This is a genomic window from Spirochaetota bacterium, from assembly GCA_035477215.1.
GTDB lineage: Bacteria > Spirochaetota > UBA4802 > UBA4802 > UBA5368 > MVZN01.
In genome coordinates, this window is record DATIKU010000042.1 from 1 (window position 1) to 57,671 (window position 57,671).

Below are 57,671 nucleotides of genomic sequence, written 5' to 3' on the forward strand. Positions count from 1 at the left end.
GTCCATATTGCGCCAGTCGCTGCCGTAACTCGCGCGCGTGCCGCTGGTAAGGCTGTAGCCGGCATCCTCGTTATACCCGAATCCAAAGGTCTGGCTTCCTGTGAGTTTTCCGCTTCCCGAAGACTTCGTGGTATAGTCGGCGTTCCATCCCTTGAAGCCTCCCTTCTTGTCCAGTTGTAAACCCAGCCCTATGGTGCCGTAATCGGTCTTTATTCCGGCATTAACCCCAATGCCGCCCTTCTGGCTGTAGCTTAAACCCAGGTTCAGTCCCGGCATAACCGTGGCGGTCACCTGGCCGCCGAAACCCTCCTTCTCGCTGTACGAAAGCCCGAATCCCGCTCCGGTTTTGGTATTGTACCCGGCCCCCACGTTGTAGCCGCCTTTCTCGCTGTAGCCCACACTGGCGTTCACTCCGACGCTCTTCCCAAAGCTCATCGCTCCGCCGAAACCGCCGTCTTTGGTATAGGAGAGATCGAAACTCATCATGCCGCCCGTATACGCGGAAACGAACGCCGAACCAGCAAGGGACCCAACGTTCATGGCAAGCCCCAGCGTTCCCCCCTGGTCGTATGCCTTGTTGGCGTTGATCGCCGCCTGCATTGCCATATACGCGGCTATCGTGGCGCCTCCGGTAAAGAAGCCGCCGACGACGCAGGCCGCGCCGAGCACCGAATTGGCGATGGCAAAATCGCCCTTCGCGTACCACCCGCTCGCCGCAAGCGCCCGACCTTTCATGTACTCCTCGTACGCCTTCGAGAACTTCGCGCCGAGGCGGTCGGACTCGCTCCTGCTGTGCGTGGTAAAGCTCCCGTCATTGCTAAAGATGCTTTCAATCTCGCGGTTAAGGTTCTCGCTCGCCAGGCGCACGTATACGTCGAGCTCGTCGGCGTCCACGTTCATGTAGCTCGCCGGGTCGGTGAAGTCGATCGTCCCCGAAAGGCCTTTAAGCGGTTTCAGCACCACCTTGTTTGTGGCGTAGTCGGCGTAGTCGGCGAAGCGGATCGTTTTCTTCTTGTCGCCGCTGAAGAGGTTCGACTCCTTCACCACCTCGATCTTCCAGCGCCGCGCCGTCTCCTCGCGCAGAAACGGCGCCGCGAACTGGGCGCGCAGGTCCGTGTCCACGCTTTTGTACACGCTTGCGTTCGCTTCAAGAAGCTGTTTATTGAAGTTGTCGATGATCCCCTGCAGCATGTCGGTCACGCGCAGGTTCTGCATCACGCTCATCCGATCGGCGTAGTCCTTCATTTGCTGCGCGTAGCGCGCCTCGAGCGGACCGCTTAGGTTAAGGTTCAAGAGTCCCGCGAAACCCGCCGTCACGTCGAGCGTGTTCATGGTGTTCGAGAGCACTCCTATGGAGGCCGGCGGCGCGTTCTTCAGTGCGTCGCGCACCAGCGCGTCCGCGTCGAAGCTTAGGTCCACGCCCGCCATGTTCTTGCGCCTGATCCCGTTCATGAAGCCGTCTATCCGCCGCGCCATCTCCCCGGCCGAGAGCGCCGCGATCGCCTCCGCCGAGCCCTTCGCACTCTCAGAACGCCACCCGTCCATCGCCGCGGAGAGTGCCTTCTGCTCGTCCATCCAGGCCGCCTCGCCCGCTGTGATCGATTCGCGCGAGGATATCCGCCAGGCCGTCCACCGGTTTAACAGGCGGTTCTGCTGCGACGTCCAGTCGCGAGCGCCACGGTTCCAGATAAAGCCCACGGTCTCCATCCAGCGGTCCTTGCGCTCGTCGAACTTCGCGCGCTGCTTCGCCCACTGCTCTTCCTGGAACGCGGCGTTCTGCGTTACGAGCTCGCCCATAATGCGCTGCTGTACGGCGCTCCCGTCGGCGCTTCGCACCATCTCCGTCACGATCGTGCGGTAGCCGTCGTAGCTTCGCTGCCGTATTTCGCCGTGGCCCGCGCCGAAGCCGCGCGCCGCCGTCATCATCGAATTATACAGCTCCTCCTCGTCGCGAAGCAGCACCGTTGTGTCGTGCGCGCCGCGTGCGATGCTCGTTTGCACGTAGGCGCGGTAGTCGTCGCGGTAGGTTTCTCGCTTCGTGCGGTAGCTCGCGCGCATCGCGCGCGTCACCGCCTCGAGCGAGTACACGCGGTCGTACACGGTGTGAATCTCCCCGTCGGCAAGCGTCGCGGGGTCGAGCGCCGCGCCGCTCTCGTCCTTCATTCGTACGCTCGCGTCGTCAAGCGCGTAGCTCTCCCCCGTCCTCGTGCCGTCCTGGGCGAGGATATATATCAGTTCGCCCTGTTTCTCGGCGCGCATCGCGTAACCGTCCGCGTCGAAACGCGCCTTTTCCCTTCGTAAACTCTCTATATTCACGCTCTCCGCCGTGCGCTCGTGCGTCGAGGACGTCGTCGCGTCGTACAGGTGGCCGAGGTCCTCCCCGGTCAGGCCGTAGGGCGGGTTTGCGAGCACCTTACGGATGTCCGCGAGCGAGCGCGCGTCGTCGAGGGTGCGGTACGCCGTTTCCTTCTCAACCAGTTTTTGCTTTGCTTCGAGAACGTCGGCAAGGCTATCCCCTATCGTATTCCTGGCTTTTTCGTATAATTTATTGTGTCGAATATATTTTTCATGGCGGTCATTTCGCTTGTCGCGCAGATGGTCACAGCGGACATCGCACTTTTCCACACGGCTGGCGTAGCGCCGGTAATCGTTGTAGTTACTCACCATGAGACGGTATTCACTCACCATCGTGTCGATCGTCGCGTGGTCCAGGCGCTCATGGATAGTCTCGATGTCGGCAAACGCGTCCGGCGCGATCTTCGCCTTCGCCTCGAGCACTCTGGGGTGATTCTCGCCGGCGATGCTCGAGGCGTATGTCGCCTTTAACTTTAGATAGTCGTCGTACAGAATGAAGGCGCCCAGGTACTCATCTATCCGCCCCTCGCCCGTCCCGCTTCCCACGATGTGCCCGAGTATCCGGTCGCGCAGGCGAAGCTCCTCCTCCGTCATCTCGAGCGCCCCGTCCACCGTGCGCTTGTTGAACGCAACGCCGTCTTTCGACGCCGTGTACGCCGAAAGCGCGTCCGCGTACTCCTTCCTCGCCGCCGAGAGCTTCTCCTCCACGAGCGCGTACACCTGGGCCGTGCGCGCGTAGCTTTCAGTCTTGCGCGCGAGGTCCGCGCAAAGCGCCGAGTAGGCCGCGTTGGCGCGAAGTTGTGCGAGCGTCTCCTGGGACTCCTTTTTCGCCCTGACCGCCTCGTACGCCGCACGCGCCTCTTCGTACTGCGCGTTCACTCGGTTGTAGACGTCCAGCGCGTCGGGCGCGGGAAGCTCCGCGTACTCGTTCACGCCGCCGCCCGGCGTGTTTCCGCTGCCCAGGCCCGGGTCGCGCGGGGACGATTCTTTAAGATAAGGCGTGTTCGCGTATTCCCACACGGCGTACGCCTTCTCGAAAGCGAGTTCGCGCTCGCGGTAGAGCGCGTAGCGCGCGGCGGTCGCGTTCATGGCGCGTATATACTCCGCGTTCGCGGCCTCGTAGCCGGCCTGGCGCGCGTCGAGCGCGGTCTTTATCGTACGGTAGGCCTCCTCGGCATTTTTATGCTGCACCGACGCCGCCCCCATGTCCCGCCTCAAATCGTCCGCGTCGCCCCCGAAAAGCCGGTATGTCTTCCCGCGGTCGATTATCCGCTCTTTGTATTTTTCGGTCGCGTATTCCATCGAGGCCAGCTCGCTGGCAAGGCCCGAAAGCGATTCGTTTCCGTACGCGCCGGCGCGGGCGATCACTCCGGAAAGGAGCTCTTCCAGGGCGTTCGCAAACGCGTACTTCCCCTCCGCGTCGCGCGCGTACGTCGCCCCGGTATCGTACATCCCATCGGCTTTGTCAAGAAACTGCGCGATGCCGTACACCCCGTCGGCATTTGAGGGGACGACCTCCGCCCTCCCGACGCCGAAAAGCGTCCTGAGCGCCCCGGCCAGGGCGTTCGACTCTTCCACAACAAGGCTCCCCAGCATGCTTTTGCCGTTGGCCCGGTTTTCGGCTGGCATGTAGTAATACCGGTTTACCTCCCCCGTATCCGCGTCGCGCCCGTCGATAACGTTCGCGCCGTCAACCGCCTCCACGACGATCGTCGCGTTTCCGTCCTTGTCGGTCACCTCTATCATGTAGTTCCGGTAGCTTTCGAAAAGCTCCGGGTTTTCCTTAAGTTTAACGAGCGAACGCGCGTGCGATTCGGTGCGCTCCTTCGCCTCCGCCTCGCGCCGCGCCGCCCCGTAGAGCGCGTCAAACGACGCGGCCATCCCGCCGATCATTTCCTCGGCCATGCCCCCCAGAAGGGCCATATCGGCGGCGATCGAAGCCTCCAGACCGTACACGCCCTCGCCAAACCCGGCGCGAAGCGCGTTACCCGGTCCACCCCGCCCGCAGACATACAGGTACTTCCTGAAACCCTCCAGCCGCGCGTCCGAAAGGCCCGCCAGGTACGCGCCCGTCTCCTGCCCGTACCAGGTGTCGATCCCGCCGAGGCCCTCGATATACGCCATCAGCCGCTCCCGCACCGCCGTGTTAAGGCTCTGCGAACCGTACATCGCATCGACAAAGGAATCAAGCTCTTCCCCGCTTCGCACAAAGCCGCCGCCGGCGAACACTCCGTCGTAGTACTCGTTCGCGGCGACATACCACTGCACGTCCTCGGGAAGATAGGCCGTCGAGCGTATCGTACCCGCCAAAAAACACTCCGCGAAGTCCGCATACGATTCCCCGGCGGGCGCCGGGTTCGTCGCGGCGAATTCCGCCGCCAGGCGCGCCGCATAGGCCGCCTCACTCTCTCCGTCCAGGCGCGCGCCGGCGCCGAGGCGCGCCTCGAAATCGCGGTAGCGCGAGAACTTCTCGAAGAGCGGTTCGCTCCGGTCCGCGAAGCCGCCCGAGGCGAGAACGAGAAAGCGGTCGATCAGCGCGTAGCGCTTCAACTCGTCGTACGCGCCGGCGGCGAGAGTGCGCCCCTCGAGGTGCTCCATAAGCGTCCCCTCGAGGCTCATTTCCGCATACACCCGTTTTTCGTGCAGGATGTCAAGGTACGCCCCAAGCTCGTTCCGTTCGGTCGCGCCGTACCCCCCGGCGCGCGCCTCAATAAACTGCTCCACCGTAAAACCCCCGCCCATGGAGAGAAACTCGCTCCCCAGCGCGCGCTTCTCCATCGCGAAGCGCAGGCCGTCCATGTACACCGCGATTTCCGAAAACCCCGAGAGCGCCGCGTCGGCGCTCTCGGCGAGGTGCGCTTTTACGCCGTCGCCCAGCGACCGGTAATTGTTCGTGATGTACGCGAAAATGTCCCCGTCCGCGGAACCGCCGCCGGAAAGGCGCTCGCCGATGCCGTCGATGAAGGTAAGGACCGCGGACGCAATACCGCTCTCCCTCGTCGCTTCAGCCAGCAGGGCCTGCGGGTTCTCCTCGTCCATGTGCGTGTGCAGGTACAGGTACTCGGCGAGTTTCTCTTTCGCCGCGAGCGCCGAACGGATGATCTCACCGAGCGCGCCCGGAAGCGCCCCGCGCGCGGCATATTTTTCATCAAGGTACTCCGACAGCGCCCCGGCCACGGCGGCGAGCTTTTCGGGATCGAGCGCGTCGATACCTTCCGCCCCTACCACGAAACCCGCCCCGAGTTTCGCGTTGATATAGTTCAGCATCTCGGCCGAAAAGTCCTTTCCGGCAATCGCCGTCTCCCCCCACGGCAACGACCCGGCGTTTTGCGCCGCGAAGGCGTACTTCCCCCGCGCCACATAGTCCCGAAGCGCGATAGCGGGCTCCACGCCCTCGATGTATCCCAGCGCCGCCATGGCGCTCCCGCCGTTGTAATACTCGCGAAGCACCGAGCGCGAGCGCTCATCGCCGCCGTCCGCCGCGGCAATGAGATTAAATGGATCAAACCCGCCGAAATCATTGTATAAATCCCGTATCGACTCGGCCGTCTCTTTTTCATAATCGACGCGCGAAGCGATCGCCTCGCGAAGCGCGCCCGCCGGATTGTCGCGCGCCCAGGCGAATGCCGCATACGCCGTTACGAACGCGCGGTTCTCGCCCCCGTACACGTACACCGTCGAATCGAGCCGCCCGCGAAGGCGCTCCAGGAGATGCGCGTACCCCTCATCGTCCCCGAGCTCGTCAACGCAGCTTCCGATCAGTTCAAAGACGGCATGGTTCAGCTCCGCCGCCGCGGCGTACGCCTCGACGTCGCGTCCGATACCGCCATCCAGATAGGCCGTTATATCAAGATCCTTATCGCGGAGGAGCGCGAATATCCCATCATGCTTTTCATACTCCGCCCGGAGGCGCGCGTGCTCGCCGCGGAAAAAGAGCGAAAGCGCCTCGCGCGCCCCGGCCTTTTCATCACCCGAAGAGTCTTCCCATGCCGCCGCGAGGGCGGCCAGCCTGCCGTATGTTTCGTCGGCCGCGTCGCCCCACACCGCGCTCTTTCGCCCGTCGAGCGCCGCCACCCATGCCGCGAGATTGCCGTCCGTCTCCTCGCCGCCGACGACCGAACCGAAGGCCAGAAAGCTCCCCTTCGCCCCTTCCCGCGCGTAGAGCGCCTCGCCGTACAGCGCCGCGTAGTCCGCCAGGCGCTCCAGCCGCTCGGCCTCACGCGCCTTTATGTAGTACCCGAAACGCTTTTCGGACAGCTCCTTTTCCGTCCTCGCCAGGTTCTCCTCGATCTCGCGAAGCTCCTTCGCCACGAACTCCTCGTCCTCTCCGTTTTCGATCACGATGAGCGCCCGCTGAATGGCGAGCAGCGTCTCGCGCCTGCGCTCCATCGCCGCGCCGGCGACCGAAAGCTCCTTCGACAGATACTCGATGCTGTTGTGGTACGCCTCCCGCGCCCCTGCGTCGTCGTCCGCTGGCCGCGCGCCCTGAATCGCCTTCAGCCGCGCGACGATATCCGCGATGCCTCCCATTTCCGCCTCGTACGCCTCCTTCGCCCCGTCAAGCGCCGAGCGGGCCGCGTCCTTCGCCGCGATCGTCGCCTCCGCGCTCTCGCGGCTGCCTTCGGCGTACGCCTTTACGGCCTCGGCGATCTCGAGCCGGCCGCGCCAGTATTCAAGCTCCTTTTGCGCCAGCGCGTAATCGCGCTCGGGCCCTGTCATCAGGTAGGGGTCGTTCTCCCCGTCCGGGTTCGGCTCGTATTCGCCGTTCGCGTTCACCAGAAAGCCCGGGCCGTACTCTCCCCAGCCCACCATGTTCCGCTCGTGCATGTAGCGCTCGGCCTCTTCCACGGTCTCCTTGAACGCGTCGCGGATATCCCGCCAGCGAACGAGCTCGGTATGATAATAGTAATATGAGGATTTCAGCCGCGCGTCGCTATCCTCCATCATCGTGTTCGTCCAGACGAAATCATCGAGCGTCCAGGTAAACCATACCGAAGAACTCCAGATAATTTTGACCCGGTAGCGCTCACGATACGTCCCATCCCCGTCCATGGACGCGTCGAGGAATGCAAGGGTCACATTCGCGGCTTCGCCCAGCCACGCGGAATATGCCGCAAACACCGCGTCTATCCTGCCGTCCGTATCCCTGTTGATTGCGTCTTTAACCGCGTCATTATACTCTTTGATCGCGTAATCATTTTCGTATTTCTCGCACATCTTCTCGAGCCACGCCACGCTCTCGACCGCCTCGCCGTAGGTCTTCGAGCCCGAGCCCGCCATGTCCACCAGCCCCAGCGAATGGTCCTCCCACTGCCGGTTCAGCGTCTCGATATACTGCCCGAAGTCGCTTCGCGCACTTTCTAAATTTGCCGAAAGCGCGTGCTCCTCCTCGGCCCAGCGCCCGAGGCCATCGTCGATCTCGGAGGCGATGCCGCTGCGCCACGCCTCCCTGGCACGGTATATCCCGTCGTACGCGCGCGCCCACTTCGCGTTCCCCGCGTCGAAGGCCTCCTCCGCCGCGCTCTTCCACGAGAGCATCGTGCGGTAGAGCTCCTCCTGGGCCATCTTCCAACGCCCCAGCCCCCGCGCCACCAGGCGCTCGAGCTCGGCCTTCCAGTTCTCGCCCAGCGCCGAAAAGTCGATCCCCTCGTCCCCGGGCGCGACCCCGCCCGGCTTCTTTAAAATCGCCTCCTCGTCGACGCGAATGGCCTCCTCCGTCTCGCGCACGATGCGCGCGGCGATTGCGTCGGCGCTCGCCTCCTCGCTCGCTCGCCTCAGCGAATCCGTATCGAGGTAGCGGTCGGTTATATAGGCGTTCCGCGCGCGGTACACAAGGCCGCCCCATTCCAGGTCGAACCGCCCCCGGATTTCCTTCTCCATCCGCGCTATCTCACGTTCGTACTCCCCGCGCGCCACGCCCTCGAGCGACGCCCCCGCCAGGCGCGCGCGCTCGAGCTTTTCCTCAAACGCGCTCTCCCAGGCGGCCGTAACCGCACCGCTCCCTCCGTCGACCGTCTCGTCCCACGCGCCGAGCTCGGCCGCCCCTTCCGCCTCCTCCAGAAGCCTCCGAAGCTCGCCCCGGTCGAAGTCCGCATATAATAAATCCTGCCGCGCGGCGAACCACGCGCCCGCGGCCTTTGCCGCCTCCGCGCTCATGCCGCGCTCCCAGCTCTCGAATGCCGCGCTCCTCGAGCGTGCAAGCTCGGTCTCCAGGTTCCCGGAATCCTCTTTTTCCTTAAGGGCCCTCGCGATCGCCGCGTCGGCCTCGCGCTCCCACGCCGCCGCAAGCGCCTCCTTCCCGGAGTCGAGGATCCGCTCAAACTCCTCGCGCGACGAGGCGTCCTTCGCCTCGTCGAGGTAGCGCTCCAGGCGCGGCCGGTCGTCCTCGTGCGTGCGGAAGCGCACCTGGCCACTCCCCCCCTCTTTCGAAAAAGGCGACAGCACGAACGCGCCAACCAGCAGCATCATTAACCCCGAAGACATACCGGCGCGAAATCGATTGCGCTTCATACTGATACCTCGCAGAATTTCGAAGTGAGGGGCGCGCAGGGAAGTGATGGTGCGGCGATTATTTGTATGGGTATGGAAGCAGGCCGCGGATGGACGTCCCCCTTCATGGTCGTAACGCCGCGGAACATCCGAACCGGCGCACTCCCGGGCATGGCAACGCCCGGGTGGTTTTTAGGTTCTTTAAAAATTCGGGGGCTGATGGATACATTCGCGCGGGCGGACGCACGCGCAAGGGGCGGGACGGTTAACCACGCAGTAAACTCCCACGGAAGGTCCTCCCACCGGTACAGATACAACCGCCAGTAATTTACCTTGGCGCTGTCGCACCGGTAGTCGCGTATATTGATGTTCGCCGCGAGAAAGCGCGGCGGACGCGGTGTCGACGATATCCATCTCGAAGCGTCCCGTTTTCCATACGATTTACCACCCGGCGCCGCCACCGCCGGGAACGCGCTTCCCCAGCGCGCCTCACCTCCACCGGGTGCCGCCTCCAGACCGCACGGAACCGCCCCTGCGACGGCGATCGGCATATCCGCTCCGCAGAGCTCACGCTCGATCGTGCCGAGCGGGGCGATGTCGGCCGTCCCCGCGTTTACGAGCACCGCGCGCAGGTACGCGGCGGCAAGGCCCGTGCGAAGGCCAGATTCGAGCGCGGCGCGGGCAAAGCGGCGCGCGGCCCTCAGTTCGGCGAAGGCCCGGTCGTCCGAGCGGGCGTCAAGCAACAGGACTCCCCGGTGCGCGGATGTCACGCTTTCGATCACGCGCTCCCCGTGAATGCGCTGCAGGGCCGCCCGCTCCCATCCGGCAATTACCGCTTCGCCATGCGAGGCCGCGCCCGCCGAGGGAACGGCGGGCAGCGCGAAAAGAAAGCATATAATAAATAATTTGCTATACATTCATTTGACTACTGTTTTGTAATTGTGACGGTGTAATCGTATTAGGCGGTTGTCCAGAAACCTCCTTGAACGCAGTATACGCGTCGGACCTCGCCACCACTCAATATAGAGAATGAACCATCATTCGACTTTACCGGTGACAACTATGTCCATCTCTCCAACCTTCGGAAAAATGACTTTGGTTGGCAGTTCCCCTTCCGGAAACACGTATACAATGGTTCGGTGTATAACTTCCTGAGGCTTGATGAGGGGATTGTGCCGCTGGGATGGACTTGCAAAATTAAAGAAGTTACCTACTTCAATGAAGACAGCCGCGCCCTGACTGTTTTCATTTTTTAATACGATATCATACAATTCGTAGTGTAATGGCTGCACTGAAGCGTTCTTTATCTTTGTCCTCAGCCATATGAGATGTTTCCCGGCTTTCGGGGTAAGATACCCCTTTGCCTGTTGAATTCGGTCGGGCCCGTCAGTAATGGATTCAACCGCTATCTCGATCGAATCATTGCGCACCCTCGCGTCTTTTATCAGAACCTTCGACGTCTCGCAGCCCGCCGCGGCAAGGGACAACACTACAACGAGAGCACCCCATCCGACTTTTCGCACGCCCATGACTCATTACCCCACTTTCACCATCAGACCTGTTGTGTAACCGGAAAAGAGAGCCTCTTCCATCACGCCAGCGGCGGGAGGAAGGCCGGCCACTCCTCGGTTTCACAACAGCACTGTCGATTCCGACATTTCTTTTTTCGTCGGCACAACTGGGGCGCGCAAAACTGCATGCCACATAACGATCAATTCGAAAAAAGTCAAGCGCTATTGCATATACCATGATAAAAATATTAAAAAAATATCTCTGCATAGAACAGAAAGGCTTCACACACCATCACGCAAAAAGAGAGCGATACGCTCTCCTTCTATAATATGATTACTACATAAAAACAATGATTATAAAGAAAGAAATCAAATGAATCTTGTTCATATAGTGAGTATAATTCATATCTATTACGCATAACTATAAAAAACTTTTACCATTTTCCCTTCCTCAAACGTATTAATAGTAACCGACCCTTCATGGACTGGCATTTGTTGAAGCGACGCCGATTTTGAAACGCCCATTCGACTGTTGCGGATGCAATCTTATCGTTCAGAGGAACGTCTTTCAATGACCAGAACCCACCTGTTCACTATTCTCTGTGCGCACGCCGCGATTATTCTGCTTTCGTGCGGAGGCGACACCGACAGGGCGCTCCGATCCTACATCGCGGGCAAGGAAGCGTTCGCGAAGAGGGAGCTTGGAACGGCCCGTGAACGCTTTGTAGAAGCGGTCAGGCTTGATGAATCACTCCACAACGCCCGCCTGATGCTCGCCAAAGTGAATTACTATGAAAAAAACTTCGACGCGGCCCTTGTCGAAGTCGATCGCATACTGAAAAAAGACGACGACCATATCGGGGCCCTCTACTGGAAGGCGCGTATACAGGTGGTACGTCCCGCCGAAAAATCCGCCGATGTCGGGGCGATGGCGCTTTTATCCCGCGTGCTCGAGCTCGACGCCCATCACCTCCCCGCGCGTTCGCTTCTCGCGCTCCTCTACGAAAAAAACGAGAAATACCGTGAGGCGCTCAACGAGTACCTCGTCATCCTTGCCGAGGAGGAATCCCTCATTGACGCCCGCGCCAACCTGGGCGTCCTCTACAGCCGCCTCGGCCTCAAGGCAAAGGCACTGGAGGAGCTCGACAGGGCCATTTCAATATCACGGGCGAGCGGGCGAAGCGACACGCGCCTCACCTCGCTGAGAAAGGAGATCGCCGAATGAAACGTCCGATGCTCTTCGCCGTTTTTATCCAGATACTGTCGTGCGCCACGATGGACCTGCATTTCCGCGAGAACGCCCTCAAAAACAGGCCTGGCGCCATACTCATCGGCCATCTCGAAAGCAGGACCGTCACCTACCGCCCCTACGCCGCGGCCAACCTCAGGGATTCGCTCCGCTTCGAGTTTTTCAGCCGCGGTTTCCGTTCCGAGCTCGCGGAAAACGACGGACCCGCGCCCCGGGAAAACGCTCCCTCCGGCGCGATGGAGAGCCCCGATCCGGATACAACGCGAAAAAAGAGACAGGCCGTCGGCGTGCCGAGTCGCGAGGCCGTCGCCGCGCTCTGCACGCGGCATTCGGCCGACATATTCATCGGCGGTTCGTTTTCCGAATCCGGGACCGGCGACTACGCCGATACCGAAACCAGCACCCTGGTCACCCTGCTCGTATACGAGCGCACGGGTGAAAAAATAGGGGAAGTCCGGTATCTCTTAAACGATACGATGGCCGACGCCTCCGTCGCGAAAACAGTGGCGGAAAAACTCGCCGGCGCGATAATAGCCCGATTCCCGTGAAACGGCCACCCATGCGCGTACCCGGCCGCATCGTACAACGCCTCGTCTTCGCGCTCTGCGTACATCTCGCGCTCTTCGCCAACGCGGCTCACGGCGCGGCGGAGCCCTCCGGCGACGGCCGCACGCAGGACGCCGAAACTCTCCGGCTCGACCTCGAGTCGTCGCTCGGCATCGCCATCACCGGCAATACCGAGCTCAGGGCGATACACGCCGGCAAACAGATCTACGATCTCACGGTAATGGAGCGCCTGCGCGATTATTTTCCGTCGCTTTCGCTCTCCTACGCGGATAACAGGGAGGTGGCCAGGCGCGAGGCCGATTCCCGGTATCGCAAACTGGGAGTCGAGGCGAGCCTCGACATCTACGACGGCGGCCGGAAAGGGCTGGCGTACGACATCGCCAGGCTCAGGGGAATCCTGGCGCGTAACGATTACCGCATAGCGCTTAACAGGCTCGTCGCCGAAACGCTCAGATCGTACCTCGAGCTCATCCAGTTCAAGGGCACCATCGAAATCCACCGCAAAACCCTCGAGCAGGGGATGGTCCAGCTTGCCCTGATCCGCAAGGAGCTCGAGCTCGGCGAGGCGACGAGGTTCAACGTCCTCGAAATCGAGGCCAAGGCAAAAGAGATCGAACTCAACCTAAAAAAAGCCGTCGACAACTTCGAAATCGCGCGCAACCGGTTTAAAATCCTGCTCAGGCTCGACTGGAGGCGACCCATCGAGATTCTGGGAGACGTCGAAAACGATTTTACGCTGTACGGACCCGACGGCGGCCGTTCCATCGACGAGTGCGTGGCCCTCGCCGTCCGCAACCGTAAGGAGGTCGAAAGCGCCGACGTGGAGCACTCCGTAAACTCCAAGAGCCATCGCATAAACCGGCTGTATTTCTTTCCGCGCTTCTCGCTGGGCGCGGGCTACTCGCTATCGGACCCGGACGGCTCGTCCGAGCGGTTCGTCCCCCGCGAGAAGGGATGGAACCTCAGCCTGCAGGTAACGAGCGCCCTGTGGGGAAGCACCGCCTCGGGGAGCCTCGGCCTGGGCGAGAGCGAGAACGCCAATACCAGAAGCAGGTCCGCGAGCGCCTCGGCAAACGTACTCAACGCCATGGACTACAAGCGCGCCATCGTGGAAAGCGGGATACAGGTCGACACGTCGAAAGAGAACCGCCGATCGCTCAGGCAGCAGGTGTCGATCGAGGTTCTTTCATCGTACATGGCGCTTGAGAACGCCTGGGAGATGATGGACATCGCCGACAAACAGCTCGCCCTGTACGACGCCCAGCTCAAAATCGAGCGCCTGAAAGCCAACATGGGCGAATCGAAACGATACGATCTCATGAAAAAGGAAATCGAACGGGGCGAGGCCGCGGTCGCCCTCCTCGAGTCGCGCGTACGCTATCTGACCAACGCCTCCACCCTGGAGCTTGCGATGGGCGTCGATATAGGCTTCCTGAAATTATCGAAGTACAGGAGTACGACCAATGTTGAAGATCCTTGAACGAATTTCCGCCGCCGGGCTTTATAGATCCCGAATCGCGCGGATCGTTGCACTCGTTCTCCTCGCGGCGATATCCGCCTCGGCGCTGGTAGAGTTCCTCTCCGGCGGCGCGGGCTCCACCACCGGGAGCGCGCCCTTCGACCCCGACAGACCCCGGTCCGACGACTCGACAGTCGAAACCTGCACCGTAGAGCGCAGGGAATTCACCGAATCGATCGATATCCTCGGCCAGATCGTCTTTCGCGAGAAGATCAACATCTCCTCGAAGGTCTCCGGAAGGCTCAGCCGTATTTACCACCACGAGGGTGACCGGGTGCGCATCGGCCAGCTCATCGCCGAGATCGAGCGCCTCCCTTTCGAAATCACCCTGAGCCAGCAGCGCTCGGAGCTCGAGATCGCCCGGCGCGCGCACGACCTCGCCATGGCGAAATACGAAAACGCGCTGAAGGGGATCGAGATCAGGCAGAAGTCCATCCAGAAGGCCGGGGCCGAACTGAACGACAAACTGGCCACCTATCAGAACATGGACCGCATATTGAAAAACAAGACCGTACTGTACGATGCCGGGGGCCTGAGCGAAAGCGAGCTCAAGAATCTTCGTACTCAGCATACCACCGCGTACACGGCCTATCAGCTCGCAAAATCCGACCTCGAAATCCAGCAGGTGGGCTACCGCGACGAGGACATCGTCGCCGAGGGATTGAAACTCCCATCGTCCGAGAAGGACAAGATGGAGCTCTTCAAACGGATAAACACCAAGATCGAGCGCGCCGAGGTCGAATCCGCCCGGTCGCGCATCTCTCAGGCCGAGAACAATATACGATCGACCGAAATACTGATTAAAGAAACATACATCCGGTCACCGATCGACGGGCTTGTCGCCGCCAGATCCATGGAAGCCGGCGAGATGATAAAACCCGAATCGATCATAGCCACGCTTATCAACATCGCGGGAGTGTACCTCGCCATGAACGTCAACGAGAAGGATATCAGAAGGATAAAGACCGGCCAGACCGTCGCCTTCATGGTCGACGCGTACGGGGACGAAGCGTTCAGGGCGACCATCCGGCGCGTAACGCCGGTACTCGACATGAAAACGCGGACGGTGGAAATCAAGGCCGAGCTGCCAAATCCCGGCTACCGTCTCCTTCCGGGGATGTTCGCGCGCGCCCGAATCTCGACCGGCGCTCCGGAAAAGAGAATAATGGCTCCGCTCTCCGCGTTCGTCAGGAGCGAAGACGCCTCGGGCGAGGTATACCTCGTCAGGAAAGATATCGTTTTCAGGCAGAAGGTGCGCACCGGCCGAGAATCCGACGGCATGGTCGAAATCCTCGGCGGCCTCCATGAGAACGACATCATCGTCTCCAAAGGCGTCAGCGCGGTATACGAGGGAATGAAACTGCCGTCGGGTGCCGGCCCGAAAAGCCCGCAAACAAAATGATCGAGTTTTTTTTAAGAAAAAGGATAACCACCCTCATGGTCTACTGCGGGGTGTGCCTGCTCGGGGTCATATCCGTGCGGCGATTGCCGGTGCAGCTTCTTCCGGACATCGAATTCCCGAAACTCACGGTGGTCACCCCGTACGAGAACGCGGCCCCGGCGGAGATCGAACAGCTCGTTACCCGCTACATCGAGGAGGCGGCAAGCTCGGTAAACGGGGTGGTGTCGATTTATTCGGAATCCATGGAGGGCCTGAGTCTCGTCACGGCCCGGTTCGGGTGGGGAACAAACATGGACCTCGCCCTTATCGAAACCAAGGAAAAGGCGGACATCGTCAAGGGGCAGCTCCCCCAGGACGCCGGCAAATCAATCGTGGTCAAGTTCGACCCGAAGGCCGACCCCGTGATGATCTATTCGATCACCTCCACCCGGCTCGACTTTCGGCAAATTAGGAAAAGGGTCGAAAAGGAACTGCTCCCGTTCCTGGAGCGGACGGAGGGTGTAGCGCTCGTCGACATCAACGGCGGCCACCGCCGCCAGATCAACGTCGATCTCGACGCGGCCAGGATATTCGCCCACACCCTGTCCCTCTCCGAGGTCCTCGAAAACATTGACGCGTCCAACCACAACTTCCCGGCGGGAAACATCGAAATGGGCGACCGCGAGTACCTGGTGCGGACCCTTGGCGAATTCGGCAATCTCCGCGAGATCGGCGCCGTCGCGGTGGGTAAAAACGAGGCCGGCACGCCGGTATACCTCGCCGATATCGCCGAAATAACCGACGGTTTCAGGGACCGCAAGTGCGTCATCCGGACCAACGGGGAGGAGGCGGTCGGCCTTCTTATACGGAAAGAGCCGGGGAAAAACACCATCGAGACCTGCGACCGTGTGAAAGAGAAAATCGACTTCCTCCGAAAGCGACACGGAAACGAATTCGGCATCGACCTCGTGTACGACCAGTCCGAATTCATCCGCGGCTCGATCGACAGCGTGGTCCGCTCGGCGGTTTTCGGCGCCCTGATCGCGTTCGTTTTACTCTGGTTTTTTTTAAAGGAAACCCGCTCGTCCCTCATCATCGCGACCAGCATACCCATTTCGGTGCTTGCGACCTTCATCCTCATGTATTTCAGCGGGATTTCACTCAATGCCGTTTCCCTTGGCGGCCTGGCGCTGGGCGTCGGCATGATGGTGGACGCCGGCATAGTCGTCCTCGACTCCATCGCGGCCAAACGAACCGCGCGCGATGGAGTGCGTTCGTCAAAGCACGACCCGATCCTCCCCGTCCTGAACGGCGTCAACGAGGTCAAGGCTCCCGTTATCGCATCGATTCTCACCTCTATCGTCGTATTTCTGCCGATCCTGTTTCTTTCCGGCGTCGCCGGCGCGGTTTTCAGGGACCTCGCGCTTACCGTGTCATTCGCCCTGATCTGCTCCTTGCTCTCCGCATTCACCCTTATCCCCATGCTCTCGACCCTCGTTGCAAGCGATCGCGCGCGTACGCTTCTTTCGTTCCGGCGGATGCGCCCGATCGAAAAAGCCGCTTTCGCGGCCTCCGACAGGGCCATGGACATCATCACTCGCTTTTATAATCGGGTGATACGGTACGCGATTCTTAATCGCCGAAAGGTACTCGGCGCGGGGGCCGCGCTGTGCGCCGTCGGCGGGATGCTCTTCATATTCATCCCCACCGAGCTCATGCCCGCCATCGACCCGGGCGAGTTCACCCTGGAGATCACGACCCCCAAAGGCACGCCCCTTGAGGAAACGGCCGCGCTGTCCGCGGCGGTCGAGCGGCTGCTGTTGGCCAAACCGTACACGCGTTTCGTCTATTCGAAAATAGGCTCGGACCCCGAGGACAACATCACCGAACGGATCTCCGGCAAAAAGTCAAACGCCGCGTCGATCAGGGTCATCCTGAAACGGGAGGGGCGCGCGAACATCCGTGCGATTATCGGATCGCTCAAAAAGGAGATACGCCTCGGCGAACGCGTCCGGACGGACTACCGGATCAGCGAAGACGTCGTCGCCTCCCTGCTGGGAAGCCCGTCAAAGCCGCTTTCGATCGAGCTCTACGGCAGACAGGCGGACGAACTCGCCCGGCTGGGTAAGGTCATAATCGCCGGAATCCGCTCCCTCGACGGCGTTTCGAATGCCGGCTCATCCCTCGACGAGGGCGACCCCGAACTGCGCATCCGTATCGACCGCGATCTTGCCGCCTCGCTCGGCCTGGGCATCGCCGCCATCGCGTCCACGGTCCGCGCGGCCATCACCGGCGAGGTGGCCACCCGCTACCGGGAGAAAGACGACGAGATCGACCTGCGGGTGCGGCTGCGCCCTGCCGACCGCACGGGCAGAGACTCGCTCTATAAAATCCTCGTCAAAACCGACGGCGGCGCGTCCGTCCCGCTCGCCAAAGTCATCGAGCTGGACGAGGGCATGGGGATGGGAAAGATCCTTCGAAGCGAACAGAGCCCCGTCAACCTGATTACCGCCGACATCGAGGGCGACCGCACAACGACGCGCGCGCGGGCCGAACGGCTGCTCCGCACGATTTCGCTCCCCGCGGGCTACGAGGCGAAAATGGCCGGGGGCATAAGCGAGATCAGCGACTCCTCGCTCGAGATGCTCTTCGCCCTCCTCCTCGCCGTCGTCCTGGTCTACATGGTGCTCGCCTCGCAGTTCCAGTCGCTTGGCAAACCCCTCATCGTGATGCTCGCCGTCCCCGTGGCCGCCATAGGGGTTTCGGGCCTGCTCCTCGTTACCGGGAAAACGCTCAACATCAATTCGGGTATCGGGATGATTCTCCTCGCCGGCACCGTGGTCAACAATGCCATCGTCCTCCTCGATTTCATCGAACACGAAGAGCGCCTCGGAGCGAAGCTTGCCGACGCCATCGCCGCCGCCGGCAGTAAACGTATCAAGCCGATTCTTCTCACCACGGGCACCACCGTCTTCGCCATGCTTCCCATAGCGCTCGGCATCGGCGAGGGCGCGGAGCTCCAGCAGCCCATGGCCATAGCCGTCGTCGGCGGGCTCACCATATCGACGGCGCTCACGCTCGTTTTCATTCCCACCGTCGTATATCTTTTCGATCGCGGAAAATCCTGAGATGCGCTACTTCATCGAAAACCACATCACCGCCTTCATGCTCTTCGCGGGAATTTTAATCTTCGGCCTCATCGGCCTCTCGCGATTGCCCGTGGCGCTCATGCCGCAGACCGTGTACCCGGGCATATCGGTGATCATCGAGTATCCCGGCATCTCCCCGGAGAAGATCGAGACGATCATAACCAGGCCCGTCGAAAAGATCGCAAAGACCGTCGCGGGGATAGAAAAAATCGAATCGGTCTCGGAGGAGGGGAAGGCACGGATCAACGTCACGTTCGGGATGGACGTCGACGTCAAAATCGCCGCGCTCCACATCCGCGAGAAGATCGGCCTCATTCGGGCCGATTTCCCGCGTTCGGTCCAGGAGCCCGTAATTCTAAGATACGACCCGTCCGACCGCCCCGTCGTCATCGCGACGGTCGAGGTGCCGGGAAAGCCGCTTTCCGAAACGCGCGAGTTCGCCGAAAACCGGCTCAAGCGGCGCCTTCAGCGCATCGACGGCGTTTCGGAGATCACCGTAGCCGGCGGGCTCCGGCGCGAGATCCATATCAACGTCGACCGCGGCGCACTCGAGGCGCGCTCACTCTCGTTCGCCGGGATCGCCGCGTCCGTTCGCGACTCCAACGTCTCGCTTTCGGGAGGACTGCTTCCCTGCGCCGACGGCGAGTACCAGGTGCTCGCGCCCTTCCGGCTTGCGGACGTCGCCGGGATCGCCCGCGTCGCGCTCCCCCTCGGGGGCGACGGGGGACCGCTGGTCCGCGTCGGCGACATCGCCGAGGTCCTCGACTCGTTCCGGGAGCGCGAGGACATATCGCGCCACAACGGCGGCGAGAAAGTGACCCTGTACGTCCAGAAGGCGGGCGGCGCCAACACGCTCGACGTGTGCGAGGCCGTGCTCGCCCTTTTAGCCGCGGAGAAATCGGTAAAAACCGAAATACTCTACAACCAGGGGCGGTACATACGCGCGGCGGTGAACAACATCGTCGTTTCATGCCTTTGGGGGATGGCGATTGTCGTGCTGGTCGTATGCGTTTTTTTCAGAAGACGGCTGACCGTGTTCGCGATCGCCCTTTCCATTCCGTTTTCGGTCATCGCGGTGTTCGCCTGCATGTACTTCGCGCGCGTCGACCTCAACGTGATGAGCCTCAGCGGCCTCGCCCTGGGAAGCGGCATGGTCGTGGACAACTGCATCATCCTTACGGAGTCGATCATCTCGCGGAAAAAGATGGACCGCCGCTCGATTTACGAGGGCGCCGTCGCGATCAGGAAGGCCGTCGTTTCTTCCACGGCGACCACCATCATCGTCTTCCTGCCGGTCGCCTTCGGCGGCGCGCAGGCCAGGCTCATGTACGGGGGCATGGCCTTCACGATCTCGGCGGCGCTCGTCGTGTCGCTCGCCGTCTCGCTCATCCTCGTGCCGGCAGTCTACGCGGCCGCGGCCGGCTCCACCTTCACGGGCCCGGCGATTCCCAATTTCATCGCCGAAAAGGCGGCACGCTTCAATACCACCCTCCTTCGCGCCGCGGACCGGTTCGAAGGCGCACTCCACGGTCTCTATATCAGGATGATCGAGTACGGTTTTTCAAACATCCGTTCGCTGTTCACGGCGCTCGGCGTTCTCTGCGTTGCGGCCCTTCTCCTTTTTCCGTTCATTAAAAGCGACTACGCCGATCCGGGCGGTACGGGCGATTTTTACGTCTACCTCGAATTTCCGACCGGCACCACGCTCGGCCGCACCGACGAGCTGGTCGCGCTGGCCGAGGCGCGGATACAGGCCACAAACGCCGCCGGCAAGATTACGACAAAGGTCGAGAAATGGCGCGGCACCGTCGCCGTGTCGCTCAAAGACTCGATCGGGCGCGGACACGCTCGCGAAAAAATAAAGGACGCCATCAAGGCGGATCTGGGCGCGCTCCTCCGTCCGCACGGCGCGTTCGCCTTTCTCTCCGAGGCCGACGAGATCGCTGCGCGCGAGCTGGGTCTTGCGATCATCGGCGACGACAACGAGACGCTCCGATCGCTCGCGAAGCGCGCCGCCGGCGCGATAGGCGCCATACCCGGCATCGAGGAGTGCGTGCTGCGCTTCCGCGAGGGAAAACCCGCCTACACCCTCCGCTTCGACCGGGCGAAGGCGGACATGTCCGCCGTAAACGCTCGCTCGCTCGCCGACTTTTTCCACGGCGCCCTCCACGGCCCGGTGATCACCAAGCTCCTTTCCGAAGACGGCGAGCTCGATGTCCGCATGCGCTTTCCCGGCCGCCAGCGCCGCGACATCGGCGAAGTGTTGAACTATTCGCTGCCTGGCGCCTCCGGCTCGCTTGTCCCGGCGCGCGAGCTCGTTACGCTCGGGGAAACGGTCGAGCCCACCAGGATCTGGCGCCAGAACGGCCGGCGCTGTGTCTACCTCACCGCGAAAATCGGCCGGCTCTCGTACGAGGAGGCGGAGCGTTCAATCACCGCGGCCCTTAAAACCGTGGCCTTCCCGCCCGAATACGGCTACGAATACGACCAAACCGTCGGGCGGTTCAAGCAGGGCAAAAAGGACATGGCCGTACTCGTTCTCCTCTCGGTCCTCTTCGTCTACATGGTGCTCGCCTCTCTCTTCGAGTCGCTTGTGCTCCCGCTCGTCATCATGACCACCGTTCCCCTGGCGGCCGCCGGGGTGGTCCCGATACTCTTCCTTACCGGCACCCCGTTCAGCTTGCCGGTGTATATCGGGCTCATCATCCTCGTCGGGATCGTGGTCAACAACGGCATCGTCCTCGTGGACGGAGTGAGGGCCGGTATCGACGGCGCGCTTTTCGGCGGCAGGAGCGCCCTTATCGCATACATAAAGGAGCGCAGCGCCGGCCGGTTCAGGCCGGTCGTCAGCACGGCGCTCACCACCGTCATGGGGCTCTTTCCGGCCCTCGTCAACGTCGGGGAGGGCTCCGGTCTCTGGCGGCCACTCGCTCTTACGGTCATAAGCGGGCTCACCCTCGCGACCGTGCTCACGCTCGTCGTGGTGCCTCTCGTTTGCTTTTTGATATACGTTCCCCGCGGGGGAAAAACCATATCGTTCGCATGAAATGCGAAAGGAGGGTCCGATGAAAAACCAACACGGCCTTACGGCGCCGGTCGCGGTGAGCGTTGCGTTTATACTGTACAGCGCCAACGAAATTTTCTTTCTCAATTTCAAACTTTTCAATCTGCAGAGTCTCGCGATGGCGTGTATCGTGCTGCTTCAGTTTGCGAGGGTGTTCCCGGCGGAGCTCACGGCCGGGCGCACCTACGCGCTTCTGGCCCTGGTCTTTCTTTCCGGCATCAATATCGGGACCAGGCCAAAGGCTTTCCTTTTCATGGCGCTTCTGTTTCTCGCCATTGCGATTTATCGTGGGTATTTTCACGGTGAACGTTTCTGGAAGGAGATGCTCCCGCTGGCCGTCGCGTCGGCCGTTTCTTTTGTGCTCGCCCTCGCGCTTTTCATCCTGACCGTTTTCGGCACGGGTGCGCTGTGGCTTGTCTTCGTCCTTACAATCGCCCTTCTCGCCATTCAGTTGTACGACCTCCGGGTTTCGCGCTCACTGCATGAGTCCGCGCCGGGGGGAGGTGATTCATGAAAAATACGTTTCCCATGGCATTCTGCATGCTGTCCCTTTTCGCCTTCCTCGGCGGTTGCTCCGGATTCGAGACGCTCGAAGTTGTGTACTCCTCCCCAGAAAATCACGCCCTCGGGGTTGCCGAAGACGCCCCGGTCGAGATCGCGTTCAACAGCGACGTCGAGAGGGACAGCCTTGAAAAAGGGTTCGTCCTCGCCGGAAGCTCGTCGAGGATCGAGGGCGACTTCGAATGGGTCTCCGGGAGCCGCTTCTTCTTCCGGCCCAGGGCCAGGCTCGCCTACGCGGGGCGCTACACGGTCGAAATCCCGCGCTCCGTGCGCGACACAAAAGGGAACGGCATGGAGCGCGACTTTCTCTCCGACTTCTACGTCGGAAGCGACTTTGTTCCTCCACTTGTGCTCTCTTCGGACCCGGCTTTTATTGCCGGCGGCGAACAGAACGTCCCGGTGGATCGCAACATAACGGTGGATTTTTCCAAATCGATGAACGTGCAAAAGACCGAATCCGCCTTCAGCATAACGCCCCATGTCGCGGGACGCTTCGTATGGGACAGTGGCCCTTCCGGCCAGGCGAACAGCCGCATGGTGTACACCCTTACGGCTTCCATGGACTACGGCGCGTCCTACCGCTTCAGGATCTCGTCTTCCGCCGAGGACGCGTCCGGGAACGCCCTCGCATCCGAGTACGCGGTGCTCTTTATCACCGGCGACGACTCAGAGCCGCCGTCGGTGACCGGAATCAACTCCAACGGCCTGGCCCCGTTCTGGAGCGCCGACGGAATCAACGACGGAATCGATAAAAACGTTTCGTTTTACGTCGTCTTCTCCGAGCCGATGAACCGGCCGAGCGCCGAATCCGCGTTTTCCCTTTCTCCGTCGCCCGGCGGGCATTTCTCGTGGAACGGCGATTCGATACTGGTGTTCCACCCCTCCCGGCCGCTGGCCCCCGAAACCCTGTACCAGGCGAGGGTCGACCGTTCCGCGGGGGACCTTAACGGGCTGAAAATCCCCGCCTCTTACCAGGTCACGATACGCACGGGCGGCGCGGCATCGCTCATCCTGAAAACCGGAACGGTATGGGGCTCGAACGACGGCGCGTCGTACACGCCGCTTTTCACCGGAATTCCCGATCCCGACGCGTGGCCGGTCGCCATAACCATGGGCCTCTGGCCCAACCAGACGTATTATTTCCGCGTTCAGTTCGTCTCGCGCCTCGCTCCCTACACCCCGGTCGCCATGAACCGGTATTCGATCTACCAGAACCTGTCGCTTGCGAGCTTCGGGCCGGACGAGGGCGTCGTCTCCGATATGGAATGGACCGATGACACCACCGCCGTAATCAGGCTCTCCGGTCTTTCCAATAAACTGGAGCCGACAAGCCCGGTCCTCTACCGTCTCACCGTCCACGGAGGGAGCGGCGGCGTGAAGGACATTTACGGCAACACGATGAGCGAAAATTTCGTCTTCGATTTCAGGGAGCCATAAGATTGAAACAACCGACACTGGAAAGGAGCGTCATGCGCCGATTTCAGCGCGCGGCAGGCGACGCGGATGTCGCCGGGGCCGGGGCTTGCACGTCGGTACATCCGAGGCCCCAAAGGCGATTGAAACGGCGCATGACATTCACTGCGAACGTTTGTGCCATTACTATTTACTCCCGTTATCAGCCGGGACGGCATGAAAAATCGAAATGTTGCAGCATTGGGAAATAAAGCCGGCATCCCCCGGATTTGTAATAAGTCTGATTTATAATGAGAGGAAGACAACCACATGAAGAATTACAATATTTTATTTGTGTTAATGATAATACTCCTTCTTGGAGTCGTCACACGTTGCGACTTCAACAACGACTTCACGCAGCCTGAGGTCGTTTCGATCACCCCCGCTGACCGCGCGAGCGGCGTAAGCGTGGACATGTCGATCGCCGTGGTTTTCAGCAAAGAGATGGACACGATCAAGACATCGAACGAGTTCTCGCTGAGCTCCGACGCGGGAACGGTCGAAGGGTACTTCTCATGGAGCCCGGACCGGAAAAGGCTCGGCTTCCAGCCGGCCCGCGGCCTCGGCGAGGCGACGCTCTACCACGTTTCGATATCCTCCGCCGCGGAGGATGCAAGCGGCAACGACCTCGGGAAAGCGCATTCCTCGGTATTTTCGGTAAGCGCCGACCTGGTGAGGCCGACGCTTGCCGCGCACGCGCCGCCGAACGACACTATGGTCGCCCCCGACGCCGTCATTTCATTCCTTTTCTCCGAAGCGATCGATCTCAACTCACTCTACGGCGGCGTCTCCATCTCCCCACCGCTCGAGGGCCGCTATTCATGGAATATAACAAATTCATTCATCACCTTCACTCCCCTTTATCCCATGCCCTACGGAACAACCTACGCCGTAACGGTCGGTACCGACATCCGCGACACGAGCGGAAACCGTCTGGCGGACGCTGTTTTCTTCAACTTCACCGTGGGCGACGATTTCACCAAACCCACGCTGGCCGTATCACAGCCGCCGTCCACAGCGTTCTGGAGCGAGGATATCGAAAACCAGGGAGTGGAGAAGAGCCGCGATATCCTCATTCTCTTCAGCGAAGAGATCGCCGTCTCGGAGCTTCGAAACGCGCTCACCATCAGCCCGGCGGCAACGTTCTTCATCGATACCGATCCCGGCCATACGATCGCGTATCTGAAATTCCTCGAACCGCTCGCAAGCGAGGCGCATTACACGCTCAGGATATCGCCGACGATCACCGATTTGCAGAACAATCCGCTCGCGAAGGAATACCGGTTCCACTTCTTCACCAACGGCCCCGGATCAATCGCCCCGTATATCACGTCGATCACCGACCCAAAGCTTCCCGGCGGCTGGGCATTCGGCCAGACGCAGCCTCTCTCATTCGAGCTATCTCCGACGGGCGAACTCTGGTACCCGGACATCCGGGTCCGTTTCTCTGCAAGGATGAATCCTACAAGCCTCGCCATTACCATCGACAAGGTCCTCGGCACGGGAACGACTCCCCGCATAACCGGACCCGACTGGCCCGACGTGCCGCCGGATCCGAAACTGGGCGTGTACCAATTCGACCTCACCGGCGTCATGTCCGGCAATGTATATAAATTCACGATTAAAGGAGGTAAAAACGGGGCCAACGACCTCAACGGCAATTACCTGAAAGAAGATTTTATCCAATATGTCAGGTTTTAATCAAGCGAGCACTTGCAACAGTGGCCGAAGCGGCAGTCATTCATCCGCCTGCGGCATAAGGATGACCCGACACGGCCGGGATTTACAACAAAGCAATGGGGAAAAACGATATGACCGAATATTACGGCACATCACAGACAGCGAGGCCGTCATGGCGATAAAAGAAATCTTCCAGGCGTTTTTCAACCGAAAGGCAATTATAATCGCGGTTTCTGCCGGTTTTCTGGCGGGATTTATCACGGCGCGAATAAGCACGGATCCGTACGCCGATCTGTTGGATTACGAGCTTTCGCGCTATTCGAAGGGGGAATGGATCGTAAAGATCGACGACGACGCGATCGGCTCGAAGTACCTCGACAACAGGGCCGCCCTGTATGCCCGATACATCGCGCCGCGGGACGACTCAACCGACCCGCTCTTCAGGGATAAATTGTTGCGAAAACTGGTCGACAACTACATCGTAGTGAAGGCGGCGCAAAAAGCCGGCCTCTTCGCCGGCGAAAACGCCCGGCACTACCTGTGGATGTATATCGAAGAAGCGATCGCCGGGTATTATCTTGACTCGATGGCCGACCTTGGGAAAAAACCGCCACCCATGACCGACGGCGAGATAGACGAATTTTATAAAAAGCACGAGCCCCTGTTCGCCGGTAAAAACATCCCGCGCGAAAAAGCCCTCGGAATAATCCGGGCAGGATTGAACGACATCTCAGAAAGGCTCTCCTCCCGGGACCGTACAATCGCCGGACGGCTGGAGCTCGGCCGATTGAAAAAAGGAAAGGATATTCTTTTAAACCATTCACTGATCGGAAAGAAGGGCACGGCACCTGTGCCGGGCGGCAAAAGAGACAATTAGAGTCGGAACAAACCCTGGCAATATCGAGTTTCCCCTCCTCCGCGGTTGGGAAAACCTTGTTTTCCACAGGCAAGCTCCAACTCTATTATATACAATCACAGCGAGGCGGTGTACCATGAAAACAAATTTATATTGTGTTATTTTCACTCTTTCAATCATCGTTATGAGTTGCGGGAGCGACAAGGCCCCCGTGGACGAAACATACGCCAGGAGCGAACACCCGATGAAGGAAAAAGCGGTCCGGCTCAACCGCGACGGACTCGCCCTTTTCAACGCCGGCAAATACGCCGACGCCCTGGAGCTGTTCGTCGAGGCGGCCCGCGTTGACCCCGAAGAGCCCGAGTATCCGAACAATTCCGGCAACTGCCTCCTCAGGCTTAAAGAGGCGCGGCGCTCTGCCAAGGAGTACGAGAAAGCCGCCGGCCTCGATCCCGGGCGTCCACTGTACCGCTTCAACCTGGGGCTCGCGCACCTGCACCTGAATGAGCCTGAGAAGGCAACCGAATTTTTCAGGGAGGCCGTCCGGCTCGACGATAAATTCGCTCCGGCATGGTCCCATCTCGGGCTTGTATACTACCACGCGAAAAAGCTCGACGACGCGGAAACTGCGTGGAAAAAAGCCGCCTCGCTGGGAAAGGACGCAGAGGTCGAGAACAACCTCGGCATGGTGTACATGGACAGAGGCGATCTGGCCTCTGCCGAGAAACGATTTAAACGCGCGATCGGGATCGAAAAGCGCTTCATCCTCGCCCACTACAACCTGGGGGTGCTGTACCAGAAAAAGAACGACCACGCCGGAGCCGAAAAGTCCTACTCGAGTGCCATTGAACTCGACCCGGCGTATTTTACCGCATACTACAACCGCGCCCTGGTCCAACTGGCGCAGTCGAAAGAACGGGAGGCCGTTGAAAGTCTCGAGCTCTTTATCAAACACTGTCCACCGACGCTGGCCCAGCCGCTCGACGATGCGAAAAACAGGCTCGCGGAGCTGAAGAAAAAGCGATTACACTGATCGCTCACTCGAAGAGCCTGCGTGAAGGCATGCCGCGCAGCCCGGCATACAGTTCGTTCAACCCGTTTGTGGTTTCTTCGTAGTTATCGGTAATCCGAGAGAGGCCCCAGCTTGCGGTAAAAGTACTTATTTCAACGTTACCGGTAAAATCTGCAAGATACTGCCTCATCCCGGCCTGCACCGTTATCGGGCGCGAATACCGGTCATCTGAAAATTGCGACAGCTGCTCGTTTATCTGTCCGCGGGCGGCGATAACCGTCGCTATATGGGTAAGCCGGTACTCGCCGGGCCTGAGCGCAAATGCGTAGATGTCGCTTTTCCTTTTTCCGAACAGGGACCCTCTGCCAAGCGGTATACGGTACTGAAGGCCGTTCTTCATGTTCGTCAGGACCAGTTCCAGTCCCACGTTTCCGGTGTTTTCCATGCGGAAGCGACCATACAGATATCCCATATCATCTTTAGGAAGCTCGGCCTGGTTCATGATCGAGACCCCTCTGACGATACATCCGGACAAAAGCAACGGCAACACCAGGCACCACACATGCAATCGTTTCATGGCTGCACAGCTCCTTTAATTTAATTTTCCGCGAGTCGTCGAAACTGGGCTCTATAATAAATTCAAACGAAGCGACTACGGAATAATTTAACGATGATCGGGGTGGGAGGCGTCCCTCCATTCAAAAAGAGGGCGGGATGAGGCTATATGCTGCTGTAACACCTTTCTACACTTCCTAGACGGCACGCGTCAAGTATTTATCGCTTTTCTGATAATTCATCAACCGTCGCCCGATAACCGAAACACGTCCCCCCGAACGCAATCTGCAAAACGGCATTACCTTCGTGTCCGGGCATGTCAATTTTCGGATCGTTTGAAAAACAGCTTGATTCTCCATCAGATCACCCGTATACTTGCATTATACTGTTCGCCAAGGGAGGGGTGCATGAACATACACAAGGTTACTGGTACCGACGTTGTCGGCCAGTCCGTATTCGGCAATTCGCGCGACTTCATCGACCAGGTCAAAAAGAGTGTTGGGGAGCCCGAGCAGCAGCCGCGCGATGAGATGAAAGGCTCGAACATCGACGTAAAGGCCTGATTAAAGGCGCGATGGACGTCCCCGCACTTCGCCTTTATTGCCTCGCAAAACCGGCCACCTCGGCTGATTTCCCCTTTGGAAGCGATGTGCTCGCCCTTCGCGTCGGGAAGAAAATCTTCGCCCTCGTCGCCCTTGACGAATCTCCGCCAAGGGTAAATCTAAAGTGCGATCCGTTACTCGCGATGGAATTGCGAGAACGGTATCCGGGCGTAACGCCGGGATACCACATGAACAAGGCGCACTGGAACACGGTCACGCTCGTCGGTGTTCCAGAGAGGGAGTTACGCGCGATGATCGATCATTCCTACGAAATCGTGCTGAAGGGCCTGTCGCGCCGCAAGCGTGAAACCATTGGGGCAAAACGGGCCGACTGAATTCCGCGGCACGCGGAGGCTCATTCGCCGGGTAAGTTCAGCACCACCCTGAATTCCGTCCCTCCCTGCTGCAGGTTCCTGACCGAGATCTCCCCGTTGTGGTCGGTTACGATCCGCTTTACGATTGCAAGCCCCAGCCCGACGCCGGTAACCTTGGTCGTGTAGAACGGTTCAAAAACCCTGCCCAGGTCGTCCTCGCGAATACCCGACCCGCTGTCGCGCACGCAGACGACAACGCTTTTGGCATCGGTCTCGGTGACGATCTCGATCGTGCCCTCGGGCGGCGTGGCGTCGATCGCGTTCTGCACCAGGTTCAGCAGGAGCTGCTTCATCTGGTTGAAGTCGGACTTAACAAGCGGGATGTCTCTGGCGAGCTTCATCCGCACCTCTATCCTGCGCTCCTGGAACAGGTTGCGCAGCAGGTCTATGGTGTCGTTAATCGCGTCGTTAACGTTGTTGAATTCCTGGATATAGGGCGTTGGCCGTGTAAAATCCATCACGTTGGAAAGCACCTTCTCGAGGCGCTCCGACTCTTTCAGGATGACCGCCGCGGCGGATCGAATCATCGGCTCGTGCTTCGACGCGTCGCGGCCCAGCTGCAATACGCGCCGCGCGTAGCCGCCCATCGTCACGAGCGGATTTCGGATCTCGTGCGCGATATGCGAGGCGATACGTCCCACCGCCGCCAGCTTCTCCGTTTCGACGATGGCCTCCTGGCGGTCGGTTATCTTCTGCATCTCCTTCTTGAGCGCGGCGAGGTTGTTATAACTCTCGATCGACAGAGCGGCCTGAAAGCCGAAAATGGACAGCAGCTCGATGCTGTCGCCCGTAATCGGCACCTGATTGAACTTGTTGTCGGCCACTATCACGCCTATCGCCCGGTTGACCGCGACAAGCGGGACCACGACGAACTCGCGTACCTCCATCAACGCACGCAGACCCTCGTCGATCCGCCCGTCTACATCGGCGTCATAAACGTGGATGCTTTCGACATTTTTCATCGCCGAAACCAGAACGCTTCCGTGGTCCAGCGGGATGCGGGAGGCGGTCACTTTATCGAGGAGCTTTCTCCCCTTTCGCGCTTCATTCGTAAAACCCTTGAACTGGTCGAAAATATCGACTTTATTCGAGGGGATCGAGCTCCAGATCTCTATCGCCTCCTCGATAGAGTCCGGGCCCACGGCCATCCTGCCAACGAGGGAAGGCTCTTTCTCGTCGACAAGAAAGAGCATGGCCCTGTTAAAGCCCAGGCCCGAACCTGAAGTAACTCCGGTCAGAATCGTAAAGAGCACTTCATCGAGTTCTTCATCGCGTCGGATCGATTCCGATATCTGGCTGAGCAATGTTATCTGGTAATCCTTCCTGCAGCGGTTGGTGATGTCATCGATAACCAGGATTATCTGATTCCTGCCCTGCACCACGATGCGCGAGATCTTTATATCGGCGATAACGCTGATGCGCCGCTTTGAAAGCAAGTGGGTTTTCTCCATCACCACCGACTCGCCCGTGTTCTTAAGCGAACCGATGGCCTCCTTGACCCTCCCCGTAAGGAAGTAGAAGACCTCTTCTATGTTTTTTCCGTATATCTCGCCCTGCTGGTACTGGAATTTGCGGCAGAAGCTCTCATTCGCGAAGAGTACGTCCTCGTCCTCGTCGAGCACCAGAAAATACGAGCTTATCGACAGGACGATATTGTTGTACATCTCCCGCAATTGCTCTATCTCCCCTTTCTGCGTGGAGACTATATCCTCAAAATGCTTCCCGATCACCGTCAGGTCTCTGAATATTCCGGCCAGCTCGTCCCGCCCCCGCAGGGAAAAGCGCGGCATATAGTATTTCCCCTTTTTAAATTCGGCGATGGTGCGCTTGATAAAGCCGATCCTGTCCAGGTAAAAATATTTCCCGAGAATCGTCAGAACGGCCAATTTAAAAAGCAGCAGCGAGCCGACCACCGGAAGCAACGGGATTAAAAATCCGCCGAACGCCTCGTTTTCCGCATGTACCATCATGAGTAGACAGGCCACAAGCACGACATCGAGGATTACGAGCAGGGATATGGAGAAAAAAAACCTTCTGTTCATAGGTGTCAATCGGGACGAATGACCATTCCGCGGGCCATTGAGGTAAGCCCGTTAATTTTTTAAAAAAAAGCCTGCTCTGTTAAAAACGGTATTGCCGGTTTACGCGGCGACCTTAATATGCCCTCATGAAACTGCTAATTGCAACAAAAAATACTAACAAGGTCCGCGAAATACGGGACAAGCTGGCCCGTCTGCCCGGACTTGAAATTTTGTCCCTCGAGGACACTGGCGGCATCCCCGATGTTGTTGAAGACGGCGACACCTTCGCCGAAAACGCCGCCATAAAGGCGCTTGCCGTCGCCGCCACGACGGGGTTCACCTCGCTTGCCGATGATTCCGGGCTAATCGTCGACGCGCTCGACGGCGCTCCTGGCATATACTCGGCCCGCTTCGGCGGGAGCGGCCTTTCAGACGCCGAGCGCTGCCTACTCCTGCTCGAGAAGATGACGGCCGTTCCGAAAGGAAGCCGTTCGGCCCGCTTCGTATGCGCCATCGCCATAGCCCGTCCCGGAACCGTGATCCATACGGCCGAGGGAGTATGCGAGGGGAGCATCATACGGGAGATGCGCGGCGGCATGGGCTTCGGATACGATCCCGTTTTTCTTGTCGAAGGGACGAAAAAAACCATGGCCGAGCTCAGCATGAAAGAGAAGAACAGTCTCAGCCACCGTGCCAGGGCTCTCGAGGCCGCGGCACTTTTCATCCGAAAGCTCGCCGCCGGGACCGATAAAAATCATCACACCTGAAAGGAAAGTCGCCTTTTACCTGGACTTCAAAATGAAAAAACCCGAAGCGTTCCCGCTTCGGGTTTTTTATAATATGGTCAAGCCTCACGACCGATTAGTACTGGTCGGCTGAACGCATCGCTGCGCTTACACCTCCAGCCTATCAACCTCGTGTTCTCCGAGGGGTCTTCAGTGGCCCGAAGGCCAGGGGAAATCTAATCTTAGAGTAGGCTTCCCGCTTAGATGCTTTCAGCGGTTATCCCTTCCGAACATAGCTACCCAGCGGTGCCGCTGGCGCGACAACTGGTACACCAGAGGTTCGTCCATCCCGGTCCTCTCGTACTAGGGACAGATCTCTTCAAATTTCCAACGCCTGCAGAGGATAGGGACCAAACTGTCTCACGACGTTCTGAACCCAGCTCGCGTTCCGCTTTAATCGGCGAACAGCCGAACCCTTGGGACCTTCTCCAGCCCCAGGATGCGAAGAGCCGACATCGAGGTGCCAAACAGTGCCGTCGATATGAACTCTTGGGCACTATAAGCCTGTTATCCCCGGAGTACCTTTTATCCGTTGAGCGATGGCCTTTCCATACAGGACCACCGGATCACTAACCCCTACTTTCGTACCTGCTCGACTTGTAGGTCTCGCAGTCAAGCTCCCTTGTGCGTTTACACTCTGCGCACGATTTCCGTCCGTGCTGAGGGAACCTTAGGGCGCCTCCGTTACATTTTAGGAGGCGACCGCCCCAGTCAAACTGCCCACCAGACAGTGTCCTAGCCCTGGATCAACAGGTGCCAGTTAGTAGTCCAATACAATAAGGGTGGTATTTCAAGGATGACTCCACCGAAACTGGCGTCCCGGCTTCCAAGTCTCCCACCTATCCTACACGTACTGAACCAAACTACAGTGTCAGGCTACAGTAAAGGTTCACGGGGTCTTTCCGTCCTTCTGCAGGTAGTCCGCATCTTCACAAACACTACAATTTCGCCGAGTCTCTCGTTGAGACAGTGACCAAGTCGTTACACCATTCGTGCAGGTCGGAACTTACCCGACAAGGAATTTCGCTACCTTAGGACCGTCATAGTTACGGCCGCCGTTTACCGGGGCTTCAATTCAGAGCTTCGCATGATAAATCACGCTAACCCCTCCTTTTAACCTTCCGGCACCGGGCAGGTGTCAGGCCCTATACTTCATCTTTCGATTTTGCAGAGCCCTGTGTTTTTGGTAAACAGTCGCTTGGCCCGTTTCACTGCGGCCCCCTCATGCTCCATCCGCGAGGACTTCACACTACACGGGGCGTCCCTTATTCCGAAGTTACGGGACTAATTTGCCGAGTTCCTTAACGAGAGTTCTCACGAGCGCCTTAGGATACTCTCCCCGCCTACCTGTGTCGGTTTGCGGTACGGTCACCCGGTTTCGCGTTTAGAGGTTTTTCCTGGTGGCATAGAATCAAGACCTTCGCTTCCCCGAAGGGTCGCTCCCCTACAGCCTCGGCCTTAAGGAAACCCGGATTTGCCAGAGTCTCCAGCCTTCGCATAAGAACAGGGAAGACCAACTCCCTGCGTCCCTATCTTTCCACGTCACCCCTTCACGATAACCTCCACCAGGTGGTGCAGGAATATGAACCTGCTTCCCATCGACTACGCCTTCCGGCCTCGTCTTAGGGGCCGACTAACTCTGAGGTGATTAACATTGCCCAGAAAACCTTAGGCTTACGGCGAGCATGTTTTTCACATGCTTAATCGCTACTCATGCCGGCATTCTCACTTCTATACAGTCCAGTCGTCCTCGCGGTCGACCTTCAACCCGTATAGAACGCTCCTCTACCACTCGTATCGCTACGAATCTAAAGCTTCGGTGGTATGCTTAGCCCCAATCATTTTCGGCGCAGAATCACTCGACCAGTGAGCTATTACGCACTCTTTAAAGGTATTGCTGCTTCTAAGCCAACCTCCTGGCTGTTTAAGCAATTCCACATCCTTCTTCACTTAGCATACACTTGGGGACCTTAGCTGTTAGTCTGGGCTGTTTCCCTTTCGACCACGGAGCTTATCCCCCGTAGTCTGACTCCCGTGCTCTAAAGTTATGGCATTCGTAGTTTGAAAGAGTTTGGTAAGTTTGTGGACCCCCTACCCCTATCAGAGCTCTACCACCACAACTAAACACACGAGGCTAGCCCTAAAGCTATTTCGAGGAGAACCAGCTATTGCCGAGTTTGTTTGGCCTTTCACCCCTATCCACAACTCATCCGATAGTTTTTCAACACTAAACGGTTCGGTCCTCCATCCCGTTTTACCGGGATTTCAACCTGGCCATGGATAGCTCACTCGGTTTCGGGTCTACTCTATACAACTAATCGCCCTGTTCGGACTCGCTTTCGCTACGGCTCCGCGACTGCCGTCACTTAACCTCGCTGAATAGAGTAACTCGCCGGCTCATTCTACAAAAGGCACGCGGTCAGGCATGACTTGCGCCATAGCCCTCCCACACCTTGTAGGCATACGGTTTCAGGTTCTATTTCACTCCCCTCTCGGGGTTCTTTTCACCTTTCCCTCACGGTACTTGTGCACTATCGGTCACTGGTGAGTATTTAGCCTTACGAGATGGTCCTCGTAACTTCCCACAGGATTTCACGTGTCCCGCGGTACTCAGGAATCCAGACCAGGAAGACTTTCTGCTTTTCGCCTACGGGGCTATCACCCTCTTTGGCCCTCTTTCCAGCGGGTTCGGCTAAACAAAAGTTTTGTAACTTCCCGAGAGCCCCTGAATGCTCTCCATCTGAATCCTATTACCCCGATCCTACAGCGGCTCAGGCCTGTAACGTATAGATCGGTTTAGGCTGTTTCCCTTTCGCTCGCCACTACTCAGGAAATCACGGTTGTTTTCTTTTCCTCCGGGTACTAAGATGTTTCAATTCCCCGGGTTTGCTTCCGTTACCTATGTATTCAGTAACAGATACTGCGGGTTCGCCCGCAGTGGGTTTTCCCATTCGGTTATCCTCGGATCAAAGGATGCTTGCTCCTCCCCGAGGCTTATCGCAGCTTGCCACGACCTTCATCGCCTACCAGTGCCAAGGCATTCACCGTACGCCCTTACTTGCTTGACCATATTATATTGTCTGCTGTTTCCAACAAACGGGTCGCTCGTAAATTCGTTTGTGAACGGACTACTTAATTAAATAAGTAGATACACCATATTTAAAAGAACAATGCAGCAAACAATCTCGCTTGTGCATTTTGGAGGTGAACGGGTTCGAACCGATGACCTACTGCGTGCAAGGCAGTCGCTCTCCCAACTGAGCTACACCCCCCAATTCTTGCGTGCTTCCTGAATTGGGCCTGAGTGGAGTCGAACCACCGACCTTACGATTATCAGTCGTACGCTCTAACCAACTGAGCTACAGGCCCATGCTCTTTACTCCAACTTGAAACCACTCCGCACCGGGCGTCTCGCTCCACTCATACATCACACCGGGTTTCAAGATAACCTGATTCCCTCAAAACTGAGTAGTAATGATTAAGGCTCCACGTCACTGTTTAAGTCTATCCTTTGAAAGGAGGTGATCCAGCCGCACCTTCCGATACGGCTACCTTGTTACGACTTCACCCCCCTCACCAGCTTCACCTTGGTGACCTTCCCCCCTTGCGGGTTAGATCAGCCACTTTGGGTGCTGCCGACTCGGGTGGTGTGACGGGCGGTGTGTACAAGGCCCGGGAACGTATTCACCACAGCGTTCTGATCTGTGATTACTAGCGATTCCAGCTTCATGCAGTCGAGTTGCAGACTACAATCCGAACTGAGACCGGTTTTTTGAGATTGGCTCCACCTCGCGGTCTTGCGACTCTTTGTACCGGCCATTGTAGCACGTGTGTAGCCCTGGACATAAGGGCCGTGATGACTTGACGTCGTCCCCACCTTCCTCCGGTTTATCACCGGCAGTTCCCCTAGAGTGCCCAGCATTACCTGGTAGCAACGAGGGGTAGGGGTTGCGCTCGTTGCGGGACTTAACCCAACATCTCACGACACGAGCTGACGACAGCCATGCAGCACCTCTGTACATGCCCGAAGGAGGGTGTATCTCTACACCTGTCATGCACAGTTCAAGCCCAGGTAAGGTTCTTCGCGTATCATCGAATTAAACCACATGCTCCACCGCTTGTGCGGGCCCCCGTCAATTTCTTTGAGTTTCATCCTTGCGGACGTACTCCCCAGGCGGTATACTTAATGCATTTGCGTCGGCACAGATGGCAAAACCACCTACACCTAGTATACAACGTTTACGGCGTGGACTACCGGGGTATCTAATCCCGTTCGCTCCCCACGCTTTCGCGCCTTAGCGTCAGTTCTAGGCCAGAGAGCCGCCTTCGCCACTGGTGTTCTTCCAGATATCTACGCATTTCACCGCTACACCTGGAATTCCGCTCTCCTCTCCCGAACTCAAGAGAACCAGTATTAGATGCAATTCACGGGTTGAGCCCGTGGCTTTCACACCTAACTTAGTTCCCCGCCTACACGCCCTTTATGCCCAATAATTCCGAACAACGCTCGCCTCATACGTATTACCGCGGCTGCTGGCACGTAGTTAGCCGAGGCTTTAGACAGGTACCGTCATCACAAGAAATATTACCCCTTGCTTATTCGTCCCTGCTTACTGGACTTTACAATCCGAAGACCTTCATCGTCCACGCGGCGTCGCTGCGTCAGGCTTTCGCCCATTGCGCAAAATTCTTAACTGCTGCCTCCCGTAGGAGTCTGGGCCGTATCTCAGTCCCAGTGTGACCGTTCACCCTCTCAGGCCGGTTACCCATCGTAGCCTTGGTGGGCCATTACCCCGCCAACAAGCTAATGGGCCGCGGACTCATCTCCAGGCGGTAGGCCTTGCGGTCCCCACCTTTAATAGCTGCTGCATATGCAGCCGCCATCTCATTCGGTATTAGCTACCCTTTCGGGTAGTTATCCCCATCCCAGAGGTAGATTATCCACGTGTTACTCACCCGTTCGCCACTCTCCCCTCAATGCAAGCACCGAGGTTCCCGTCCGACTTGCATGTTTAAGACGCGCCGCCAGCGTTCGTTCTGAGCCAGAATCAAACTCTCCGTAATAGAACGTATTGAGAGTTTTATTCGTTTCTAAAATTTGAAACTGACGTGAAACCTTTTACATACCACTACTACTCAGTTTTCAAAGAACCATCGTCAGGGGATAAAAAACCCCAGCTTTCTGGGAATCGACGTTTTAAAAAGGATTCGCTGTAAGCCGCTTGTGATTACAACATAGCTACGGGCCGTTTAGCCGTCAAGCTTTTTTGTAACTTTTCGGTCGACTTCGAGGAATTTTTAACTTTTTAAAGAACACCTGCAAACACCGCAAAGCGTAGAGAACATATAAATAGTATCGCACTTTTCGTCAAGAGAATTTTGCTTAAAATATAATTTTATAAATTATTTCACACCCGCCGCGTTTCAAGCCGGCCTCCGCCGACTTACACCCAAACGCCGTCGGCGACCGTGCTCCTTCTACCACCTTTTTTTCAGCATCTCCTCGTAGCCCTGCAGCATGAAAAAAGAGGCGCGGTCGAAATAGAGCACGACCCTGTTGTTGATATCGAGCGCCTGGACGTAAACATGCAGGTCTTCCTCGATCTTTTTTAGAACGAACATCCACAGATGGCGCTTCAGAAGCACCAGCGCCCTGTGCACCTGGGAGAAAGGTATCCCCTGCTTGTGCCGCTCGCGCCCCAGTTGACGGAATTTCTGCGCGATCTCCTCCTTCGGAAAATCCTTCACGATCCACTTGGAAATATCGCGGTAGATGGAGTTCGCCGATTCGTACACCATCTGGCGGTCCAGGTTCCGGTACGCGAAGGTGTCCGGGTTGCGGAGCAGATCGTTCATGAAGAGCTCGGTAATCTCCTGGTGATTTCCCTCGATAAGCTCGACGAACCGATTGGTCAGAATATCTCTTTTCCTTAACATGACCATCCTTAAATGAATAAACGAGAGGTTTTCGGCGTCGCGGCGTTACGGTGCAAGGCGCCGTGGAAATAACCTATATCGGAGCGACCGCTCAGTAAAGCCATTTTTATAATATGGCGACAAAAATAGTTATTGGAAAAGAAACGCTATATCGGGTATGGTTGCGGCGGAAACACACTGGCCGGCAACCATCCACCTATGAAAAGGCTGAACGAAAAAGCGCGCACGCTGCTCGCGAAAGCGATCGGAGCGGCGAACGTAATCGTGGAGGACGAGATCCTCGACCGGTATGCGCGTGACGAGACCTCCGACCTCGAACACGCCCCCGACATCCTCGTGCGCGTGTCCTCTGCCGTGGAGGCGAGCCGCGTGCTCAGAATATGCAACGATCTCGGCGTCCCGGTTACCCCGCGCGGGGCGGGGACGGGCGTAACCGGCGGTGCGGTCCCGGTTGCGGGCGGCGTGGTGCTCTCGCTCGAGCGGATGAACAGGATACTCGAGATCGACGAGCGCAACATGACGGCGCTTGTCGAGCCCGGCGTCATCACGGGCGACCTCCAGCGCGCGGCGAGCGAGCGGGGTCTCATGTATCCCCCGGACCCGGCAAGCCTTGATTCCTGCTCGATCGGCGGTAATGTCGCCGAGGGCGCCGGGGGGCCGCGCGCGGTCAAGTACGGCACCACGAAGGACTATGTCCTCGGCCTTGAATTCGTACTTCCCGACGGCGGCATCATCAACACCGGCGGCAAGTTCGTAAAAAACGCCACGGGCTTCAACCTGTGCGGTCTCCTCACCGGTTCCGAGGGCACGCTCGCCGTCATCACGAAAATTCTTCTGCGCCTCATTCCGGCGGCGCCCTTTACCATGGACCTCCTCCTTCCTTACGACACCCTCGAAGCGGCCGTGGATGATGTATACGCCATCATCGCGCGAAGGGTAGTTCCCGCCGCGCTCGAGTTCATGGAAGAGGACGCCATACGCATTACCGCGCGTCATCTCGGAGTGGACATGCCCTTTCCGGACGCGCGGGCGCACCTGCTGGTACAGTTGGATGGGACCTCCGAAGAGGAGGTGCGCAACCAGGTCGCCACAATCGCCGGCAGCGTGAGCGTCCCCGAAGAGCGGATCATCGCCGCCGAAAGCCGCGCCCAGAGCGAACGGATATGGAAGGCGAGGCGCACGATACGCGAGGCGATCACCGCGGAAAGCCCCGTCTTCCTGGCGGAAGACACGGTGGTGCCGCGCTCGGAGATCCCCGTCTTTTTAAAGAAGGTGAAGGAATTCCTTAACGGCAGAGGGCTGCGCTCGGTGATGTTCGGGCACGCCGGCGATGGGAATGTGCACATCGATGTGCTCATGGGCGCCATGTCCCGCACGGAATGGGACGGCCTGTTGCCCGTGTTGAAGAAGAACATCTATGCGACAGCGCTCGCGCACGGCGGAACCATCACCGGCGAACACGGAATCGGTTACACGCGCAGGGAGTATCTTGGCCTCGCACTCGGCGATGATGAGATCGCCCTGCTGAAAAGGATCAAGACCGCGTTCGATCCCCGCGGCATACTCAATCCGCGTAAAATTTTCGGGGACTGACGGCACACATGGCAGAACGGGAACACCGCCATCCGGCCCCACCGGCCGCGGACACTTCAGGCTGTACCGATCACTCCGACGCCGGCGTCGCGAAACCGGCGGGGTGCGTCTCGGTACTCGTGGCCGACGACGAGCCCGCCATCCGCGACCTCCTCACCACCGTCCTTGCGGGCATGGGCATAGGCAGGATCGACAGCGCCCAAAACGGCCTCGAGGCGTGCGAGCTCTGCCTCGGCAACGAGTACGATATCATATTCCTCGACGTATCGATGCCGGTGCTCTCCGGTGTCGACGCTTACAGGCGAATACGAGAGGCCCGTCCGTCCACGCGGGTCGTCTTTATAACCGGCCTTTACCAGGACGAGGAGCTGATTGAAAAGATCGGCGGCGAGCGCACCTGCGGCTATATCAGGAAGCCCTTCAATATCGCCGACATCCGCTCTATCGTCTCCTGCGTGGTTCGAGCCGGGATTACGTGAATTAATCTTGATTAAATAATCGCTGATCATTCAATGTCCAAAAATCCCAAGAGGTACCACATGACCAAGGCAAACATAGGCATTATCGGGGGTTCCGGCCTCTACCAGATCGACGGGATAAAGGTAATCGAAGAAACCACCGTCAGAACCCCGTGGGGCTATCCGTCCGATTCGATGGTCATCGCCGAGATCGGCGGGGTGCGGACCGCGTTTCTTCCGCGGCACGGGCGCGGGCACGTCCACCTGCCCCACGAAATCAATTACCGGGCGAATATCGCCGCGCTCAAGATGATCGGCGTCGAGAAGATCATCGCTTTCTCCGCCGTCGGGAGTCTCAAGGAAGAAATCCGCCCGCTCGATTTCGTCCTGCCCTCGCAGGTAATCGACCGCACAAAGGGCCGCGCATCGACTTTTTTCGGCGAGGGTATCGCCGCGCATGTCGCATTCGCCGATCCGTTCTGCGTCTCGCTCGACGGCATCATTGCGCCGGTCGCCACGGAGATGGGACTGAAACTCCATACCGGCGAAACGCTCGTGTGCATGGAGGGCCCGGCGTTCTCTTCGCGCGCGGAGAGCAACCTGTACCGCTCGTGGGGCGCGGGCGTCATCAACATGAGCACGCTTCCCGAGGCCAAGCTCGCGCGCGAGGCCGAGCTGTGCTACGCGGTGATCTGCATGAGCACCGACTACGACTGCTGGAAGATGGACGAGGAGCACGTCAGCGTCGAGATGGTGGTGGCCAACCTTAATAAAAACGCGGCCAACGCGCGCAATCTCATCAAGGCGATCGTGCCGCGCGCGGCCGGTATCGGCCACTGCGCCTGCAACGAGGCCGCGAAGTACGCCGTCATCACGGCGAAGGAGCGTTGGGACAAAAAACAGGCCAGGCGACTGAACTCCATTCTGCCCGAGTATTTCTGATGCCGCATCCTTACGGCCCGTTACCGGGAAAGGCCTACACCATAATTAAAAATAATCCCGTGCCGCCTCAGGCGGCACGGGATCGGGCGGTAGCACGCGTGGTTTAAATTATATGCCGACCCGCATGCCGAGATAATATGTTCTCGGTTTGACCGGGCCATAGATATACCCGGCATCCCTGGTGTCACCTTCATCGAGATCATCCTGATAGGAATCGCTTATATTGTCGACCCCGGCGAAGAGATCAGCGTGCCGGTACTCGTCGATTTTCCAGCGATACCGGAGCTGCGCATTAAGCACCAGGAACGTATCGGTCTTTTCCAGCCTGTTAAGCGGCGTTCCGACATCATGCTCCAGCTTCTGACTGCCGATGTACTGTGTGGAAAATGTAGCGGTCAGATCGCCTAAAAAAGCCTGCAGCATCGTGAATGCCGTCATCTCGGGAACGCGCAGCATGTCTTTCGTTGTGTCGTTATCGAACACCTGCTCTTCGGGTACGACCGCCTTCGCTATCCAGGTGCCCCCGAAACTGAAGCGTAGCAGATTTTTATACGAAAGCGATGCCTCGAGATTGCCGCCTATCACCTTCGAAGTGCCGTCCACATTATCACGCAGGAAATAATCGATATTGTCCACCACCAAGCTCGGCGCCGTGTAATCGACCTCCATCTTGTCCTTTATTGTGGTGTAGAAACCGCCGACCCCAAGGTCCACAAGGAAACCCCCGAAATGCGCGTCGGCGCTCAAATCGCAGCTGTACGACATGGATTTTTCCGCTTCAATATCCTCGCTGTTGATGATCACCTGCTGGTGGCCCGACCCGCTGGCCAGGGCTACTTCAATATGGAAGTCTTCGTCGAAGACCTGCGGCGCCTTGTAGCCGGCAGACACTCCTCCCCTAAGACGAAGGTGGTCCGAGAAGCGGAGGATCGCGCTCAGGCGCGGAGCGGCGACGATCTCGTTCATCTCGCTGTGTTTGTCGGCCCGGACGCCGGCAAGCAGGTTGACAACCTTTAAGCCCCAGTCGTACTGGGCATACGCTCCGTGGTTCTGATAATGCTCCTCGACCTCCCGGCCCATCCCCGGATTCTCGTCGTCGATTTTATCGCTCGTGTACTCGTAGCCCAGTGAAATGGTGTGGTTTTTCCTCGGCGTGATGTTCGCGTTCGCCCCTGTGGCGAAATAGGGGTTCTCGGTGTTGCCGTACAGGGTTACGTTATCCGGGAGGTTCAACGGATCTGCCGGATCGCCGGCCGGACCGTAATAGGTATGCCGCTTGCTTCGGGCGAAGGCGCCGAAGATCGCGTAGCTGAATAAATCGGACACCTCGTGCTCCAGTCGGAAATCGCCGGAATCCCTGTTGGTCTTGGCCTGCTCGCGTATATTCGAATCGAACGGCTCCTTGTCGAGATTGTTTCCGCCCTTGCGGTCCTCGTAAAGCGAATAAAAGTTATACGACAATTCCATCCCCTTCATGATATTGAGGTACCCGCTTGCGCCGAAGGTCTTGCTTTCGGTGCGCGCAAGGTCCGAATAGCCGTCGCCGTTGGCATCCCAGTCGTCCCGCTCCATCTTGGAGCCGAACACGGCGAGGCCCGCCTTTGCGTTACGCGACACCGCCGAGGCAAAGCCCGAAACCGTGTGCGCGAAGGCCTCGTCGCCTTTGACGAACTCCTGTTTGTAGGTAAGGCTCGCCTGGTTAGAGACCGGCTTGCGCGTGATTACATTGACAACTCCGCCGATCGCCCCGCTGCCGTACAGGGCTGACGCCCCCCCGCGCACGACCTCCACCCGGTCCACGAGTTCCACGGGAAACTGCTGTAAAAAATACACCCCGGCAAGCGAAGACAATGTGGGATAGCCGTTAAAGAGCATCTGCGTGTAATTACCCTCAAGCCCGTTTATACTCACGGTATTGGCGGCGCAATTCTGGCACTGGTTATCGGCAAGCAACCCCGTTTCCGCGTTCAGCGCGTCGAAAAGTGTACCCGCCCCCTTGGACTCCATCCTCTGGCGATCTATAAGATCGGTTTTTACCGGCGCGGTTTTCATGAACTTCTTCGTCTTGGTGCCCGTTACGACTATTTTAGAATCCGATTCCTCGGATTTATCGGCCTGATCCTTTTCAATTTCCGTTTCCACTTCGAACGCCATAAGCGCCGGCGATACGAAGCAGATAGCCACACCGAGCAGCGCGATGATTATCAACTTTTGCAAACGTCTTCTATTCATGCGTTGTATCCTCCATATTAAAAATTCATTGCCGCTTCGGACAGCGCTCCGCCGGGATGGCTGCCATCATGTCCGTTTTACGGCATTATGCGTCGGTTTTTCGCGTCGTCAGTATTGGAAGAGCGGTTTGGAAAGGCGGTGCCCTGATGGTGTTCGACCAGCCCGGCATGGTTTGCGGGAGCAGCGTACATGGATCGGTAACGTCATCTACCTGTACAAAGCACGCGATGACCGACAACAGCCCCCCCTGGAACTCGGCGCCCATGAAAGTGAGAGACTTGCAGAAAATATCTCCACCAACTCCGGGATGGGGGTCGAAGTGTTCTTTCGGCAGGGCGAAGGTGAGTGATGACGCCAGCAGAACGCCGATCGTAAGGGCATGGAACCGGGACGGCGAATGTCGGAGTGCTTTTTTCATCCTCTCACCACAGGGTGAACCTTATTTCCAGCCGGATCGTCATCTCCTCCTCCGCGAGCGCCGGGGGGAATGGCTCGAAGGGAAGAGATCTGGTGATGCTCGCGATGGCCGCGTCGGTCAGCGCCGGATACCGGGCGGGGCGCAGGATGGTCACCTTCTTAACGCTTCCGCTACGGGTGACGAGCAGGCGCACCGCCACGATCCCCTCGTGACCCTTCTTTTGCGAATCGTCGGGGTACAGCTTGTTGCGCTCGATTCTGGAGACAAGGTACGACACGTACCGCTGGCGGACGTCATCCGCCGTAAGATTGTCTTCCGCCACTCGCTTCTCGGCCTCGTCCTTTTCGAGCTCGCGGGGAATCTCGGAGACCCTGCGCACATGGTACTGCTCCTGCCCCCTGTTAAGATCGATGACCGTCCGCTCGGGTGAGGAAAACTCGATGCCGGTGACAACGGCGATGGCAATCGTCATCAGGAGGATTATCCCTCCCACGCGGTTGAGCATCGAGCCGCTCTCGAGATCTTTTAAAAAATCGAGGAACATTCTCTCGCGATCGAGTCGCATCTGCGTGCCCCTACCTCTTACGGTCATGCTCGACCGAGAAGCTGGTGGAACCCGCCAGCTTGGCGATATCAAGTATCTCCACAAAGGCCCCGTAGCTTATGGAAACATCCCCCTTAAAGATCACGTCGTATTTTCCAAGCTTCGCCATGCGATCCTGAAGCACCCCCTGCAGATCTTCTATCGCAACCAGGTCCTTGTTGACATACACCCGCCCCCTGGGGTCCACCGTAACGACCAGATCGACCTTCTCCAGCTTCTCCTTGAAGAGGGCCTTGGGAAGCTCCATCTTCAGCATCGGGGCGATGAAGTTCGAGCTCAGCATGAAGAAAATCAGCAGTTGAAAGATGATGTCGATGAGCGGCGCCAGCTCGATATGCGGATCGTTACGCCTGCCGCGAATGAATTCCATCAGACCGCCTCCTCCACAACCGTACCGGGACCGGACCCGAAGGAGATGGCATCGAGCCCGGATGACGCCTCCTCACACCCGTTGGTCGAGTCATAAAAGCGCTCGTTGAGATAGGTCACGGTATAACTCATGCCGTTTATCCTCTCGGAGATGAGCTTGTCGAGATACATGTAGGCCAGCTGCGCGGGAATCGCCACCGACAGGCCGGCCACGGTGGTGATGAGCGCCTCCCAGATGCCGCCCGCCAGCGACGAGACGTCGACCTGCCCTCCCATGTCGGCGATGACGGCGAAGGCGCTGATGATACCGGTGACCGTGCCGAGCAGTCCGAGCAGTGGCTCCACATGCGCCACGGCCGAAAGCCCGCGCATATGGCGCTCCATGCGCTCGACCTCCTCGGATCCCGTGCGCTTGAGGGCCTCCTCCCTCGATCGCGCGCCGCGGCCGAGGTTTTCCATATAGACCAGCACCAGCTTCACGTAGGGGCTTCGCTTCCACCGCTCCGCGTCGATCCTCTCCATCAGGCGGGAAAGTATGCCTTCGCCCCGCCTTTTCGCCTTGCCCTCGGGAACAACCAGAATATCGAGCCCTTCAAGGGGGCCGGCGGATAACCGTTCGACCAGCGCCTGCCTGAACAGCGTATATCGAACCGAGGTGAAATAAAAATACAGAAGACGCTCCACGGTAATCGCCAGGCCAAGGAAGGCCCCGGCGATGATCGGCCACATTACGGGGCCGCCTTTTTCTATCAATTCGAACATATTCACACTCCCTGAGGATATCGAGTCTCATACAAAGACTTGTATTTAATGACGCAAGGCTACTTCACATGGCGGCCGTTGGAGCCTTCTCCCGGAAAACATACTCGGGACCCTGTGTTCGCCTCTTTGGTACTGATCGGGGTGATGAGTCAGCGGGGAGGAGCCCTTGTGGGATCGGAACCACGAACGGGGTATGCGGGTAAAACAGCGAACACATAAACAATATGCCGCATATATACGGGATGCGTATCGACGAGAGTATCCGCATCCTGCGATCCATCCCCTATCGAGTAGAGGGATTTGCAGAAAACGTCCGCACCGACGCCAAAGTGAGGGTCGAAGGTCTCCCGCGGCAGAAAAAACGTCATCGCCGAGAGGAGGAACACAACCACCGCACCCCGCCTGAGCAGGGCCGGCGCATCCTTCCCGAAGATTTTACCCGCCGTTGTAATCATCGCACGTTCCGGAACCTATACACTGAAACCGCCGATCGACCCCCGTCAACCCTTTTGTTTGTCCGCCCGCGCCCGAGCAGCCGGGCCCTCCCTTAACAGTTTTCAATCACCCAGCCCGCACCGAACGGCCGGATTCATTCATAAGCCATTCAATAATATAGTTATCACACAATGTTAGTTTTATCTAATATTCGTCAAGCAAAATACCCGGGCGCCTCGAAAAATCAGGGCATTCATTATTCAAATAATAGTAGGTCCTGATATAACCGGCGGTTGCACCCACAGGGTAACTTCAAAAAACGAATTTATAGAGGTCCCCGCCTCTTTTCGATGCTGATCCTGCCTGAATTCCACTGGATGAGTGTAAACGGGGGCTACTTCTCGTGGAGAAATTTCCCTTCGGAGAGAAAAAAAAGCACATTGTCGGCCACCGCACGCTGCGCCAGGAGCGTGGAGTGCTGGCCTTTCAAAAGTATGAAGTCCTTCATCCCGGGCAGCTTCGTTTCTTCCACCTTCACCGTGCCGTCGTTATCGCCGGGAATGAACGGGTTGATTCCGACCTCGCTACCGAGGCCGCCCGCGATAACGCCGAACTCCGCGCGGGGCGGGGGAAGGAGAAGCGGATACGAATCGGGTGCGCCGGCCACCTGCTGCCCGGCCCTGCCGAACGCCCAGCGATAGGGCATCCATTTGCCCAGGTACGATGCGAGCGTCGAGCCCCGGTTTGGCGGCGCGATCATCACCACGCGGCCCGGGTTCGGGCACGCGTAATGCGCGAGGTAGTAGCGCACCACGATACCGCCCAGGCTGTGTGTGACAAAATGGAGCCTGCCTCGCTCCGGGGGAAGCTGTTGTACGGTCTGGTGGAGCAGCTCGGCGATGTCCTCTATCGATTCGCGGGTGCTCGGATAACCGAAATTGATTACGCGGTAACCCCGCTTTGCAAGGGCCGTCTCGATCTTCGCCATGGAGCGCGGACTGCGGAATATGCCATGCAGAAGGATGACCCATTCACCGTCCCGCCCGTTTTCGATTTCTCTCACCGCGGCGTCCTCTCCATGTTTTCCCGAGCGGTTGAAATACAACCATGCCGCCGCCAGGACGGCGACCCCGGCGACGAGTACGACGCCGATCGTTCCGGGACGACCCATGATCTCACCCCAGCAACCGGTCGAGCGAATTTGAATAATACTCCAGGAGCACCGATCTGCCGGGATTGACAACGAGTCTTCCATTTTTAATTGAAATTATTTTACGGCGGACAAGGACGTCGAGCGCCGCCTCCACGGTCTCGAGCGACTGCTCGAATTCGAGCAGGTCTTCCTCGAAATCCACGAGCTCTCTGGTGCGGCCCACTTTTTCACGCTCCATGCCGTCGATGATCTTCCGGCTGCTTTCGAAGGCCCGCCCGTGCACCAGGCGCCCGCCTTTAGCCCTGCACTTCTTCCGCAGCTCCGCCACCTTCATGGCGAGCTCGGTCCTGGTGAGCTTGTCCTTGCCCAGGAGCACGAGAGCGCGCGCCGTAACGCAGACGGGCGTTACGGGTATCGCCTTCCCTATGCGGTTCAGCAAACTGTCGGCGAAGTGCTGCACCCGCTCAAGCCGCGCTTCCCTGGGGAGGTCGAAAAGGTTTTTCTTTTCCCTGGCGAGGAACTCCGAAAGGAACACCGGGTCGCCGAAGCTTACGCTTGCCGAGCCGTGCTGTTTGAGCCTCCCGCTCGCATAACGCGCCAGGTTGAAGAAGAGAAGCAGCGGCCCCTTGCCGATTACGCGCAAGAGAGTCTTAGTGTGTTCGCGGAAGCCGCTTTTCTCCTTTCCCTTCTTCCACTCCTGGATAAGGGTCCGGTCTTCGAGCACCCAGTCGTAATTGATCGCCGCCGGAACGAAAACGAGCTCGCGCATAAAGTCCGGTTTCTTTTTAATTCCGATGATGTAGTCGAGTATGCCGATCTTCGCCGCCCGGAGTCGCCCATCGCGCGAGAGCCCACCTTCGAGGAAGATGCCCTGCGTGACTCCCTGGAGGCTTATGAGCTGCACGTATTTTTCGAGCACCAGGTGATAGAGCTTCTCCCGATAACACCGGCGTATAAAATACGCCCCGAAAGACTTGAAGATGTACTCCAGCGGCCATACCCGGGCCCACTCCCCGACGGCATAGCTCAGGGATATCTGCCGGGCCAGCATGTAGGCTACGAGGATGTAGTCGATATTGGAGCGATGGTTCATGACGAACACCACAACGCTGTCCTGAGGGATTTTCTTGAGTTTCTCGGCGTTTTCGCGGTCGATCACCACTTCGTAGATCATGTTGAGAAAGGAGTTGGCCACCCAGTAGCCCAGTTTGTAATAGGAGAGGAGGTTGAAGAACGGCACAATCTCTTCTATGTATCCTTCCACCTGGCCCTGGACATCGCGAATTTTAGCGTCTTTCTCGCGCGCGTGATCGATGATGCCCTGATGTACTTCGGTATCGTTCATGAGTTCGTGTTTGATGATCACCTTCTGCATGAACTTGTATTTGTCGAGGCGAACCCGGTTGTCGTCGAGATAATCGCGCACTGAGCGATGGAGGCGTTCCCGCACCGCGCCAATGGTGATTGCACGAAGCACCTCGTAGGCGACCAGCACCCCGAGTGCGATGAGTATGTAGCTACCGGTACCGTTCATGGAGCCTGTCTTTTCTCAATTTGGACTTTCCCGCCAAGCGGTCATGGTATACAATAAAACCACGCGCTTATCAAGCAAATATCGGATTTGTTTAATGGAGTTGCCGGGCAAGCATGAGATAGAGCGGGTTTTTCCCGGATTTTCACCAGGGCTCATTATGGGCGCCGGCACCGGGGGGAGGATCCCCCCACAATCGGGCGCTTAATCGCTTGACAGACTGCCGACCATGTAAACGATGTTTACATGGCAAAACATCATTTACAACAGAGTTGCCACAAGACAGGATGCAGGGTGGATTCCCCTCCACAGACGATGAATCCGGTGTTCGCAAAATCTGCATCAATTCAATGTTCCCGGTGAAATCGCCGGCAGACCATACGTAAGAGGAGGTGCGGTATGTCGCTCCCCGACCGTAACAATCCCTACAGCTTTAATGAATATCTTGAATGGAGAAAAGACGTGGACTACTACCGGGACGATCCCTTCGTCCAGTCTGCGCTGCGGCGTTTCGCGGGCGACGGGTGGCCGGCAGCGGACGCGGCCGCGCGCTCGATATCGCCGAAGGCGTCGTACCGCTGGCGAGATTTCGCCGACGCCATTGCCGTTCCCGAGAAGCGCCCCTACATGACACACTATGACGGGCACGGAAACCGCATCGACCGGATCGTGCGGCCGCGCGAAACCGAGATCATGGAGCGGGAGATTTTCGGCGAAGCCCTTTTCTCGGAAAAGACGCCTCCATGGGTGAAACTCATCAAGATGTACCTGGTCTATCAGAACGGCGAGGCCTGCGTGGCATGCCCCATTACCTGCACCGAGGGCATGGTGGAGCTATTGCGAAAGTTCGCCGATACACCCGAGCTCAAAGATATCCTTGCCCACACGGCGGAAGGGAACGACGGCGAGTTTGCAATCGGCGCGCAGTACCTCTCAGAGATACAGGGCGGTTCCGATGTGCCTTCCAACGTGCTCGAGGCGGTCCGGGAGGGCGATGCATGGCGCCTGTACGGCACAAAGTTTTTCTGCTCGGCCACACATGCCGACTACGCCGTGGTGACGGCGAAGCCCGCGGGATCGGAGAAGGTGGCACTCTTCGTCGTGCCATCATGGCTTCCCGAAGACAAAGAACGCGAACGGCGCAACGGTTACACGATCGACCGGATCAAATGGAAGATGGGAACAAGCGAGCTCACCACCGCGGAGCTTACGTTTAACGGCGCACGCGCGTATCCCGTCGGCCCGCTGGACCGGGGCGTGGCGAATGTTGTCGGGATCGTGCTCACCTACTCGCGCCTCACCGTGGGGCTTTCGGCCGCGGCCTTCATGACCGCGGCGGTGCGACAGGCGATGCGGTACGCTGAGTTCCGGGAGGCCTTCGGCGTCAGGATAGCGAATTTCCCCATGCTCGCCGGGCAGATCGGGGCGATTGATCGGACGGCGAAGAGGACGACCGCCGGAGCGTTCAGGCTTTACCGCGACTTCCTTTCGCTTGAAGGGGGGCTTAAGGGCGGGCTTGTCGCCGACGAGCCCGAAGAGCGGAGGCGCCGGCGCTTCGCCATGCGCGAGCTCATCATGCTGCAGAAGATAACGGCCTCGTTCGACGCGGTGGATGTAATCCGGACCGCCATGTCGGTCTTCGGCGGCCACGGCGTGATGGAGGATTTCTCGAACCTGCCGCGCCTGTACCGCGACTCGGCGGTAAACGAGCTTTGGGAGGGGCCGCGCAACGTCCTCCTCACACAGATACACCGCGACTTTCAGCGCGCGGCCGAATGGTACCGGCCCGAGGACTTCGTGCGCGACGCGATCGGCGACTGCGACGAGGCGCTGAAGAAGGACCTGGCGCGCGAGCTCGCCGACTGCGTCGCCCGCGCCGACCTTTTCAGCATGGATGCCGAAACCATGGATATCTGCGGGCGCTGGGGAAGCCTCTGCCACCGGCTCTATCACGCCTACCAGGAATGCGCTCTCAGGGAGGTGGAGGAAGGGGCGGAGGTGGCCGCCGGGTAACGCGCCGCAAACGGCCGTTATGAATTCAACCCGATCGCGACAGCGAACCGGCTCGGTCCAGTTATTTCCGCAATAAACTCAGACGGGTACATGGGGCCGCGGGGTTACTACGGCCCCCGGGCCCGATTGCGCGGTGTATTCGATCGACGAAAGACGCTCCCTTTACTTTGAATTAGCTCGCCGTTCAATGCCCTTGGGCGGAGGGTCAGGCTCTCTTCCCCTGCCGCCTGAAACTTTTTATTTTAGGCCTGCGTGGTATATGGCTTCCACAATCCGGCGGCCCAGCCCGCGGGAATCGCCTTGGCGGTTAAAGAACATCGTACCAAAGCACCAAGCCCGCTCGGAACGAAATAATTCCGGTTCATCGAGGGCGCCATGGAACCGCCGGAAACCGTCAGATCGGAAAGGCCCACCTTCCTATAAAAAAACTTGACCGGAAAATGGCCGAAGGATATATTTAAATACTTATTTAAAAATATTGAATATCTGTTTAACTATGATGATCGGTGTTCGATAATTGAAGAGTACGGCACCCCGCATAAAAATCGCCATTGTTGCGGTCCTGCTTCTCGCAGCGACGGGGGCGGCCGTATACCTGCTCGGCGACAATGCTTATTTTAACCGCAACAACCGCGTCAAACCACGCGTGGGCCCGATCGTTGAGGCCATCTACGCCCTCGGCACCGTGAAGTCCGAAAATGTTTACAACCTCAAAATGGGCGTCTCCACCACGGTGACGAAGCTGCATGTAAGGGAAGGACAGGATGTCCGGAAGAACGCGCCGCTCGCTTCGGTGGATACCGGCATGCTCGTTCGCGCGCCGTTCGCGGGCACGGTCACCCGAATATACAGCGAGGAGGGTGAAGTGGTGATGCCGGGCGTCCTGCTCCTCACCCTCATGGACCTCTCTAAAAAATATGTGCAGCTTTCGCTGGACCAGAATTCGGCCCTTCGGGTTAAAAAGGGACTCAAGGCGGAGCTCAGCTTCGAAACGCTGAGAGGAAAACTCCTGCATGGCATGGTGGAGAGCGTCTATCCATCCGGAGGACAGTTTCTCGCCCGCATCGACGTACAAGGGATGCCGCCCGAGATACTACCGGAGATGACGGCGGATGTGGCCATAGAAGTCTCGCGCAGGGAAAGCGCGCTCCTGGTCCCCCTGTCATCGGTAAACAACGGCTCTATTACCGTTGATCGCGAAGGGAAACTGCGGCAGATCAGGGTCTCCATCGGGGCGATTGACGGCGCATGGGGCGAGGTGATCGAAGGCGACATCCAGGCCACGGACGTGCTGGTCCTCGGGCGTTGAGGTGAACCGACATGCTCTACCTGGCCATCCGCCACCTCGTGAACAGACCCCACCAGACCATCCTCACCTTCATCGGCCTTATCCTCGGCGCGGCCGGGTATATCGTCTTCTCGGGCCTTCAGATCGGCTACAGCGATTACGTTGTGGACCGCCTGGTGAACGTGGACGCCTACGTGCGGATATCCCCCCGCGACTCCATAATCAACGATGAAACCTTCAAGGACATCTTTTTCCCCGGCGCCGCGGTCAGGTGGCTTCGCCCCCCGTCGGGCAGGGTGTACAACTCGTATCTTTCGAACATACAGGGATGGTTCGAGCGGCTCAAGGCGGAAAGCGACGTTGTGGCATATTCGCCGCAGCTCATCCGGGAAGTGATCTTTTCGAACGGGAAGTTTTCATATCCCGTACGGCTTGTTGGAGTAAACACGGCCACGCAGCGGAAGGTCACCAACATGGAACGCGACATCGTCGAGGGCTCGCTGGACGATATCTCCCGCGGCGATTCGCTCATTCTGATCGGCAGAGACCTCATGAAGCGGCTCGGCGCCCATCAGTACGGAACGGTCAACGTCATCAATCCCGACGGCACCGTGTACCAGGCCAAGATCGTAAGCGTATATCATACCGGCATAAAGGAGATCGATTACCGGTTTGCGTATTCTTCGCTCTCCACGGTGCAGAAGATCACCCGCTCGCCCGGGGAAATCTCGAGCATCGTGGTGCGCCTGGCCGACGTCAACGCATCGGCCGCGACCGCCACGCGCTGGCAGATGTTGAGCAGCGACAAGGTCGAGAGCTGGGACCAGTCAAAAGAGGACATACGCGTGACGCTGAAGACACAGGGGATTGTACGTAACGCCACGACCTTCACCATCATGCTGATCATCGCCTTCGGCATTTACAACATATTGAACATGGTCGTGAACCAGAAGAAGCGGGAGATCGCGATCCTCAGGAGCCTTGGCTTCAGCGAGGGGGAGACAATATTCCTCTTCCTGGTGCAGGGGATGATTCTCGGGCTCGGCGGGGGTCTCTTTGGAATGCTGGTCGGGGGGATCGCCTGCCACTACATCGAGCAGATCAAGATCGGCGTTGGCGCGGGCCACATGCCCATGTCCTGGGACGCGGCCATCTATCTCAAGGCCTTTTCGATCGTGCTGATATCCTCGATAATAGCCAGCTTTCTCCCGGCCCGCAATGCCGGCCGGCTCTCACCGATCGAAATAATACGGTGGTCCGCGTAGCCCATGAACGCGATAGAATGCAAAAGGCTCGTAAAGAACTTCGGGGACCCGCCCACCGAGGTGCTGCGTTCCGTTTCCTTCTCCGTCAAAGAAGGCGAGTTTGTGGCCATCACGGGCCGGTCCGGGTCCGGAAAGTCGACGCTGCTCTACGTGATGAGCGGACTGGACAATCCCACCGCCGGCGAGGCGAGGATCTTCGGCGAGAACATCCACGGCCTGGAAAAAAACAGGCTGCACCGGTTCCGCAACCTCCGCATGGGATTCGTCTTCCAGTTCCACTACCTGATACCGGAGCTCACCGCACTCGACAACATCCTCATGCCGGCGAGAAAATACGGAAAGGAAAAGGAGAAGCGCTCCCGGGCGCTCGATTTCCTCTCTCAGTTCGAGCTCGGACACTGCACCAACAAATACCCGTCCCAGATGTCCGGCGGCGAGCAGCAGCGGGTCGCGGTGGCCAGGGCGCTTTTAATGGAGCCCGACATACTCTTCGCCGACGAGCCCACGGGGAACCTTGATTCAGTCAACGGGGAAAAGGTGCTCAGGATTTTTGAGAAGATAAACCGCGAACACCGGGCCACAATCATGCTTGTCACCCACGAGAATGATTTCGCCGCCCGGGCCGCCCGCGAAATACACCTTATGGACGGCAAAATCGTGTATGATAGAATCCAGGAACACGGCCGCACGGGGGCGGCGCCGTGAAGAAACCCCTCCTTTCCCGCGCCTTTATGGCATTCATGCTTGCGTTTTTCGTTTTGGCCGCGGGCGGGGTTGTTCGCTCCGCGGAGCCGGTGCTTTCGCTTTGCGAGTTCCTCGAACGGGCGACGGTGAACAATCCCGACATATTCGCCCAACTGGACCGGCTGAGGGAATCGGAGGCCCTGGAACAGCAGAGCCGTGCGGTGTACGACATCGTCTTCAACCTGCACTACTCCCGCCTTTACGACCGGCCCTTTTCCGAGTACTCGTCGGTCAAAATCCGCGAACAGACCACCGACAGCGCGGGCGCGGCGCTGCAGTGGAACGTGCCGCATACCGGCACGCGCCTGCGCGGCGGCTTCGACTACCACCTCAACCGGATCACAATGGACGCGCCGTCGACGGTGCCGCCCTTCCCGATGGAGCGCATAACGGCGGACCTCTACAATCCCGATATATTCATCGAAGTCCAGCAGCCCCTGCTCAGGAACTGGCTGGGCGTCGTCGACTCCTTCCCGCTCAGGCAGTCGCGGCTTAACCGCCGGATCATGCGGGAGACCGTGGACGAGAGCGTTGAGGTCATCATGGCCGACCTCTACGGCCTGTATATCAGCTGGCACCTCTCCCACAGCCAGCTCGCAATCTACGAGAAGAACGTGGCCAACAGCGGAATATTGCTCCGCCAGGTCGTCCAGCGCTACCGCAACGGGCTCGCCGACCTCTCCGACCTGAGCAAGACACGTATCATGAACATCGAATTCATCAAGGCGAGAGATCTGCAGAAAGCCCGCTTCGAAAACCTCAGTATGAAAATAAGCCGGTGGTACTATGGACAGGACCGGTCCGGGGCCCTGCCGCGCCATACCCCTGAAACAGGGCTTTCCGTCCCCCGGCTACCGGATTCCCCCTTCGACATCGGGCGCACCCGGCAGATGCGTATACTGAATCTCACACGGCACCTCCTGGAACAGAAGCTGGAAAAAGAGAAAAGCGAGCTCCTGCCCGATCTCTCCGCGATGTTCTCCTATCGCCTCCGCAACTATGACCTTAACCGTAACGAGAGCGTCCAGTCCTACAACTACAACACCTACTCGGCGGGGCTTGTCTTCGCCTATCCGCTGGGCAACAACCTCGCCGGGGGCAGGGTCGAGGAGACGCGCGCCGCCATTAAAAAGTGGGGGCACGAAGCCGCGGCTTTCGAGCGGAACCTCTCCCAGGCCTGCACGGAAACGCGGCGCATGATCCGGACCTATGCAGCCATTCTGGAGCAGGACGGCGAACTTTTGAGCAACGCCCTGGTTCAGCTCGAGACGGAGGAGCGCAAGTATCGCCAGGGAAGGACCGATCTTTATTTCGTCATACAGGCGCGCAACTCGCTCCTGAACTACGAGCTGCTGCGCATAACCGATTACGCCCAATCTAAATCCCTCGAGATCCAACTGCTCGGGTTGATGGACCAGATCAGAAAATAATGAAACAGAAATCAAAATCGAAGACCGCGCCGAGCGGGCGCATCATCGAAGCCGCGAAGGTCGAATTCGCGGAGCGGGGTCTCACGGGATCGCGCGTCGAATCGATCGCCCGTCGCGCCGGGGTGAACCCGGCGCTGGTGCTCTACTATTTCAAATCCAAGGACGCGCTCTATACCGCCATACTCAGGGAAATATTCGGCGAGCTGGACCGGGAGAACCTGATCGTCCGGCTGAAGGATTTCCAACTGAGACCGCCGCAAAAGCTCTATATCGCGGTGTATCTCGTCGTGCGGCTTTTTCTCAAACCACGCGATCCCGATTACTACCGGATAGTTTTCCACGAGCTGGCGGATGGCGGCGTGCATATAAAAAAGATGGCGCTGGAATTCATCATTCCCGAGCGGCGCGAGATGGTGCTGCAGATCATCCGCGATGGCATCGAGACCGGCGACTTCAGGCCGTGCAACCCGCTGCTCGTCGTCCACGGCATATTCTCGTATGTCACAAACCTCGTGCTTTTCAGCAATCTGTACAACGAGACGGCCCTGAAGGAGCTGCTGTACGGCGGGAATTCCGAATCGGTCGTGCTCGATCACATTCTGCAGCAGGTCTTTATCGGGCTCGATCCCGGCAGAAAAAACGTCCGTCTCCCCGAAATGCCGGGGGAGATACTGCAGTTTCTTGATGAAATAATCAAAAACTACTGATGCGGCATGCACTCATCCACAAACCACCGGCCTGGAATCAACGTCCCCCCTCCAAATTTCCGTCGAATGACCGAATTTTTAAAATTGACATCCGGCAGGATCGTATATCCGCCCACCTCCGCGTGGTATGATCATTTCAGCTTATTTCCCTGATTTTCATTTTTAGTTCGCCTGACATTGACTGTAAAGCTTTTGCCGTCACCGCGAGATCGCTGGAACTCAATGCCGTCGATTGGACCATCTGGTTAATGTCGGAAATCGATTTCGCGATTTCGCTAATGGCAATGTTCTGTTCATCTGTGGCCTTTATGATGTGCTCCGCCTCAGTCCTGACCACATCGGCGATCTGTTTCATTTCACGGCGGTTTTTATCTTGAGTTTGGACAAGGGCGAATATTTCGCCTCCATGCTTTTCAAGAAGTGAGATATTTTCGATGATGTCTCTCAGGACTTCCATCGAAGTCCCGATATTTAAATTCGTATCCCTTTCCCTTTCCGCGGTAATTTTGACAAGCGTATTGATTTCCTTCAAACTGCCCATCGAACGTTCCGCGAGCTTGTTGACCTCGTCGGCAACCACCGCGAAACCGCGACCCTGTTCACCCGCACGCGCGGCCTCGATTGAAGCATTGAGCGCCAATAGCTGCACCTTGTCAAAGATGTCCTCGAGCATGGCCATCACGGAAGAGAGCTGGCCGGTGCTTTCAACATTGAAACGAATGTTACGCTCCAGCATGCCGATCGCGGATCCTCCCCTCTCGGCCAGGTCCATAATATTTGAAAATATTTTGGAAACGGTTTTGGACTGGGACTGCAGGGAATCCACAATATCCGACATTGCCCCGATCGAACCGAAAAGGCCTCCCAGGGAATGGTTCTGCCTGTGCGTTCCGTCGCTGACCCCGGCGACGCTGGCCGCCACCTCCTCTATGGCGGAGGTGATCTCTTCGGTCGCCGCCGCCTCACTCTGAGCTATATGCGAGAAATCACCGACGGTGGCCGACATCTTCCCGGCAGATTCCGAAAGTTTCTCGGAACTGACATTGATGATCCCAAGGAGCTTACGTATGATTTCCAGCTGACTTTTATGCTTTTCCATGTCGGCTCTCGTGAGGCTGATGGTCCAGTTGAACGCCGAATTGACCAGTATGATCAGGATGAAGCAGAGTACAAACGCGGCCGTGGCGTCGATAAGGGTAGTTTTAGCCATCAGAGGGTCCAGGTCGGGGTACTGCCCGGGGGTTTTGACGAAGAAATAAACCTGAACCCCGATCAGGGCTGCGGTAATCAAGCTAAGCCACAGGCGATCGGTAAACAGCACACCGAAAGCGATCAGCGCGTATGAAAAATAAATCCAGGTGGTGAACGAAATGTAATCGGTATTGAATTTCAGCACCGTCCCGGCCATAAGGGCGCCCATCGAAACAAGCATGATCAGCACCGAAGCGGTCTTATATCTACCGTGGAAAACGAGGAAAAGACTTAACACTGCGCCGGTAATTAGGGGGGCGGTGATCTTCAGAAGGAGAAAAAAACGATCCAGGCTGACCCAGAGTATGCTCATCTGGATAAGGACCAGCGCCCCGGCCAGGCAGGCATTATAGATAAAGAGATACTGGGCCCTCTTCCGGGTGAGATAATCAGAATCGGAGTACCGCCCAAGCATAACGGGAATCATTCTGCTAATCATACAGGCCCCCTAAATATCATATTGTATTACAATATTATCCGGACAACCTTCTGCGGTCAATTCCCTTTTCCTGGGGACGCATCCCTTCACAGGCGGCCTGCTTCATGGCGTGATGCGGATGGGAGCGCGGCGGTTATCCAAAATATGCCGGTGAAATTGCGGGCGCGACAATCCCGTTTATCGCTTTCCTGATCCGGGTTAAGCATGGCATCCTCCGGCCGTATCCCGGATATCAGCCCCATAATCAAAAAATATAATTTCAAGGTTCGATTATATTTTTTACCGATTTCGTCATACCCGGAGCACAAACGACATGAAAAACATCGGCCTCATTTTCGAGGTGCGGTGATTACGGCGAGGATAAATGCGCAAAACATGATGCCCTCGGGCAATATATATGGCGCATAACGACAGATGCGGCCATAAAAGATTCTCTTTCGAAACTCACGCCTTCCTCGCCGAGTCGCGCAGCGCCGACGCGAGCATGCGCGCGAGCGTTCTCATGTGGCGGCGCACCTCGCGCGGCGATCGGCCGGGGTAATTCCTGAAGGTGATGAGCACGCCGTTGAGCGCGGCGAAAAGCGCGTGGGAGGCAAGCCGCGTCGTGCGCTTTTTCCATGCTGCGCCGAAAAGCTCGTCGAATCGGTCCAGGAGCGCTCGCTCGGCCGCGTTGAGCCGCTCGACAAGCCCGGGCCCAAGCGAACCGTCGAGCATGAAGTGCGTCATCATTCGGAAGTACTGGTCGTTGTCGCAGAGGTAGCGGACGAAACGCTCGGCGGCATCTTCAAGCGCGCCATTAGCGCCGGCCTTCGCGGCGATGCGCCCGAGCTCGCCGATGATAACATCTGCGCCCCGCAGAAATGCCTCGACGAAGAGGGACTGCTGGTCGGGGAAGTGCCGGTAAATGAGCGCGGGAGA

General features: G+C 58.3%; 39 protein-coding genes, 2 tRNA genes and 2 rRNA genes (1 of these 43 running past the window's edge). 23 read left to right on the forward strand and 20 right to left on the reverse strand.

Annotated elements, in window-relative coordinates; translation table 11 throughout:
- The 3 genes from VLM75_09810 to VLM75_09820 all read right to left on the reverse strand — a co-directional run.
- The coding region (locus VLM75_09810; protein ID HSV97218.1) for a hypothetical protein at positions 1-8,823 on the reverse strand (8,823 nt) is incomplete at its 3' end.
- A gap of 38 nt (positions 8,824-8,861) precedes the next feature.
- On the reverse strand, positions 8,862-9,761 hold the full coding sequence (locus tag VLM75_09815; GenBank protein ID HSV97219.1) for a hypothetical protein: 900 nt from the start codon (positions 9,759-9,761) through the stop codon (positions 8,862-8,864).
- Between the two features lie 120 nt (positions 9,762-9,881).
- Positions 9,882-10,373, reverse strand: coding sequence for a hypothetical protein (locus tag VLM75_09820; protein HSV97220.1), 492 nt, complete (start codon positions 10,371-10,373; stop codon positions 9,882-9,884).
- 553 nt (positions 10,374-10,926) lie between these two features.
- Here VLM75_09820 and VLM75_09825 point away from each other — a divergent pair.
- The 11 genes from VLM75_09825 to VLM75_09875 all read left to right on the forward strand — a co-directional run bounded on the left by VLM75_09825 (position 10,927) and on the right by VLM75_09875 (position 26,866).
- Positions 10,927-11,580 carry a hypothetical protein gene (locus VLM75_09825; GenBank protein ID HSV97221.1) on the forward strand — a complete coding sequence of 218 codons (654 nt, stop codon included), beginning with the start codon at positions 10,927-10,929 and terminating at the stop codon, positions 11,578-11,580.
- Positions 11,577-12,152 (forward strand): hypothetical protein, encoded by a 576-nt coding sequence (locus tag VLM75_09830; protein ID HSV97222.1) that lies wholly within the window; start codon positions 11,577-11,579, stop codon positions 12,150-12,152. The genes VLM75_09825 and VLM75_09830 overlap by 4 nt, the downstream gene beginning before the upstream one ends.
- Positions 12,153-12,163: 11 nt before the next feature.
- Positions 12,164-13,651, forward strand: a complete 1,488-nt coding sequence (locus tag VLM75_09835; GenBank protein HSV97223.1) for a TolC family protein — start codon at positions 12,164-12,166, stop codon at positions 13,649-13,651.
- On the forward strand, positions 13,635-15,092 hold the full coding sequence (locus VLM75_09840; GenBank protein HSV97224.1) for an efflux RND transporter periplasmic adaptor subunit: 1,458 nt from the start codon (positions 13,635-13,637) through the stop codon (positions 15,090-15,092). The genes VLM75_09835 and VLM75_09840 overlap by 17 nt, the downstream gene beginning before the upstream one ends.
- Positions 15,089-18,199 carry an efflux RND transporter permease subunit gene (locus tag VLM75_09845; protein ID HSV97225.1) on the forward strand — a complete coding sequence of 1,037 codons (3,111 nt, stop codon included), beginning with the start codon at positions 15,089-15,091 and terminating at the stop codon, positions 18,197-18,199. The genes VLM75_09840 and VLM75_09845 overlap by 4 nt, the downstream gene beginning before the upstream one ends.
- A 1-nt stretch (position 18,200) precedes the next feature.
- Positions 18,201-21,266: an efflux RND transporter permease subunit gene (locus tag VLM75_09850; GenBank protein HSV97226.1), complete on the forward strand. Its 3,066-nt coding sequence runs from the start codon at positions 18,201-18,203 to the stop codon at positions 21,264-21,266.
- A gap of 19 nt (positions 21,267-21,285) precedes the next feature.
- Positions 21,286-21,798, forward strand: a complete 513-nt coding sequence (locus VLM75_09855; protein HSV97227.1) for a hypothetical protein — start codon at positions 21,286-21,288, stop codon at positions 21,796-21,798.
- Positions 21,795-23,282 carry an Ig-like domain-containing protein gene (locus VLM75_09860; GenBank protein HSV97228.1) on the forward strand — a complete coding sequence of 496 codons (1,488 nt, stop codon included), beginning with the start codon at positions 21,795-21,797 and terminating at the stop codon, positions 23,280-23,282. The genes VLM75_09855 and VLM75_09860 overlap by 4 nt, the downstream gene beginning before the upstream one ends.
- 285 nt (positions 23,283-23,567) lie before the next feature.
- Positions 23,568-24,998 (forward strand): Ig-like domain-containing protein, encoded by a 1,431-nt coding sequence (locus VLM75_09865; GenBank protein ID HSV97229.1) that lies wholly within the window; start codon positions 23,568-23,570, stop codon positions 24,996-24,998.
- Between the two features lie 151 nt (positions 24,999-25,149).
- Positions 25,150-25,854 (forward strand): hypothetical protein, encoded by a 705-nt coding sequence (locus tag VLM75_09870; protein HSV97230.1) that lies wholly within the window; start codon positions 25,150-25,152, stop codon positions 25,852-25,854.
- A gap of 115 nt (positions 25,855-25,969) precedes the next feature.
- Positions 25,970-26,866, forward strand: coding sequence for a tetratricopeptide repeat protein (locus VLM75_09875; GenBank protein ID HSV97231.1), 897 nt, complete (start codon positions 25,970-25,972; stop codon positions 26,864-26,866).
- 4 nt (positions 26,867-26,870) lie between these two features.
- Here the strand turns inward: VLM75_09875 and VLM75_09880 are convergent, their stop codons facing one another.
- A complete protein-coding gene (locus VLM75_09880) occupies positions 26,871-27,422 on the reverse strand; it encodes a hypothetical protein (GenBank protein HSV97232.1) in 552 nt (183 codons plus the stop codon).
- A gap of 385 nt (positions 27,423-27,807) precedes the next feature.
- Between VLM75_09880 and VLM75_09885 the strand changes: the two genes are divergently transcribed.
- Together VLM75_09885 and VLM75_09890 are read left to right on the forward strand one after the other, a co-directional pair.
- The gene (locus VLM75_09885) at positions 27,808-27,963 is read left to right on the forward strand and encodes a hypothetical protein (protein HSV97233.1); all 156 of its coding nucleotides are present in this window, start codon (positions 27,808-27,810) and stop codon (positions 27,961-27,963) included.
- An 11-nt stretch (positions 27,964-27,974) separates the two neighbouring features.
- Positions 27,975-28,337: an MmcQ/YjbR family DNA-binding protein gene (locus tag VLM75_09890; GenBank protein ID HSV97234.1), complete on the forward strand. Its 363-nt coding sequence runs from the start codon at positions 27,975-27,977 to the stop codon at positions 28,335-28,337.
- A gap of 20 nt (positions 28,338-28,357) precedes the next feature.
- Here the strand turns inward: VLM75_09890 and VLM75_09895 are convergent, their stop codons facing one another.
- The gene (locus tag VLM75_09895; GenBank protein HSV97235.1) at positions 28,358-30,418 is read right to left on the reverse strand and encodes an ATP-binding protein; all 2,061 of its coding nucleotides are present in this window, start codon (positions 30,416-30,418) and stop codon (positions 28,358-28,360) included.
- Between the two features lie 125 nt (positions 30,419-30,543).
- Between VLM75_09895 and VLM75_09900 the strand changes: the two genes are divergently transcribed.
- Complete coding sequence (locus VLM75_09900; protein HSV97236.1) at positions 30,544-31,164, forward strand: XTP/dITP diphosphatase; 621 nt, start codon at positions 30,544-30,546, stop codon at positions 31,162-31,164.
- A gap of 73 nt (positions 31,165-31,237) precedes the next feature.
- Here VLM75_09900 and VLM75_09905 read toward each other — a convergent pair.
- The 5 genes from VLM75_09905 to VLM75_09925 all read right to left on the reverse strand — a co-directional run bounded on the left by VLM75_09905 (position 31,238) and on the right by VLM75_09925 (position 37,119).
- Positions 31,238-34,250, reverse strand: a 23S ribosomal RNA gene (locus VLM75_09905).
- Between the two features lie 131 nt (positions 34,251-34,381).
- Positions 34,382-34,454: transfer RNA gene (locus tag VLM75_09910), tRNA-Ala, on the reverse strand.
- 23 nt (positions 34,455-34,477) lie between these two features.
- Positions 34,478-34,551: transfer RNA gene (locus VLM75_09915), tRNA-Ile, on the reverse strand.
- Between the two features lie 145 nt (positions 34,552-34,696).
- Positions 34,697-36,246 (reverse strand): 16S ribosomal RNA (locus VLM75_09920).
- Together the 16S and 23S rRNA genes with 2 tRNA genes alongside form the textbook arrangement of a ribosomal RNA operon.
- Before the next feature lie 414 nt (positions 36,247-36,660).
- On the reverse strand, positions 36,661-37,119 hold the full coding sequence (locus VLM75_09925) for a hypothetical protein (protein ID HSV97237.1): 459 nt from the start codon (positions 37,117-37,119) through the stop codon (positions 36,661-36,663).
- 198 nt (positions 37,120-37,317) lie between these two features.
- Here VLM75_09925 and VLM75_09930 point away from each other — a divergent pair, with 198 nt between their 5' ends.
- From VLM75_09930 to mtnP, 3 genes are read left to right on the forward strand one after another with little or no spacing between them, the layout of a single operon-like run.
- Complete coding sequence (locus tag VLM75_09930; protein HSV97238.1) at positions 37,318-38,712, forward strand: FAD-linked oxidase C-terminal domain-containing protein; 1,395 nt, start codon at positions 37,318-37,320, stop codon at positions 38,710-38,712.
- An 8-nt stretch (positions 38,713-38,720) separates the two neighbouring features.
- The gene (locus VLM75_09935) at positions 38,721-39,191 is read left to right on the forward strand and encodes a response regulator (protein ID HSV97239.1); all 471 of its coding nucleotides are present in this window, start codon (positions 38,721-38,723) and stop codon (positions 39,189-39,191) included.
- Positions 39,192-39,251: 60 nt separating this feature from the next.
- Complete coding sequence (gene mtnP, locus VLM75_09940) at positions 39,252-40,112, forward strand: S-methyl-5'-thioadenosine phosphorylase (GenBank protein HSV97240.1); 861 nt, start codon at positions 39,252-39,254, stop codon at positions 40,110-40,112.
- A 108-nt stretch (positions 40,113-40,220) separates the two neighbouring features.
- Here the strand turns inward: mtnP and VLM75_09945 are convergent, their stop codons facing one another.
- From VLM75_09945 to VLM75_09980, 8 genes are all read right to left on the reverse strand, one after another.
- Positions 40,221-42,344 carry a TonB-dependent receptor gene (locus tag VLM75_09945; GenBank protein HSV97241.1) on the reverse strand — a complete coding sequence of 708 codons (2,124 nt, stop codon included), beginning with the start codon at positions 42,342-42,344 and terminating at the stop codon, positions 40,221-40,223.
- A gap of 85 nt (positions 42,345-42,429) precedes the next feature.
- Complete coding sequence (locus VLM75_09950) at positions 42,430-42,762, reverse strand: hypothetical protein (protein HSV97242.1); 333 nt, start codon at positions 42,760-42,762, stop codon at positions 42,430-42,432.
- 4 nt (positions 42,763-42,766) lie between these two features.
- Positions 42,767-43,327, reverse strand: a complete 561-nt coding sequence (locus tag VLM75_09955) for an energy transducer TonB (protein HSV97243.1) — start codon at positions 43,325-43,327, stop codon at positions 42,767-42,769.
- Between the two features lie 10 nt (positions 43,328-43,337).
- A complete protein-coding gene (locus VLM75_09960) occupies positions 43,338-43,736 on the reverse strand; it encodes a biopolymer transporter ExbD (protein ID HSV97244.1) in 399 nt (132 codons plus the stop codon).
- The gene (locus VLM75_09965; protein ID HSV97245.1) at positions 43,736-44,497 is read right to left on the reverse strand and encodes a MotA/TolQ/ExbB proton channel family protein; all 762 of its coding nucleotides are present in this window, start codon (positions 44,495-44,497) and stop codon (positions 43,736-43,738) included. The genes VLM75_09960 and VLM75_09965 overlap by 1 nt, the downstream gene beginning before the upstream one ends.
- A gap of 149 nt (positions 44,498-44,646) precedes the next feature.
- Positions 44,647-44,952, reverse strand: coding sequence for a hypothetical protein (locus tag VLM75_09970; protein ID HSV97246.1), 306 nt, complete (start codon positions 44,950-44,952; stop codon positions 44,647-44,649).
- 374 nt (positions 44,953-45,326) lie between these two features.
- On the reverse strand, positions 45,327-46,103 hold the full coding sequence (locus tag VLM75_09975) for an alpha/beta fold hydrolase (GenBank protein ID HSV97247.1): 777 nt from the start codon (positions 46,101-46,103) through the stop codon (positions 45,327-45,329).
- Positions 46,104-46,107: 4 nt separating this feature from the next.
- A complete protein-coding gene (locus VLM75_09980; protein ID HSV97248.1) occupies positions 46,108-47,619 on the reverse strand; it encodes a 1-acyl-sn-glycerol-3-phosphate acyltransferase in 1,512 nt (503 codons plus the stop codon).
- Between the two features lie 396 nt (positions 47,620-48,015).
- Here VLM75_09980 and VLM75_09985 point away from each other — a divergent pair, with 396 nt between their 5' ends.
- The 6 genes from VLM75_09985 to VLM75_10010 all read left to right on the forward strand — a co-directional run bounded on the left by VLM75_09985 (position 48,016) and on the right by VLM75_10010 (position 55,063).
- The gene (locus VLM75_09985; GenBank protein HSV97249.1) at positions 48,016-49,629 is read left to right on the forward strand and encodes an acyl-CoA dehydrogenase family protein; all 1,614 of its coding nucleotides are present in this window, start codon (positions 48,016-48,018) and stop codon (positions 49,627-49,629) included.
- Positions 49,630-50,146: 517 nt separating this feature from the next.
- Positions 50,147-50,938: an efflux RND transporter periplasmic adaptor subunit gene (locus tag VLM75_09990; protein HSV97250.1), complete on the forward strand. Its 792-nt coding sequence runs from the start codon at positions 50,147-50,149 to the stop codon at positions 50,936-50,938.
- 11 nt (positions 50,939-50,949) lie between these two features.
- On the forward strand, positions 50,950-52,182 hold the full coding sequence (locus tag VLM75_09995) for an FtsX-like permease family protein (GenBank protein ID HSV97251.1): 1,233 nt from the start codon (positions 50,950-50,952) through the stop codon (positions 52,180-52,182).
- 3 nt (positions 52,183-52,185) lie between these two features.
- Positions 52,186-52,887: an ABC transporter ATP-binding protein gene (locus tag VLM75_10000; GenBank protein HSV97252.1), complete on the forward strand. Its 702-nt coding sequence runs from the start codon at positions 52,186-52,188 to the stop codon at positions 52,885-52,887.
- Positions 52,884-54,356, forward strand: coding sequence for a TolC family protein (locus VLM75_10005; protein HSV97253.1), 1,473 nt, complete (start codon positions 52,884-52,886; stop codon positions 54,354-54,356). The genes VLM75_10000 and VLM75_10005 overlap by 4 nt, the downstream gene beginning before the upstream one ends.
- Entirely contained in the window at positions 54,356-55,063 is a 708-nt protein-coding gene (locus VLM75_10010) for a TetR/AcrR family transcriptional regulator (GenBank protein ID HSV97254.1), read from the forward strand. The genes VLM75_10005 and VLM75_10010 overlap by 1 nt, the downstream gene beginning before the upstream one ends.
- 136 nt (positions 55,064-55,199) lie before the next feature.
- Here the strand turns inward: VLM75_10010 and VLM75_10015 are convergent, their stop codons facing one another.
- On the reverse strand, positions 55,200-56,753 hold the full coding sequence (locus VLM75_10015; GenBank protein HSV97255.1) for a methyl-accepting chemotaxis protein: 1,554 nt from the start codon (positions 56,751-56,753) through the stop codon (positions 55,200-55,202).
- Positions 56,754-57,197: 444 nt separating this feature from the next.
- A protein-coding gene (locus VLM75_10020; protein ID HSV97256.1) for a TetR/AcrR family transcriptional regulator crosses the window boundary here: on the reverse strand, positions 57,198-57,671 show its 3' portion. The gene runs 171 nt beyond the window's last position; the window shows 474 of its 645 coding nt (coding positions 172-645); its start codon lies beyond the right edge, outside the window — the gene reads right to left on this strand; it ends in the stop codon at positions 57,198-57,200.

Excerpts from the sequence above, each read along its gene's own strand:
- VLM75_09840 (HSV97224.1), top strand. The coding sequence starts at position 13,635 with ATGTTGAAGATCCTTGAACGAATTTCCGCCGCCGGGCTTTATAGATCC.
- VLM75_09935 (HSV97239.1), top strand. The coding sequence starts at position 38,721 with ATGGCAGAACGGGAACACCGCCATCCGGCCCCACCGGCCGCGGACACT.
- VLM75_09930 (HSV97238.1), top strand. The coding sequence starts at position 37,318 with ATGAAAAGGCTGAACGAAAAAGCGCGCACGCTGCTCGCGAAAGCGATC.
- VLM75_10010 (HSV97254.1), top strand. The coding sequence starts at position 54,356 with ATGAAACAGAAATCAAAATCGAAGACCGCGCCGAGCGGGCGCATCATC.
- VLM75_09845 (HSV97225.1), top strand. The coding sequence starts at position 15,089 with ATGATCGAGTTTTTTTTAAGAAAAAGGATAACCACCCTCATGGTCTAC.
- VLM75_09970 (HSV97246.1), bottom strand. The coding sequence starts at position 44,952 with ATGATTACAACGGCGGGTAAAATCTTCGGGAAGGATGCGCCGGCCCTG.
- VLM75_09960 (HSV97244.1), bottom strand. The coding sequence starts at position 43,736 with ATGGAATTCATTCGCGGCAGGCGTAACGATCCGCATATCGAGCTGGCG.
- VLM75_09855 (HSV97227.1), top strand. The coding sequence starts at position 21,286 with ATGAAAAACCAACACGGCCTTACGGCGCCGGTCGCGGTGAGCGTTGCG.
- VLM75_09975 (HSV97247.1), bottom strand. The coding sequence starts at position 46,103 with ATGGGTCGTCCCGGAACGATCGGCGTCGTACTCGTCGCCGGGGTCGCC.
- VLM75_09985 (HSV97249.1), top strand. The coding sequence starts at position 48,016 with ATGTCGCTCCCCGACCGTAACAATCCCTACAGCTTTAATGAATATCTT.
- VLM75_09850 (HSV97226.1), top strand. The coding sequence starts at position 18,201 with ATGCGCTACTTCATCGAAAACCACATCACCGCCTTCATGCTCTTCGCG.
- VLM75_09870 (HSV97230.1), top strand. The coding sequence starts at position 25,150 with ATGGCGATAAAAGAAATCTTCCAGGCGTTTTTCAACCGAAAGGCAATT.
- VLM75_09865 (HSV97229.1), top strand. The coding sequence starts at position 23,568 with ATGAAGAATTACAATATTTTATTTGTGTTAATGATAATACTCCTTCTT.
- VLM75_09825 (HSV97221.1), top strand. The coding sequence starts at position 10,927 with ATGACCAGAACCCACCTGTTCACTATTCTCTGTGCGCACGCCGCGATT.
- VLM75_09995 (HSV97251.1), top strand. The coding sequence starts at position 50,950 with ATGCTCTACCTGGCCATCCGCCACCTCGTGAACAGACCCCACCAGACC.
- VLM75_10015 (HSV97255.1), bottom strand. The coding sequence starts at position 56,753 with ATGATTAGCAGAATGATTCCCGTTATGCTTGGGCGGTACTCCGATTCT.
- VLM75_09890 (HSV97234.1), top strand. The coding sequence starts at position 27,975 with ATGGACGTCCCCGCACTTCGCCTTTATTGCCTCGCAAAACCGGCCACC.
- VLM75_09945 (HSV97241.1), bottom strand. The coding sequence starts at position 42,344 with ATGAATAGAAGACGTTTGCAAAAGTTGATAATCATCGCGCTGCTCGGT.
- mtnP (HSV97240.1), top strand. The coding sequence starts at position 39,252 with ATGACCAAGGCAAACATAGGCATTATCGGGGGTTCCGGCCTCTACCAG.
- VLM75_09950 (HSV97242.1), bottom strand. The coding sequence starts at position 42,762 with ATGAAAAAAGCACTCCGACATTCGCCGTCCCGGTTCCATGCCCTTACG.
- VLM75_09875 (HSV97231.1), top strand. The coding sequence starts at position 25,970 with ATGAAAACAAATTTATATTGTGTTATTTTCACTCTTTCAATCATCGTT.
- VLM75_09885 (HSV97233.1), top strand. The coding sequence starts at position 27,808 with ATGAACATACACAAGGTTACTGGTACCGACGTTGTCGGCCAGTCCGTA.
- VLM75_09925 (HSV97237.1), bottom strand. The coding sequence starts at position 37,119 with ATGTTAAGGAAAAGAGATATTCTGACCAATCGGTTCGTCGAGCTTATC.
- VLM75_09955 (HSV97243.1), bottom strand. The coding sequence starts at position 43,327 with ATGCGACTCGATCGCGAGAGAATGTTCCTCGATTTTTTAAAAGATCTC.
- VLM75_09815 (HSV97219.1), bottom strand. The coding sequence starts at position 9,761 with ATGTATAGCAAATTATTTATTATATGCTTTCTTTTCGCGCTGCCCGCC.
- VLM75_09820 (HSV97220.1), bottom strand. The coding sequence starts at position 10,373 with ATGGGCGTGCGAAAAGTCGGATGGGGTGCTCTCGTTGTAGTGTTGTCC.
- VLM75_09965 (HSV97245.1), bottom strand. The coding sequence starts at position 44,497 with ATGTTCGAATTGATAGAAAAAGGCGGCCCCGTAATGTGGCCGATCATC.
- VLM75_09860 (HSV97228.1), top strand. The coding sequence starts at position 21,795 with ATGAAAAATACGTTTCCCATGGCATTCTGCATGCTGTCCCTTTTCGCC.
- VLM75_09895 (HSV97235.1), bottom strand. The coding sequence starts at position 30,418 with ATGAACAGAAGGTTTTTTTTCTCCATATCCCTGCTCGTAATCCTCGAT.
- VLM75_09880 (HSV97232.1), bottom strand. The coding sequence starts at position 27,422 with ATGAAACGATTGCATGTGTGGTGCCTGGTGTTGCCGTTGCTTTTGTCC.
- VLM75_09980 (HSV97248.1), bottom strand. The coding sequence starts at position 47,619 with ATGAACGGTACCGGTAGCTACATACTCATCGCACTCGGGGTGCTGGTC.
- VLM75_10000 (HSV97252.1), top strand. The coding sequence starts at position 52,186 with ATGAACGCGATAGAATGCAAAAGGCTCGTAAAGAACTTCGGGGACCCG.
- VLM75_09830 (HSV97222.1), top strand. The coding sequence starts at position 11,577 with ATGAAACGTCCGATGCTCTTCGCCGTTTTTATCCAGATACTGTCGTGC.
- VLM75_09900 (HSV97236.1), top strand. The coding sequence starts at position 30,544 with ATGAAACTGCTAATTGCAACAAAAAATACTAACAAGGTCCGCGAAATA.
- VLM75_09835 (HSV97223.1), top strand. The coding sequence starts at position 12,164 with ATGCGCGTACCCGGCCGCATCGTACAACGCCTCGTCTTCGCGCTCTGC.